This is a genomic window from Pseudomonas sp. EggHat1 (genome assembly GCF_014892995.1).
GTDB lineage: Bacteria > Pseudomonadota > Gammaproteobacteria > Pseudomonadales > Pseudomonadaceae > Aquipseudomonas > Aquipseudomonas chaetocerotis.
The window spans coordinates 1-57,671 of sequence record NZ_JACKQK010000010.1 but is presented as its reverse complement, the minus strand read 5'-3'; the positions used below and the strand labels follow the sequence as shown (position 1 = coordinate 57,671).

Here is a 57,671-nt window from a genome sequence, read left to right as displayed (position 1 = left end):
TGGAGGACATGGGCCTGGCTTCGCCGCGGCCGAAGTCCGGCTACTTCGTGCCACTGGGACGAGAGATGCCCGCGCTGCCGCAGATCAGTCGCACGGCACAGAGGCCGGTGGAGGTTTCGCAGTGGGATCACGTCCTGGAGCTGATCAGTAGCCCTGGTCGCCATGAGGTCCTATCGCTGGGCCGCGGTCGCCCGGATATAAGCGGCCCGACGCTGAAGCCGCTGCTGCGCAATCTGTCACGCCAGGCGCGTCGGCAGGACCCGGACGTGCTTACCTACGGCAACATCCGCGGTGATATTCGCCTGCGCGAACAGATCGCCCGGCTGATGCTCGACTCCGGCTGCCAGTTGGAGGCCGAAGATCTGGTGGTCACCACCGGTTGCCACGAAGCACTGTCGGCGGCGGTGCGCGCCATCTGTCAGCCCGGCGACATCGTCGCGGTCGACTCGCCGAGCTTCCACGGCGTGATGCAGGCGCTCAAGGGCTTCGGCATGAAGGCGCTGGAACTGCCCACCGACCCGCTCACCGGAATCAACCTCGACGCCCTGGAAATGGCCCTGGAGCAGTGGCCGATCAAGGCCATCCAGCTCACGCCGAACTGCAACAACCCGCTCGGCTACATCATGCCCGACACCAACAAGCGCGCCCTGGTCGCCCTGGCGCAACGCTTCGACGTAGCCATCATCGAGGACGACGTCTACGCCGACCTCGCCTACAGCTACCCACGCCCGCGCAGCATCAAGTCCTTCGACGAGGACGGTCGTGTGCTGTTCTGCAGCTCCTTCTCCAAGACCCTGGCGCCGGGCCTGCGCGTCGGCTGGATCGCTCCCGGGCGCTATCTGGAGCAGGTGGTGCACATGAAGTACCTGGGCACCGGCAGCACCGCCCAGTTGCCGCAGTTGGCCATCGCCGAGTACCTCAAGGACGGGCACTACGAACCGCACCTGCGGCGCATGCGTGCGCAGTACCTGCGCAACCGCGACCTGATGGTGGATTGGGTCAGCCGTTATTTCCCGGCCGGCACCCGGGTCAGCCGCCCGCAGGGCAGCTTCATGTTGTGGGTGGAGATGCCCCAGGGCTTCGACAGCCAGAAGCTCAACCGCGCCTTGCTGCCGCACAAGATCCAGATCGCGCCGGGCAGCATCTTCTCGGCAGCGGGCAAGTACCGTAACTGCATCCGCCTCAACTACGCCGAGCCGCCGAGCGACGTGATCGAGGCGGCGGTGAAGCAGATCGGCACGACCATCGCCGAATTGATCGAAGAGGCCGACCTGCAACATACCCAGATGCCGGGGCAATGACGCTGAAGCAGCTCAGGAACGCGCCACGCTCACCGTTTCCATCTCGCTGAAGGCGCCGCGCCGGCTGGCGAGGATAATGAACACGAAGGCGCCGGTGGCCATCAGCAACGGCAGCGCATGGCTGCTCAACCACTGGCTGACAGCGCCGGTGGTGAGTGGCCCGATCAGGCAGCCCAGGCCCCACAGCTGGGCGACATGGGCATTGGCGCGCACCAGCTCGTCGTCGCGATAACGCTCACCGATCATGATCAGCGACAGGGTGAACAGGCCGCCGGCACTGGCACCGAAGGCCACCAGCACCGGCCAGATCACCGGCGTATGCAACAGCGGCGGAATAGCCAGGCTGGACACCAGCAGCACGATGCCGCAACCACGGAACAGCAACTGCCGCGACATGCGGTCGGCCAGCCAGCCGATGGGCAGTTGCAGCACCGCATCGCCCACCACCACGACGCTGACCATCAGCAGCGCGACCTCCTGAGGGAAGCCCTGGCGCAGGCCGTAGATCGGCAGCAGGGTCAACATCATCGCTTCGAAGGCTGCGAACAGCATCACCGCCCAGGCAATCGCCGGCAACTTGCGGCAGAACACCAGCAGCCCGCGCCCCGAAGCGCTGTGCGCATCCACCCTGGGTGCGCCGGTGCGCCCGAGCAAAATCAGCGAACCGCCGATCAGCAGGCAAACGCCCGTCCAGAAACCAGCATCGGTGGCCGTGCCAAGCGCCGTCAACAGCAACGGGCCGCTGAGCTGACTGAGGGCATAGCCGGTGCCGTACAGCGCCACCAGACGACCACGCCACTTCTCCACCGCCAGCTGGTTGATCCAGCTTTCGCCGAGGATGAACACCACGGTCAGCGCCACGCCAATGAACAGACGCAGGCCGACCCAGACTGCGTAATTCTGCACCAGGGCCAGCCCCGCAACCGACACCGCACCCAGCAGCAGACACAGCTGCATCAGCACGGTGGTGCCGAAGCGCGCCGCCAGACGCCCGGCCAGCAACGCACCGAGCAGCACGCCGACAGCCGGAGTCGCCGCCATCACGCCGATGGCGAAGGAGTCATAGCCCCAGCTTTCCAGGCGCAGCGAAACCAGCGGCATGGTCACGCCCAGTGCCAGCCCGATGCTGATGACCGCCGCACAGACGGCGAAATAGGTGCCCCAACGCATTGGCGAATTCCTTGGCAGACGAGCCACTGCAAAGACAACGGCCGGGTTCCTTGGGAACCCGGCCGTTCTAAAACAGATCTTCGCCCGGAACCAACTTCGATAAAGATCTCCTGGGCTAGGGCCAGACAAGGCGCCCCGGAGCTTTCAAGCGCAGCGTACTGCAGTACGTGAGCATTGAAAGCGAGGACGCAACGCCGTATGGCCGACGACCAGGAGATCGCCCCGCTATCGTTACAGCTTGATCCAGGTGGACTTCAGCTCGGTGTACTTGTCGAACGCATGCAGCGACTTGTCGCGGCCGTTGCCGGACTGCTTGAAGCCACCGAACGGCGCAGTCATGTCGCCGCCGTCGTACTGGTTGATCCACACGCTGCCGGCGCGCAGTGCCTTGCCGACCAGGTGGGCGCGCGACAGGTTGCTGGTCCATACCGCTGCGGCCAGGCCGTAGACGGTGTCGTTGGCGATGGCGATGGCTTCGTCCTGATCGTCGAAACCGATCACTGACAGCACCGGGCCGAAGATCTCTTCCTTGGCGATGCGCATGGCGTTGTTGACGCCGTCGAAGATGGTCGGCTCGACGTAGGTGCCGCCGGTTTCTTCCATCACCCGCTTGCCGCCGGCCACCAGCTTGGCGCCATCGTCATGGCCGGCCTGGATGTAGCTCAGCACATTATTCATCTGCGTGGTGTCGACCAGCGCGCCGACGTTGGTCGCCGGGTCCAGCGGGTTGCCCGGTTTCCAGGCCTTGATCGCCTCGACCACCATGGGCACGAAGGTGTCCTTGATGGAGTTCTCCACCAGCAGGCGCGAACCGGCGGTGCAGACTTCGCCCTGGTTGAAGGCAATGGCGCTGGCAGCCGCTTCGGCAGCAGCCTGCAGGTCCGGCGCGTCAGCGAAGACGATATTCGGGCTCTTGCCGCCGGCTTCCAGCCAGACGCGCTTCATGTTCGACTCGCCAGCGTAGATCATCAGTTGCTTGGCGATCTTGGTCGAACCGGTGAACACCAGGGTGTCGACGTCCATGTGCAGGGCCAGGGCCTTGCCGACGGTGTGGCCGAAGCCTGGCAGCACGTTGAACACGCCCGCCGGAATGCCGGCCTCGATGGCCAGCTGGGCGATGCGGATACCGGTCAGCGGCGACTTCTCGGACGGCTTGAGGATGATCGAGTTACCCGTGGACAGCGCCGGGCCAAGCTTCCAGCAGGTCATCAACAGCGGGAAGTTCCACGGCACGATGGCGGCGACCACGCCGACCGGCTCGCGGGTGACCAGGCCCAGCTCGTCGTGGGCGGTGGCCGCGACTTCGTCGTAGATCTTGTCGATCGCCTCGCCGCTCCAGCGGATGGCATTGGCGGCGCTGTTCACATCGATGCTCAGCGAGTCGCTGATCGGCTTGCCCATGTCGAGGGTTTCCAGCAGCGCCAGTTCCTGGCCATGCTCTTCGATCAGCTCGGCGAAACGGATCATCACCTTCTTGCGCTTGGCCGGGGCCATGCGTGACCACACGCCGGATTCGAAGGCAGCGCGGGCATCCTTGACCGCCACGTCGGCATCAGCCTGGTCACAGCTGGCCACCATGCCGAGCAGGCGGCCATCGACCGGGCTGATGCATTCGAAGGTGGCGCCAGACTCGGCGGCGCGGTACTCACCGTGTACGAATGCGCGAGTTTCGATGGTCAGGGTCTTGGCACGCTGTTCCCAGTCGGCACGAGTCAGGCTAGTCATTCCGGCATCCTCTCAATGGGTGGAAGCGGCGTCCGCGAGGGCGCGCACTGTCAATAATTCTGCAAGGCCAGATCGCTGGCCAAATCCTGTTCGACACACTAAACCAGAGGGCTGTGGCTTTTCAATATTTTTGACACAGCCCGGCAAAAGCCCTTGTCATGTTCGTTTTTTTAAACATAGACTGCTGCCACGACTTTCCCGCGAAGGCCCTGCTGGTCGCGCGGTTGCCGCCACCGACACAACGGAACAGCCAGATGAACATCGAGCAGATCGTCGACTTCGCCCAGGCCGGCACGGCCGCCGAGCACTATCGCCCCGCACCGGAAAAAGTGCTCAAGGGCGACCCCGAGCAGAGCGTGCGCAACCACTACAGCAGCCCTTGCGGCCAATTCAGCACCGGCATCTGGGAAGGCGCCGTGGGCCAGTGGACGGTGAGCTACAGCGAGCACGAGTACTGCGAGATTCTCCAGGGCGTTTCCGTGCTACGTGATGCCGATGGCAATGCCAAGACCGTACGCGCTGGCGACCGCTTCGTGATTCCCGCCGGTTTTTCCGGCACCTGGGAAGTACTCGAAGCCTGCCGCAAGGTCTACGTGATCTTCGAACCCAAGTAAGTACCTGACTGGAAAACGCCAGACAGGTTCCCGCCCCCGAATCCTGTTGTTGCTTGTCACCCTTTGGCCCGCCTGATGCGGGCCTTTTTCTGTTCGCTGCACAGCCGGCATGACGCGCCTGATGCATCGGTAGCCCCGCTGCGCAAGGCGCCTACACGAAACGCCCGGCAAAAAAAGACCCGCACGCAGGCGGGTCTTGGTCACGGCGGGCACGCACCAGGCGTGCCCTGATCCTGGGCTCAGGCCAGTTCGTCGAAGCACTCGGCGACGATGGCGATGCCTTTTTCCAGTTGCGCATCAGGGATGGTGACGGGCATCAGGAAGCGGATGACGTTGTAGTAGGTACCGCACGACAGCAGGATCAGGCCCTTGTCGCGAGCACGGGCGACGATCTTGCCGACCAGTTCGGCCGCCGGCTTGCTGTGATCACCGCCCTCGAACAGCTCGATGGCGACCATCGAACCCAGGCCGCGCACGTCACCGATCACCTTGTGTTTCTCGGCGATGGTCTTCAGGCCCACCTTGAGCTTCTCACCCACGGCATTGGAACGCGCGAGCAGGTTCTCTTCATCGAACACCTTGAGCACGGCCAGGGCCGCAGCGCAGGCGATCGGGCTGCCGGCGTAGGTGCCGCCCAGGCCACCGGGGGCGATGGTGTCCATGATCTCGGCCTTGCCGCACACGCCGGAGATCGGGAAGCCGCCGCCGACGGACTTGGCGAAGGTGGTCAGGTCCGGCACCACACCCAGTTGCTCGGTGGCGAAGAAGGTGCCGGTACGGCCCGCGCCGGTCTGCACTTCATCAGCGATCAGGAGGATGCCGTGCTGATCGCACAGGGCGCGCAGACGCTGCATGAAGGCCGGCGAGTTGACGTAGAAACCACCCTCGCCCTGCACCGGCTCGATGATGATGGCGGCGATGTCCTGCGGCTGCGCGTCGTTCTTGAAGATGCGCTCGATGCTGGCGATGGACTCGTCCTCGCTCACACCATGCAGCGGGCACGGCGCCTGGGCGCGGTACACACCAGCGGGCATCAGCCCCATGCCAGCGGAGTACGGCACGACCTTGCCGGTCAGCGACAGGGTCATCATGGTGCGGCCGTGGTAGGCGCCGGTGAAGGCGATCACGCCGGCGCGGCCGGTGGCGGCACGGGCGATCTTCACGGCGTTTTCCACGGCTTCGGAGCCGGAGGTCACCAGCAGGGTCTTCTTGGCGAAGTTGCCCGGCACGCGCTTGGCGATCTCTTCGCACAGTTCGATGTAGGGCTCGTACGCCAGTACCTGGAAGCAGGTGTGGGTCAGCTTGGTCAGTTGCTCCTGAACGGCAGCGATCACCTTCGGATGCAGGTGGCCGGTGTTCAGCACGGCGATACCACCGGCAAAGTCGATGTACTCGCGGCCTTCGACGTCCCACACGGTGGCGTTCTCGGCGCGCTCGGCGACGATCGGGTGGATCTGGCCGACGCCGCGCGGTACGGCGGCGGCACGGCGTTGCAGCAGGGATTCGTTGGTCTTGCTCATGGTGTCCTCATGGCCGTCATCGGGCGGCTCGGTTGCAAGGAAATGCCTCTGGAGGTGGTTCGCCGCAGCATACGATGATCGACTGCGTCGGGCCGCCGGAGGCGGGGGAAATTCTGGCTCGCTACGTTCCAGATCAGAAGGCTAGGCGCGTCGCGAGCTCGTAGGGTGCGCCGTGCGCACCATGGCACTTCAAGAGAGGCTCGGTGGCAATTGCCCCGAACCCTCGATAGCGACTAGATGCCGCCCAGGCACATGTACTTGATCTCGAGATAGTCCTCGATCCCGTACTTGGACCCTTCGCGGCCCAGGCCGGACGCTTTCACGCCGCCGAACGGCGCAACTTCGTTGGAGATCAGGCCGGTATTGATACCCACCATGCCGTACTCCAGCGCCTCGGCCACGCGGAACACACGGCCCAGGTCGCGGGCGTAGAAGTAGGACGCCAGACCGAACTCGGTGTCGTTGGCCATGGCGATCACCTCGGCCTCGTCCTTGAAGCGGAACAGCGGCGCCAGCGGACCGAAGGTCTCTTCCTTGGCCACGGCGGCGGTTTTCGGCACGTCGAGCAGAATGGTCGGTTCGAAGAAGGTGCCACCCAGGGCATGCGGCTTGCCGCCCAGGGCCAGCTTGGCGCCTTTGCCCACGGCGTCCTCGATGTGCTCTTGAACCTTGGCCACGGCCTTCTCGTCGATCAGCGGGCCGGTGGTGGTGCCGTCTTCCAGACCGTTGCCGATCTTCAGTTTGCCCACGGCGGCGATCAGCTTCTCGGCGAAGGCATCGTAGACGCCGTCCTGCACATAGATGCGGTTGGCGCAGACGCAAGTCTGACCGTTGTTGCGGTACTTGGAGATCAGCGCGCCTTCGACGGCAGCGTCCAGATCGGCGTCATCGAAGACGATGAACGGCGCGTTACCGCCCAGCTCCAGCGACACCTTCTTGATGTCCTGGGCGCATTCGGCCATCAGCTGACGACCGATCTCGGTCGAGCCGGTGAAAGAGAGCTTGCGCACGACGGGGTTGCTGGTCAGCTCGCCACCCACTTCGCCGGCGCTACCGGTGACTACGCTGAGCACACCTTTCGGGATACCGGCACGCTCGGCCAGCTCGACCAGGGCCAGGGCGGAGAAAGGGGTCTGCGAGGCTGGCTTGATCACCATGGTGCAACCGGCGGCCAGGGCCGGACCGGCCTTGCGGGTGATCATCGCGGCAGGGAAGTTCCACGGGGTGATGGCTGCGGTCACGCCGATCGGCTGTTTGATCACGATCAGACGCTTGTCCGGCTGGTGGCCCGGGATCACATCACCGTAGACGCGCTTGGCTTCTTCGGCGAACCACTCGATGAAGGAGGCAGCGTAGGCGATCTCGCCCTTGGCTTCGGCCAGCGGCTTGCCCTGCTCCAGGGTCATCAGGCGACCCAGGTCATCCTGATTTTCCATCAGCAGCTCGAACCAGCGGCGCAGCTTGTTCGCACGCTCCTTGGCGGTCAGCGCACGCCAGGCCGGCAGCGCCTTCTCGGCAGCCTCGATGGCGCGGCGGGTTTCAGCGCGGCCCATCTTCGGAACGTGGCCGATGATCTCGCCAGTGGCCGGGTTGTTCACGGCAATGGTCTGACCGCTGTCGGCGTCCAACCACTGGCCATCGATATAAGCCTGTTGGCGCAGCAGCTGGGGGTCTTTCAGTTGCATGGCAGTCTCCTTCAGTTCCGACACCCGGGCGTCGGCGTAAGTCGTTGGAGTCACGGGCAGAGCCCGCAAGGCCGAAAAGGAGCCGTGCGGGGCCTGGTAATGGATTCAGAGCCGTTGAACGTGCGAGGGTTCAGAATGACTGATCGCGCCGTTTGAAATCTCAAACGAATCCTAGGATCGGCAGGGGTAAAGGGCAATAGGTGGCCGGTCAAAATCCTTAAAATAATGGCAGAAACTTCTGAAATACAGGTTCTGGCGGCCAAAAAGTGTAAAGTCCGTTCTGAATAATGCACACTCATGCAGAATGGACGCTAACCGCCGAGATGCGTATGATTGCGCCCCGCAACGCATCCGTAGCTCAGCTGGATAGAGTACTGCCCTCCGAAGGCAGGGGTCGTGGGTTCGAATCCCGCCGGATGCGCCATTTTAGAAGCCCGCCAACGTGCGGGCTTCTGCGTTTTTGTCGTTCCCTCGGCGCTTACATCGAGCCTCATTACCCCATAGGATTGGCGCCAGGTTATGTAGGGAAGACATATGGATATTCTGTTGCTGATCGCCGGCGCCTTCGTGGTGATCTTCATCTATTGCTGGCGACGCTCAAGGCCCAGGCGACCTCCGGGTAAAAGGAAGCGCAACGGTCTGACCGGGCAGGACTCCGGCTCAGGTTTCAGTGACGGGGGCTTCGACTACAGTGGAGGCGGCGATGGCGGCGGCGGCGGTGATTGACCCACCGGCCTCGCCTCAGATCACCCCCAACGTCAGCGCCTTCAAGGTCGCCGCCGCGCGCGTGGAACACTGCAGCTTGCGGAACACACTCTCGACATGAGTACGCACCGTGCTTGGGCTGATGCCCAGGTCGCGCGCCACTTCCTTGTTGCTCGCCCCGCTGCTGATGCGCTGGAGGATCTGCGTCTCGCGTTCGCTTAGCAGGCCGTTGCCGGGCTTGCTGACCATCGGCGCCTGTTCGCCATGAGCGGCGCTGATTACCGCCTGACAGGCGCGTGGCTCGAAGCGGCCCTGCTCGGCTTCATCCAATAACATGCGGGCGGCATCAGCGTCGCTGAAGGCCGCGCGCCAGGGGCGTTCGCCGCGCAGTGCCAGCCAGGCCAGGGCGGCGCTCAGCAGGCGGTGTTCAGGGCTCAGGGCGTCGCCACTCAACGAGCGGAAATAGCCGCTGCCATCCAGACGTTCGTAGGCATGCGCGGCCAGTTGTCCAGCTTCGTTCAGGCCACCTATCTGGCTGCAGGCGCGGTGCGTCCAGTAGGGCACCAGGCGCACCGCCTCGAGATCACCGTCGAGCAGCGGGCCGGGCGTACTCCAGATTCGATTGGGCACTGCCGCCCGGCCCAGGCCGTGGATCAGCGCCGCCTTGGCGAGCAGTTCGATGCGCGGCTCGGGCAACCCCCATAGCCGACCGGCGTCGCGCACCAGGCTCGCGGCCTGGCGTGAATAGCCGGCCAGCCAGGGCAGTTTTAGGTCGATCACGTCGCCCACCAGGGTCAGGGAAACCTTCGCCCCGCCGACAGGCTGCACGCCCTCGGGTGTGCGCAGCGCTTGCAGCCAATCCGCTGCGTGGCGGCTGAGCAGATCGACGAGAGCAGCGGGATAACGGCGATCGCCCTGAGCGCCGATCCATTCAAGCGCCGCGTCCAGGCCGTGGGCGCGCGAGAGGATTTCCAGGTCGCCCGCCAACACGACCTGATACACCACCGGCGGGATATCGGGGTGACGCAGGCCCAGCGGGCGACCGCTGCCGTCGAAGCACTCGAAGATATGGCGCAGACCTCGCTCGACCTCCACCCCCAGCGCCAGGGTGCGGGCGATATCGCCGGCGATCTCGCAATGCACCTGGGCCAGCGGCGTGGTGCGCAGCATGGCGCGTTGGCCGGCGGCATCCAGGGTTTGTGCCAGCATGGCGCGGCGGCCGCCGACGTCGTCACCGAGCAGATGCATGAAGCCATCGGCGTTGGCGGTACAACCGGACCAACGCAGCAGCCCCACCTGCCGGGCCGCATCGATTTGCGCCTGATCGCCGCCACCGACCTGCACCAGCCATTGCGCCAGGCGCGCGGTACGCCGCGACTGATCGATGGGCTGGCCCATGCTCAGGTCACCGACCATGGCCAGCGCCAGCATGACGTCTTCCAGCGCGACGGCGTCATTCACCTTGCAGCTCTCCTTTATTTGCAGGCCTCGGATAAACGACCGATACCGGGACACCGGCGCATTATCGACACTGAACTCCCCCAAGCACAGGAGATTCAATCATGTTCAATACCAAGCCGCTGATCCTCGCCCTCGCCATCGCCAGCCCCTTCTTCGCAGTCAATGCCCAGGCCGCCGACGCCAAGCCTTCGGTGGTGATCGTCCACGGCGCCTTCGCCGACGGTTCCGACTGGGCCAAGGTCGTGCCGCTGCTGCAGGATAAGGGCATCAAGGTGACCGTGGTGCAGAACCCGTTGACCTCGCTGGCCGACGACGTCGCCGCTACCCAGCGCGTGCTGAACAATCAGGATGGCGACGTGGTGCTGGTCGGCCACTCCTGGGGCGGCACGGTGATCAGCCAGGCTGGTGGCGACGACAAGGTGCGTAGCCTGGTCTATGTCGCGGCGTTCGCACCGAATGCCGGCCAATCCACCGGCGAGCTGTACGGCGGCTATCCCACCGCGCCGGGCTCGAGCCAGATCGCGGCGGACAAGAACGGCTTCCTCTACCTGACGCCGCAAGGCATGGCCGCTGACTTCGCTCAGGATCTGCCTGCCAAGCAGACGGCGATCATGACCGCCACGCAAGGCCCGATCCGCGCTGCGGCCTTCGATGACCGCACCAGCGTCGCGGCCTGGAAGCAGAAGCCGTCCTGGTACCTCGTCGCCAGCGATGACCGCATGATCGTGCCGCAGATGCAGCGCGACTTCGCCAAGAAGATCGGCGCGCAGACCACCGAGGTCGTCGCCAGCCACGTGCCGCAGCAGTCGCGCCCGGCCGATGTGGCCAAGGTGATCATTCAGGCGGTGGAGAAAACCCAGGCCGCCGCCAAATAAGAACGCAGCCGCCTGAATGAAAAATGCCGCACCTTTACGGGTGCGGCATTTTTTCGTTGCAGCGTGCCGATCAGCTCAGCGCGTCACGGCTGTGCACGCCGTCGACCAGGCGCTGAATGCCCAGCGGGTTTGCGTTCTGCAGAGCTTCCGGCAGCACCTCGTCCGGGTAGTTCTGGTAGCACACCGGACGCAGGAAGCGATGGATCGCCAGGGTACCGACCGACGTACCACGAGCGTCGGACGTTGCCGGGTACGGGCCGCCATGGACCATGGAATCGCAGACTTCCACGCCAGTCGGGTAACCGTTGAGCAGCACGCGGCCGGCTTTGACTTCCAGCAGCGGCAGCAGGTCGCGGAAGGCGGTGAGGTCTTCACGCTCGGCGATCAGGGTCGCGGTCAGCTGGCCGTGCATGCTCTGCAGGGCACGGGTCAGCTCGGCGCTGTCGGCGACTTCGACGACGATGGTGGTCGGGCCGAAGACTTCTTCCTGCAGCAGGTGGTCGCCTTCGAGCAGCATGCTCACATCGGCCTTGAACAGCTGCGGCTGCGCCTGGTTGCCGGCCTGCTCGTTGCCCGCCAGGTGAGTGACCTTGGCATGGCCTTTGAGCTGCGCCACGCCACCGGCGTAGCTGCGCAGGGTGCCGGCGTTGAGCATGGTCTGCGCCGGCTGCGCGCCCATGGCATCGGCCAGGCCGGCGACGAACTCACTGAACTCGGCGCTGCGAATGCCGATGACCAGGCCTGGATTGGTGCAGAACTGACCACAACCCATCACCACCGAACCGGCCAGTTCCTTGGCCACGGTGGCGCCACGCGCCTTCAGGGCGCCCGGCAGGACGATCACCGGGTTGACGCTGGACATCTCGGCGAACACCGGGATCGGCTGCGGACGGGCAGCGGCCATGTCGCACAGGGCGCGACCGCCTTTGAGCGAACCGGTGAAGCCAACAGCCAGGATGGCCGGGTGTTTGACCAGAAGCTCGCCGACACCGCCGCCAAAGATCATGTTGAACACGCCCTTGGGCATGCCGGTTTTCTCGGCCGCACGGATCACTGCATCAGCCACACACTCGGCAGTGGCCATGTGGCCGCTGTGCGCCTTGAACACCACCGGGCAACCGGCGGCCAGGGCCGACGCGGTGTCGCCACCAGCGGTGGAGAAGGCCAGCGGGAAGTTGCTGGCGCCGAACACGGCGACCGGGCCGACACCGATCTGGTACTGACGGATATCCGGGCGCGGCAGTGGCTGACGATCCGGCAGCGCGCGGTCGATGCGCGCACCATAGAAGTCGCCACGACGCAGCACCTTGGCGAACAGACGCATCTGGCCACTTGTACGACCACGTTCGCCCTGGATGCGGGCAGCCGGCAGTGCGGTTTCGCGGCAGACAAGGGCAACGAAGTCATCACCGAGGGCATCGATCTCGTCGGCAATGGCCTCGAGGAACTCGGCGCGGCGAACGGCCGACAGGTTGCGATAGATCGGATAAGCAGCGGCGGCAGCCTGGGCTGCAGCGTCGACTTCTTCCGGCGTGGCCTGGATGAAGGTGTATGGCAGCGCTTCACCGCTGCTGGCGTCGAGGCTTTTGTGCTCCACGGTGCCCGCGGCGCGGCGCTCACCGCCGATGTAATTGTGGCCAGTCAGACTCAGCATGGCGTTCTCCTGTCAGGAGGGACGGCGACGCCGCCCCGGGACAATGAATGAGGCCTCGACCTTTTGGGTCGAGGGGTGACAACTCTACTTCAGTTGTCAGACATATGATAAGTGATAACTTCGGAATTCGTCCCCTCATGAGGGCGCAATCCGCAATCCGCCGAGCGGAATTTCGACCCGACAGCCTGCCGTCGGGCCGCAAAAACCTTACAACCGACGCACCTCGCCGACCTTCACGGCGGGCTGGTGAATGCGGATGCCATTGCGCAGCGGCTCGCCCAGCGCATCGAGACTGATCTCGAAGGTATCGCCCGGCTGCGCCTTGATGCCGTCGGCGAACGACAGCGTCGCGGTGCCGAAGAAGTGCACATGCACATCGCCGGGACGCAGGAACTGGCGGTACTTGAAGTGGTGGTACTCGAGGTTCTCCAGGCTGTGGCACATGTTGTCCTCACCGGAGAGGAACTCCTTCTCCCACAGCACCTTGTCGCTCCGACGAATACGGCTGATGCCGGACAGGTGACGCGGCAGCTCGCCGATCAGCATTTCCGGGCCGAAGGAACAGAAGCGCAACTTCGAGTGGGCCAGGTACAGGTAATTCTTGCGCTCTACCACATGGTCGGAGAACTCGTTGCCAAGGGCGAAGCCGATGCGATACGGCTGGCCATCCTCGCCAATCACATAGAGGCCGGTCAGCTCGGGCTCCTCACCGAAGTCCTCGGCGAAGTCGGGCACCGGGAAGTCCTCGCCAGGGCGAACCACGATGCTGCCATCACCTTTGTAGAACCACTCCGGCTGCGCGCCTTCGCTGCCTGCGGCCGGGCGACCGCCGGCCATGCCCCACTGGAACATCTGCATGGTGTCGGTGAGCTTGCCTTCGGCCTGCTGCGCCTCGACCTGCTGGTGCATCTTGTCGCGGGTGGAGGCGCTGCCCAGGTGGGTCAGGCCGGTGCCGGACACCAGGCAGTGCGCCGGATCGGCGTGATCCAGCGGCGCCAATACACGGCGCTGCTCGATCAGTTCGGCATAGACCGGGCCAGGCTCGACGCCCAAGCGCTCGATCTCGGCGATCAGGCCATGGCCGTTACGGATCGCCTGCAGCGCCAGCTCACGGGTCGTGGCCACACCCTTTACTACGCTGACGCGCGCCTCACCGACGACGCCGACCTGACGCTGGCCCTGCTCGTTCTCAAACTGAATCAGCCGCATTGCAGCACTCCTGCCGTTTTTTCTGTTGTTCTTGTGCGTCGCGTTTGCGACGTTGCTGGCGGGCACTTTAAAAACTGCCCGCAGTGCTGCCTAATGAAAGCTTCTGATTAGGTGATAACTTTTCGTCATCCCCATGCTGCCTCCTCTGACCTACATCGTTTCCCGCCTGCGTATTCGCCAGTTGCGACTGCTGATCGCCCTCGACGAACTGGGCACTCTGCATCGCGCGGCCGAGCGCATCGCCATCAGCCAGCCGGGCGCGACCAAGGCGTTGCACGAAATCGAGACGACCTTCGGTACGCCGCTATTCACACGCTCGGCACAGGGACTGCAAGCCAATGACCTGGGGCGTTGCGTGATCCGCTATGCGCGGCTCATCCACTCGGATCTGGCGCACCTGCATGAGGAAATGCAGAGCATCCTGCAAGGTCATGGCGGCCACCTGGCGATCGGCACCATCGCAGGCTCGGTGCCGCTGGTGCTGCGCGCACTCACCAGCCTGCGGCAGATGCAACCGGACATCTCCGTGCAGATCGTCGAAGACATCAGCCCGCGCTTGCTCAAGCTGCTCGACGAAGGCCGCCTGGACCTGGCCATCGCCCGAACCAGCGGCAGCCAGCACCCGGACGACTACGAATGCCTGAGCCTGCACGCCGAACGCCTGGCGCTGGTGGCCGCGCCGCAGCATCCGCAGCAGGCAAACCCGGCACTGAGCCTGACCGATCTGAGCGGCTACAGCTGGGTGGTCTACCCCACCGGCACTCCGATGCGCACGGTGCTGGAGCGCGAGTTCGGCGAAGCCGGCCTCGAGTTTCCCCGCTACCCGCTGGAGACCTCCTCGACCTTCACCATGCTCAGCCTGCTGCAGGAAGACCCGCAGTTGGTGGCGGTGATGCCCCACTCCATCGCCTGCTCCAGCGAGAGCTTCGGCCTGCTGCGCCGCCTGCCCCTGGAGCTGCAGACGCGCAACGAGCCTTGTTCGATCATCCATCGCCGCGGCAGCAGCCTGTCGCCGCTGGCGAGCCTGCTGCTGGAGCACCTGCGCAGCGAGCAGGACGCCCTGTACGAAGGCACCTAGCCCGCCACTTACATGGACTGGCGCAGCAACTCGGCGTAGTCCTCGGCACTCGCCAGACGCGGGTTGGTCTTGTGGCTATGGTCAGCCAGCGCACCTTCGATGATCGCCGGGAACAGCGACTCGTCCACGCCCATCTCCGCCAGCCCCGAAGGCATGCCGAGGCGACGGTTCATCTCACGAATCGCCGGGATGATTTCCTCGGCACTCCCCAGGCCCATAGCCTGAGCGATGCGCTGCAGTTTCTGCTCATCACGCACCGAGTCAGACTGCGCATTGAAGGCGATAACCGCCGGCAGGAATACCGCGTTGAGGGTCCCGTGGTGCAACCTTGGGTTGATGCCACCCAGAGCGTGGCTGAGGCTATGTACGCAGCCGAGGCCCTTCTGAAAGGCCAGGGCGCCCTGCATCGAGGCGCTCATCATGTTCAATCGCGCTTCCCGGTCACCAGGCGTACGGGTTGCGCGTTCGATATGTCGCCATGCGCGCCACAGGCCGTCCAGGGCGATGCCATCGGCAGGCGGATTGAACGCCGGCGCCATGAAGGTTTCCAGGCAATGGGCGATGGCATCCATCCCCGTGGCAGCAGTCAATTGTGCAGGCAGGCCAAGAGTCAGCTCAGGGTCGCAGATAGCTGAACGCGGAATCAGATAGGGCGAGATCACGCCAACCTTGCGACCATCATCAAGAATCAGGATGGCACCACGACCGACTTCGCTACCCGTGCCGGCAGTGGTGGGGATAGCAATCACCGGCGCAGTGGCTGCGGTGATACGGGTCAGCCCGCCTTCGATCACGGCGAACTGCTTCAGCGGGCCTTCATGGGTGCCGCACACGGCGACGCCCTTGGCCAGGTCGATGGAGGAACCACCGCCGACTGCGATGATGCCATCGAAGCCCCCGTCGCGATAACGCGCCGCCGCAGCACGCACCACGCCTTCGTTCGGGTTCGGCGGCGTCTGGTCGAAAACTTCCGCAATAGCAGGGTCGGCTAACTGCCCCAGAACCTTGTCGACGATACCTGCGGCCCGCACCCCCGTATCAGTCACGATGAAGGGCCGGGTGATTCCAATGCGCTGACACTCGGCGGCCAACTGGCCGAGGACGTCATAACCGAACTGGACTTGAGTGAGGTAGTTGATCAGTGCCATGGGGGAGCCTCTGCTTGTTTTTGTAATAGCAGGCAGCGGAAAACGTCGAGTAAGATCACTCGGACATTCTCACGGATAGCCTTGCCGCCCAGGCAAACTATGAGATAGAGGCGCTCCTGACTAATGAGAGGCGCTGATACTGCTATAAGGGAAAGCTATACATGCTGCCATCCGTCTCCTCCATTTTTTCCCGCCTGCGCTTCCGGCAACTGCGCCTGCTGATCGCCCTCGGCGAACAGGGCTCATTGATCAAAGCCGCAGAGCTGATCTCAATCAGCCAACCCGGGGCGACCAAGGCGTTGCAGGAAATAGAGACCACGCTGGGCGCGCCGCTGTTCGTACGCACCAATCGCGGCCTGGAGGCCAACGAGCTGGGACACTGCGCGATTCGCTACGCCAAGCTGATCCAGACAGACCTGACTCACCTGCGCGAAGAAATGCTGGGTATTCTCCAAGGCCACGGCGGACGCCTGTCGGTCGGAGTGATCATGGGCGCGGTACCGTTCATGACGGATGCGTTGACCCAGTTGCTGGAGGCGCACCCGGATCTGTCCGTGGAGATAGTCGAAGACACCAGCGCGCGGCTGCTCAGCCTGCTCGATCAAGGCCGCCTCGATCTGGCGATCTGCCGCACCAGCATCAGCCGCCAGCCAGAGCACTACGACTGCATCGACGTGCGTGACGAAACCCTGGCCGTGGTCGCCAACCGTAATCATCCGCTAGCCGGACGCGCACAACTGGAACTGGCCGACCTGGCTGACAGCCGCTGGGTGGTCTACTCGGCCAACATGCCGATGCGCCTTTCACTGGAGCGGGAATTTCAGCAGGCAGGGCTACGCTTCCCCCTGCAACTGCTGGAAACCACCTCGGCCTTCACCACCCTGTCGCTGCTGCAGAAAAACCCGGAGCTGGTCGCCCTGCTGTCGACCGACGTGGCGCGCTTCTGCACGGGCTTCGGCATGGCCTGCATCCTGCCGCTGAGCCTGCAGAGCCGCAGCGAGCCTTACCAGCTGATCACCCGGCGCGGAGTGAGTCTGTCATCGATCAGTCGCCTGTTCATGGCGCAGCTCACGCCGCAACAGGACACGCCCTGACAGTTGGTTGCGGGGCGGATCGGGACGCGTAGCTAACGCTCTTTTTGTCCACCATTCCAAAGACGAATGGCGTGATGGCACTTGTAGGAGGGGCTTTAGCCGCGAGCTTTTTGCGCCCTGTCGCGGCTAAAGCCTCTCCCACAGAAAACCTCACCCCCGCAGGCAGGCGCCTAAAGCAGGCCGCGTGCAGCCAGATTGGTCATCAAGGCGTTGAGGCCGAAGTGCCATACCGGAGCCTTGTCGCTGTGGTTGACGCTGTTGTGCAGGGTGCCCAACTGCTCACTGCTGATGATCACGCGATCAGCCAGCTTGTGGGTGAAACCCGCGCCAGGGGCATCACGGTCCTCGGTCGGAGCGAACAGAGTGCCGAGGAACAGCAGGAAGCCATCCGGATACTGGTGATTGCGGTTGAGCGCCTGACCGACCAGATCCAGCGGATCGCGGCTGATCTTGTCCATGGAGCTGCTGCCTTCGAGCACATAGCCGTCAGTGCCCTCGACGCGCAAGCGAACCACCGTATTGCGCACGTCATCAAGGCTGAATGTATCGTCGAACAGGCGGATGAACGGGCCGATGGCACAGGACGCATTGTTGTCCTTGGCCTTGCTCAGCAGCAGCGCACTGCGGCCTTCGAAATCCCGCAGGTTGACGTCGTTACCGAGGGTCGCGCCCAGCACCTCGCCACGGCTATTGACGGCCAGCACGACCTCAGGCTCCGGGTTGTTCCACACCGAGCCTGGGTGGATGCCAATCTCCGCGCCGCTACCAACGGCGGCCAGCACAGGCGCCTTGGTGAAAATCTCGGCATCCGGGCCGATCCCCACTTCCAGGTATTGCGACCATAGGCCCTGCTCCTGCAGCAGCACCTTGACCTGCTGGGCCTTTTCCGAGCCTGGCTTGATGCTGGCAAAATCCTCGCCTAGCACATCCCTGACCTTGGCCCGAACGCCTTCGGCCAGGCTGGCATCACCACCGGCACGCTCTTCGATCACGCGCTCGATCATGCTCGAAGCAAAGGTCACACCCGCCGCCTTGAGCACCTGCAGGTCGGCAGGCGCCAGCAGACTCGGCAGCTCGGGATTGAAGCCAGTACCACTGTTACCCAGCAAGGCCTCGACACTGCACAGCGGCGTGCCGCGCAGACTCTGCAACCCGGCCAGCAGACCCTCCTGCTCGAACAGCCCACTCAGGGTCGGCGCCAATGTGGACAGATCATAGACACCATCCTCACGCAGCAGGATCGGCGCCGGGCCGGCGTACTCTCCGGGCAACCAGGCCCGGCCGACGAGGGTTCCGCGCAAGCTATCGGTAGGCAAGGTGTTGCTGGGTGTGAGGCTGAGAGCGTAGGGCATGGCGGAGTCCTTCTTCTTATGCGACTGGAAATGCCCGCAAGGCACCCTGGGTGCGGTCAGGCCGGCTGACCATATCTCTCCATTCGCGATAACCACCAATGACTAATAGTCAGTCCGCGATATGATCCGGTTATCGAGTACTCCCGAGCACAGCGGCCATGAACCAAACAGGCAATCTCCCGACCCTTCACAACTGGCTACGCTTTCGCCACCTGGCGCTGATCGACAGCCTGGCGCGCACCGGCAATATGCACAGCAGCGCGCAGCAACTGGGGCTGAGCCAGCCGGCGGTAAGCAAGATGCTGCGCGATATCGAAAGCCAGTTCGGCTTCACCCTGTTCGAGCGCCTCAACCGCGAGCTGCCAGCCACCGAGCTAGGCGCCGAGGTGGTTGCCTATGCGCAGCGCGCGCTGAATGACTGCCAGACCTTCAGCTATCGCCTGGAAAGCCTGCGCCAGGGTGGCCACGGCTATCTCAAGGTAGGTGCGATCTTCGCCGCTACTGCCCATGCCTTGCCCGAAACGCTGCTGCGCCTGAAAGGCCGACGGCCGCTGCTGACCATCGAGCTGCTGGAAGACACCAGCGATCACCTGCTCAAGCTGCTCGAGCACAAGCAGCTGGATCTGGTGGTCGGTCGCTTCACCGACCACCAGCAGCGCCAGCGTTTCGACTTCACCGCGCTGGCCGAGGAGCCCTTCATCCTCATCGCCCGAACCGAACATCCGCTGTGCAACAGGCAGCAGGTCTCGCCATCGCAACTTACCGAATGGCCCTGGGTGCTCTACCCACTCAACACCCCACTGCGCCAGTCGCTGGAACAATCGTTCAGCGATGCGGGCGTGAGTCCACCGGCCAACGCCATCGAGACGACCTCCGTACAAACGACGCTGAAAATGCTCTGCAACAGCGACACCCTGGCACTGTTGCCAGAGGCGGTGGTACGGCAGAACCTGCTCGATGGCAGCTTGAAACAAATCCAGACGAGCCTGGCGCCCTCTCCGCTGGCCTATGGCGTGCTGCTGCGCAAGGACGAGCCCGTATCCTCCGCAGCCCGCGACTTCATTGACGCCCTGCGCACCGTCATCCGCGATGAATCATCAGCGAATAACCCCTAGTTATGACTCGATGAAAAAGCCTCATTAGACACCTCCCCGAGAGTTGCCTAGCTTCGGCCAGGCTTTGATTCCACGCCGTGCCGTCTGCCTGGCCGACTTGTTCAAGCGGAACCTAGCTGCACCTCACTCAAAATAACTTCAATAGGTGAACTTTCATGATCAAGCTAAGCACTCTGCTTCGCCCGCTCAGCATCGCCCTCGGCTTTTCCCTTCTGGGCGCCCCAGTTGCAGCCATGGCTGAATACCCGAACAAGCCCATCCAACTGATCGTGCCGTGGGCCGCTGGTGGCGGCAGCGACTCTGCCGCACGCGGCATCGCCACCGCACTGGAGAAGGAGCTGGGCGTCACCATCAACGTCGTCAACCGTCCCGGTGGCGGCAGTGTGGTGGGCCACACGGTCATGGCCAGCGCCAAACCCGACGGCTACACCCTGGGCTTCGTAACCGGTGAGCTGAACATGATGCACTGGCAGGGGCTGACCAAGATCACCCACGAAGACTTCACCCCCCTGGCCATGACCAACTACGACTACCCCGGCGTACAGGTCAGCGCCGATGCACCGTACAACAATGTCGAAGAGCTCCTGAAGGACATTGCCGACAAGCCCCAAGGCACCTTTAAGGCCTCTGGTACCGGCCTGGGTGGCATCTGGCACGTGGCCTTCGCCGGCCTGCTGATGGATCGCGGCATCGAGCCCAACAAGGTCACCTGGATTCCCAGCCAGGGCGCCGCACCGGCCATGGTCGAACTGGCCGCTGGCAGTATCGAACTCGTCCCGTCCTCAGTACCCGAGGCACGCTCGATGATCACAGCCGGCAAGGCCAAGGGCCTGGCCATTCTCTCCCCTGAGCGCAATCCGGCTTTCCCGGATATCCCGACGATCAAGGAAAGCATCGGCAGCGAATACTCACTGGGTGAGTGGCGCGGTGTCGCCGGCCCTAAAGGCATGGACCCTGCCGTGATAGCCAAGCTCGAAGACGCCCTAGAGAAGGCCTACAACAGCGAGTTCTACCAGGACTTCATGAAGCGCCAGGGTTTCGGTGTCGAGTGGCACAAAGGCGCTGATTTCAAGGCGTTCCTGGTCGAGAACAACGCGTACATGGGCGGCATCATCGAAAAGATCGGCATGAAGAAATAAGCCAGATTTTCGATACGGCGCCCCTTCGGGGGGGCCGTTTGCCTTTACTCGGTTGTATGAGAGCTCATCCATGAAAGACCTTCTGTTCGGTCTGATCTTCATCGCCCTGGGTCTGGGTGTATGGCTGATGGCCCGCGAGTTTCCGGTAGTGCCCGGCATGCAGTACGGCGCCGATTTTTTCCCCACGCTGATCGCCATAGGCATGGCCGTCGGTGGGGCATTGCTCAGTTTCAGCGCCGTACGCCAGCTGCGCGCTGAAGGTACTGACGGCACATTCGGGTTCGGCCTGCCGCCACTGGGCGTGTTACTGCCTTGCGCACTGGTCGTGGCCTACATCTACCTCAGCGAAGTCATCGGCGCCGCCCCGATGATGCTGTTGATCATGCTGACACTGCTGATCCAGCGTGGCGTACGCCTGATGCCATCTCTGGTCATCAGCCTCGTGGCCACCGCAGTCATCAGTCTCTCCTTTGGTCACCTGCTCAAGGTTCCATTGCCCATCGGGCCCCTAGGTTTCTGAGGAGCCATCCATGAACGCATTACTCGACGGCATTCTGCTCGTCTTCAATTTCCAGACGCTGCTGGTGATCCTGCTGGCCGCTCTGTTCGGTGTCTTCGTCGGCGCCATTCCGGGCCTGTCCGCCACCATGGCTGTCGCGCTGCTGGTCCCGATCACTTTCGCCATGGACCCGACCGCTGCCATTGCGGCAATCATCACCACCGCAGCCATGGCCATCTTCGCCGGCGACATTCCAGGCACCTACCTGAACATCCCGGGAACACCTGCCTCTGCCGCCTATGTTGCCGACTCTGCGGCTCTTGGCAGGGCGGGACGAGCGCGTGAAGCACTGGGCCTGAACCTTACCTGCTCGGTGATCGGGGGCCTGACCGGAACACTGGTGCTGGTCATGATCGCCCCTTCCCTGGCCGAATTTGCCCTTAACTTCAGCTCGTACGAATATTTCTGGCTGGCCGTACTCGGCCTGGGCAGCGCGGTATTCATCTCCACCGGCTCGGCGGTAAAAGGCTTCCTGTCGTTGATGGTCGGCCTGCTGCTGGCCACGGTCGGCCTGGACATGGTCACCGGCGCACCGCGCTTCACCTTCGATGTGCCCGACCTGATGGGGGGCATCAACTTCATCCCGGTAATGATTGGTTTCTTCGCCATGTACGAGGTGATGAAGCTCTATTCCATCCCCCGCGACAAGACGCGCGAGCAGGACGTGGCGCAAACCATCGCCCCCCAGCATGGCAGCGTCTTCGGCTTGGTGCCGACGCACCTCAAGCGCTACTGGAAGAACGTGATTCGCGGCAGCAGCCTGGGTGCCTTCATCGGCGCGCTGCCAGGTGCCGGCGCGGACATAGCCGCCTGGATCTGCTACGCCGTCAGCAAGAAGCGCTCGAAAACCCCCGAAGCCTACGGCAAAGGCCATGTCGAAGGGTTAGTGGATGCGGGCTCCGCGAACAATTCGGCCGTCGCAGGTGCCTGGGTCCCGGCGCTAGTGTTTGGCATTCCGGGCGACTCGATCACCGCCATCGTCATTGGCGTGCTGTACATGAAGGGCATGAACCCCGGCCCGACCATCTTCATGGACAACAGCGCCATGGCCTACGGCCTGTTCACCGCGTTCTTCGTCGCCAACCTGATCCTGTTGCCGATCGGTTATCTGGCCATCCGCAGTGCCCATATCTTCGCGGTGACGCCGACACGTGTGCTGATGCCGATCATCCTGTGCTTCTGCATCGTCGGAGCCTTCGCCATCAACAACAGCCTGACCGATGTGTGGATCATGCTGGTCTGCGGCATCGCTGCCTACCTGATCGCCACCGCCGACTTCCCCATCGCCCCCGCAATTCTCGGCTTGGTGCTGGGCAACATTCTCGAAACCAACTTCATGACCTCGATGATCAAGGCCGACGGCAATCTGCTGGCCTTCGTCGAGCGCCCGATCAGCATCGGTCTGGCCCTGCTGGTACTGCTGGTGGCCCTGTTCCCGGTGCTCGCCAAGTACTGGCGCATGCGCTATCCGCGCGCCCTGTCCTCACCCAAGGAAGCCATCGAATGAGCCGCATCGCCCCGGAACAACTGGAACACTTCATCAAGCAGCTCTTTCTCGGGGCAGACGTCAGCCCCGACGTCGCCACGGTGGTCAGCCGCGTGCTGGTCGAAGGCGACCTGCTCGGTCACCACACCCACGGCGTGAAACTGGCCCAGGGCTACCTCAAGGACCTGCGCGCTGGCCAGGCCAAAGGCAACGCCGAAAGCCTGCAGGTCATCCGCCAGACACCGGCGGCACGGCTCTACGACGCCGATTACCTGCTCGGCCCGTACTGCGTCGAACAAGCGCTGGACTTCACCGCCGAGGCCGCGCGTACCTTCGGCATCGGCGTCGCGAGCATCCGCCGCTCGCACCATATCGCCTGCCTCGCCGCCTACCTGCAACGCTATACCGAACAGGATCTGATCGCGCTGGTGTTGACCTCCGATCCGGCGGTGGCCTCGGTGGCGCCGCACGGCGGCCTCGACCCGGTATATACGCCCAACCCGCTGGGTATTGGCATTCCCACCGGCGAGAAGCCGATTCTCATCGACGTCAGCATGTCGACCATCACCAATGGCCTGGTGAACAAGACTCACCAGGCCGGCGGCCAGCTGGAACACGCCGCGCTGATCGGCCCGGATGGCCAACCGACCCGCGATACCGCGGCCTACTTCGGCACGCCGCCGGGCGCGATCCTGCCGCTGGGCAGCCTGGAGTTCGGCCACAAGGGCTTTGCCCTCGGCACCATGATCGAGGCGCTGACGGCGGGGCTGGGTGGTTTCGGCCGCAAGGATGGGGTCAAGCAATGGGGCGCTGCGGTGACCGTACTGACCTTCGACCCAGCGTTCTTCGGTGGCGTCGATGAACTGAAAGCGGAGATGGATCACTTCGTCGGTGCGTGCCTGGAAAGCCGCCCGCGGGTGGCGCAAAACCCGGTGCGCATGCCAGGGCATGCCGGCATCGCGCGTCGGGTCAAAGCCTTCGAACAGGGTCTGGAGTTGCCGGACGACGTGCTGGCGGCGCTGCGTGGAGCGGCCAGTGAGGCGGGGTTCGAGTATCCGTTCTGAAAGCGTACGGATAACCTTGGGGGCGGCATGACCGCCCCTTTTTTGTGCCCTGCGGGCGACAGGTAGGGTGCGCCGCGCGCACCAAGGGTTAATACCGATGATGGAATCGGTGCGCATGGCGCCCCCTACCGGGGCGGAAGAAAAAACTGCCTCGTACCTGCAGATTTGGGGAGTACGAGGCAGTTGGGAAACTAGTTGCGAATCCGCTCAGCCAGGGCGCGCCAATGCGCCGAGTGGATCAGGTCAGGGGTCAGCTCTTCCAGGCTGCTGCAGCCGAGCAGGCCCAGGGTGCGATCCAGCTCCGTGCGCAGGATGCCGATGGCATGCGCCGCACCCGGCCCCTTGCCGGCGGCCAGGCCGTACAGGCCGGCGCGGCCGATCAACACGCCGCTGGCGCCCAAGAGCAGCGCCTTGGCGATGTCGCTGCCGCGACGGAAGCCGCCATCGAGGAAAATCTCCATCCGCCCCTGGTTGATGCGTGCCACCTCCGGCAGGGTTTCCAGCGCCGAGACCGCGCCGTCGAGCTGACGGCCGCCGTGATTGGACAACACCACGCCGTCGACGCCGTACTGCAGGGCCAGGCGCGCGTCATCCGGGTGGATCATGCCCTTGACGATAAGCTTGCCGTGCCAGAGGTCGCGCAACCAGGCGATATCGTCCCAGCTCAGGGTCGGGTCGAGCTCGGCCGCCAGCGCGCTGGCTGCTCCCTTCACCGAGTCCTTGCCGGGCGGCAGCAGGTCGCCGAGGTTGCGAAAGCGCGGCACGCCATCTGGCACCAGCACGTCCCAGATCCACTCGGGGTGACACAGCACATCGAGGCGGTTGCGCAGGTCCAAGTGCAACGGTTTAGCGTAATTGCGCTTGTCCCACTCGCGGTTGCCGAAGATGGCGCTGTCGGTGGTTACCATGATGGCTTCCAGGTTCAGCCGTTTCACCCGCTCGACCAGCTTGGCCACGTGGTCACGAGTGCGATACAGGTAGATCTGCATCCAGGCGCGGATGCCGTCAACAGCGGCGATGTCCTCGATGGAGGTGGTCGAGGCATTGCTCAGTACGAAGGGAATGCCGGCGTCTGCCGCAGCGCGAGCCAAGTGCAGGTCGCCGTCACGGGTCAGCAGGCCGTTGAAGCCGGTCGGGCCGATCATGAACGGCAGTTGCGAGGTGCACCCGAAGAAGCTGCGCCCCAGGCTGCGCTGGCCGACATTGCGCAGGGTGCGCGGCTGCAGGGTCACGCTCTCGAAGATCGAGCGGTTGCGCTTGAGGGTGAACTCATCGTCCGCCCCACCTTCGACGTATTCGAAGGAGAAATTGGGCAGGCGGCGACGGGCCATCTCACGCAGCTCTTCGATGTTCTGCGCACGACGAAAATCGCGCCCCGGATACAGGCGTCGTTTCATGATTGTTTCTCTACAGGTTGCGAACAAGAGTTAGCGAGGGAATGCCTCTGCTCTCGGGAAAGCCCTTACGGACGCTTCAACCCTCTCCCCCAGCCCCTCTCCCGCATGCGGGAGAGGGGAGCAAAGGGCAGTCTCAGCGCTGCCAGGCCACTACTTCCTGGCACTGCTCACCAAGCCCACTGATGCTCAGGCGCATGCGGTCGCCGGCCTTGAGAAACTGCGGCGGCTTCATGCCTGCGCCCACGCCCGGCGGCGTGCCGGTGCAGATCACGTCGCCCGGGTTGAGCGTCATGAACTGGCTGATGTAGCTGACGATCTCGTCGATGGAAAAGATCATCGTGCGGGTGTTGCCGTTCTGCCGGGTCTCGCCGTTCACGCTCAGGTGCATGTCGAGATTGCGCAGGTCGGCAATTTCGTCGGCCGTGACCAGCCACGGGCCGATGGGCGCGAAGGTGTCGCAGCCCTTGCCCTTGTCCCAGGTGCCGCCCCTTTCGAGTTGGTAGGCACGCTCGGACACGTCGTTGACGATGCAGTAGCCGGCAACATGCTCCAGCGCCTGTTCACGCTCGACATATTGCGCCTTGCGGCCAATGACGATGCCCAGCTCCACTTCCCAGTCGGTCTTCTGTGCACCGCGCGGAATGATCACCTGATCGTTCGGCCCGCAGATGGCACTGGTGGCCTTCATGAACAGCACGGGCTCGCTGGGCACCGGCAGGTTGGATTCCTTGGCGTGATCGGCGTAGTTCAGGCCCACGCAGATCAGCTTGCCGACATTGGCGATGGGGGTGCCGATACGCACGCCCTCCTCGACTCGCGGCAGGCTGGCCGGATCGAGCGCACGCAGCTCATCGAGCGCCTTGGCGTCGAGCGTCCGCGGGCTGATATCGAGCACATGCTGCGACAGGTCGCGCAGGCTGCCGTCGGCAGCGACCAACCCCGGCTTCTCTTGGCCCGGCGGGCCATAACGCAACAGTTTCATGCCTGTTCCTCTTCCTTGTAGGCACGTACACGCACGCCGTTGATTTCACCCAACACATCGAACAGGCGCGGTACGTACTTGTCGCCATGACCTAGTGCCTTGGCCAGCATGAAGGTCTGGTACACCGCATCGGACACGATGCCGGTGGTCGGCGTCATCTTGGTCAGCTCGGTGTAATAGCGCATGTCCTTCTCGCAGTTGGCCAGGGCGAACTGCTGCCCGGAATCGTCGCCATGCAGGACGTAGGGAATGATCCGCTCGAAGGTGCGGCTGTAACCGCCGCTCATGCTGCAGATTTCGGCGAACGCAGCCAGGTTGATGCCGTTTTTCGCCGCCGTGCAGAAAGCCTCGGCGAGGATGGTGGCATTGCCCTGGGAAATGAAGTTGTGGATAACCTTGGCCTTGTGACCCGAGCCCAACGGGCCAAGGTAGTGGATGGTCTCGGAGAAGCATTCGAGCACCGGACGCACCCTGTCGAGTACTTCGGCATCGCCACCAGCCAGTACGTTGAGGCGCCCTGCTATAGCATCCTTGGGCGTACGGTTGACCGGCGTATCGAGGTAATGGCCACCCTGTGCAAACACTTGCGCGGCCAGCTCGGCGGTGCGATTCGGATCACCCGTGCTGCAATCGACGACGATCTGCCCCGGGCGCAGGCCAGCGAGGATACCGGTCTCGCCTGCCAGAGCGCGGCTGACTTCCGCCGTGCCTGGCAGACACAGCAGCACCACGTCGACGGCACGCGTCAGCTCGGCGGCGTTGGCGTATTCGTGGGCGCCCTTGCTGACCAGATCCTCGACCGGCTGGCGGTTACGGTGCGCCGTGACAGCGAGGCTGAAGCCCTTGTTCTGGATGTTGCTGGCCATGGCATGGCCCATCAACCCGAGGCCGATGAACCCAACATTGATAGCGGTCATGAGACTCCACCTTGCATGTGGCGGCGATGCCCGGCACATGCGGTGCCGAGCAAGGTCGCAAAGGGTTAATGAGCGTTGCGCACCTTGGCGATCTCGGCGTTCATTTCGGCCATCAGCTCAGGGCCATATTCGGCCACCAGCTTCTCGACGGTCGGACGCACCTGCTCACGCATGCGCTCGATTTCCTCAGGCGCGACTTCGTTGATCTGCATGCCATGCTTGGCCAGCGCTTGGCGCGAGCTGACGTCCATTTCGCGGGAGACCTTGCGTTCGTAGGCCTGGGCTTCCAGAGATGCGCTGCGTACCAGCTCACGCTCGGTTTCGTTGAGCTTGTCCCAGGTACGCTTGCTGAAGATCGCCACCAGTGGATCGTAGAAGTGGCCTGTCAGCGACAGGTACTTCTGCACCTCGTAAAACTTTGAAGTCTCGATAGCTGCCAGCGGGTTCTCCTGGCCATCCACGGTGCGGGTTTCCATCGCGGTGTAGAGCTCGGTGAACGACAACGGCACCACGTTGGCACCCAGCGTACGGAAGGATTCGATGGCAGTAGGTATCTGCTGCAGGCGCAGTTTCAGGCCCTTGAGGTCCTCGACCTTCTCGACCGGATGCTTGCTGTTGGTGACGTGGCGGAAGCCATGATCCCAGTAACCCAGGCCGATCAGGCCGTGCGGTTCCAAGGTGGTCAGCAGGTTCTGCCCGGCTGGACCGTCGAGCACAGCGTCGACCTCTTCGGTGTCCTGGAACAGGAACGGCAGACCATACAGGGCGAAACCCTTCTCGATACCAGAGAGCAGGCCGGGAGTTACCAGCGTCATGTCGACAGTGCCGCCCTGTACGGACGAGATCACCTGCGCATCGCCACCCAGAGTGCCGCTGGCGAAAACCATGACCTTCATCTTGCCGCCGCTCTTTTCCTTGATGATCTCGGCGAATTTCTGCGCGCCCAGGCCGTGCGGGTGATCCTTGGCCTGGACGAAGGCGACCTTGAAGTTGTGGCGATTGATCTCTTCGGCAGCCTGAGTGGCGGCAGACAGCAGCAGGGCCGAAGAGCAAAGCAGTGCGGTGAGGGCTTTAGGGATGAACGTCATGGTGTTTCCTCTTGTTTTTATTGCCGCCACGCATGGCGGGGAAATGGGCGAAACAGCCCGTTGCGCATTCGCAGTCAGAACACGACGAATGCGGCGTTGTCGATCAGTAGAGCCACTGCGCGGGTATCAGCAGCAATTGCGGGAAGGCCAGCAGCAGGCCGATCACCAACAGTTCGGCGAGCAGGAAGGGCAGCACACCGCGAACGGTGGCGACGAAGTCGATCTTCGCCACACCGGCCACCACGTTGAGCACCAACCCCACAGGCGGAGTGATCAGCCCGATGGCGCAGGTCATGACGAAGATCACGCCGAAGTAGATCGGGTCGATACCGGCCGCGACCGCCACCGGCATCATCACCGGGGCTAGGATCAGGATGATCGGTGACATGTCCATGGCCATGCCGATCAGTACGATGATGGCGACGATCAGCAGCATCAGCAGACGCGGGCTGTCCATCAGCGGCTCCAGCACCTCGACCACCGAACTCGGCAGGTCGGCGACGGTGATCATCCAGGCTGCGACCATCGCCGAGGCCACCAGGAACATCACCATCGAGGTGGTCATCACGGAAGACACCAGCACCTGGTACATGCTTTTCCAGGTCAGCTCGCGGTAGATCACCAGCGACACGAACAACGCATAGACAGCAGCCACCACCCCCGCCTCCGTGGGCGTGAAGATCCCGGCGCGCAGGCCAACCAGGATGATTACCGGCAGCAGCAGTGCCCAGATACCTTCGTAGAACGCCTTGGCGACCTCTCGCATCGGTGCTCGCGGGCGGGTAATGAGCGTCTCGCGACGCGAGATGATGGCCCAGGCGAGACACAACGAAGCGCCCATCATCAGACCGGGAGCGATACCGGCGAGAAACAGCTTGGTGATCGACACGTTGGCCGCAACGCCGAACAGAATCAGGCCAATCGAGGGCGGCAGAACCGGGGCAATGATGCCTGACGCAGCGACAAGACCACCGGCGGTCGCCCTGTCATGCCCCACCTTGACCATCATCGGCACCAGCAGCGCGGCCAGTGCAGCTGCATCGGCCGCGGCCGAGCCCGACAGGCTGGCCAGCACACAGGCCGCCAGGATGGTGACGTAGCCAAGCCCGCCCTTGATGTGGCCGACCAGGGCGATGGCCATGTTGACGATGCGCCGGGACAGACCACCGGCATTCATCAGCTCACCGGCGAGCATGAAGAAGGGCACGGCCATCAGCGGGAAGCTGTCGGCACCGTTTACCAGCCCCTGGGCGACGATCTGCGCGTCGAACAGATCGAGGTGATACATCATGGCCAGTGCGCACAGGATCAGCGCATAGGAGATGGGCACGCCAATGGCCATGGCGCCCAGCAGAGACAGCACGAATATCGCGATGATGACCATCACATCACTCCGATTCTTATTATGAAATTGAGCGCCGGCGGCAGGCCGGCGAAATGCCGGAAAGCGCTACTGATGCAGCTCCGCAGGGAGATCGGGGCGCGGTATTTCGCCACCTGCTGCCAGGCGGGCGACTTCGTAGAGATGGATCAGGCAGGCCGAGATACCGAAGAACACACCGGAGCCGTAGAACAGGCCCATCGACCAGCCAGCGACCGGCGACGGCACGTTCCAGTTGATCTCCATCTGCTGCCAACTCCCCCAGAAGAACAGCCCCGAGCAGGCCAGCATCAGCAGTTGGGACAGGATCAGACAGCCGCGTTCCCCCCAGCTCGGCAGCGCCCTTAGCGCCAGGTCCACGCTCATGTGACCGCGCTCGCGCAGCAGCACCACGGCGCCGAGGAACGTCAGCCAGACAAAGGCCCAACGCGAAATCTCTTCGGAAATCAGGATGCTTTCGTTGAAGCCGTAGCGCAGCACGACGTTGCCGAATACCAGCACCACCATGGTCACCAGGCAGATGATCGCCAGCACCTTGAGCAGGGTGAAATAGCCGTCGACGAGCTTATGCATGACGGCACTCCAGCAGACGGACGATGGCGGCGTACAGGCAGGAAGTCGGCTGGCAGCCAACGCTCCCGGAAGGATGGGAATGATCCATCTGGAAAGCCTCACATTGTTGTTTTTGTGCGCTGACAAGCAGCCGTGTGAGGCCGACACTAACATCACAAATTATTGCGTGCAATGTTCATTTTTGTCAGTATCGCGGCCAGACGATCACAACAACAACGAGAACGCGCCATGCAACTCATCACCAACAGCCAGACCGTGGTTATCCTCAGCGACCAGGATTCCGTAGCCGTCGCCCGCCGAGCCCTGGCGCGTGGCAGCCGTGTGGAAAGCATCGCCCTGAACGCCCTGGACGACATTCCCGCCGGGCACAAGATCGCCCGCCGTGCCATCGCCGCCGGCGAAGCCGTGCTCAAGTACGGCCAGGTCATCGGCGTGGCCAGCCAGGACATCGCCGCCGGCGCCCATGTACACACCCATAACGTGTCGATGCCGCAGAGCCACGCCAACAACCAGTTGCCGCCGCCCATCGCACGTACGCCAGTGCTGCCGCCGGAGCAGCGCCGCCGCTTCATGGGCTACCGCCGCCCGGACGGGCGCGTCGGCACGCGCAACTACATCGGCATCCTGTCCACGGTGAACTGCTCGGCGACTGTCTCGCGTGCGGTGGCCGCGCACTTCAACGGCTCGGAACTGCTCAAGCGCTACAACATCGATGGCGTGGTGGCGCTGACCCACGGCAGCGGCTGCGCGATCAACACCGAGTCGGAAGGCTTCAAGTTCCTCGAGCGCAGTATCTGGGGTTACGCCTGCAACCCCAATGTGGCGGGTGCACTGGTGATCGGCCTGGGCTGCGAGACCAATCAGATCAGCTCGCTGATGAAGCGCTACAACATCAGCGAGGGGCCGAACTTCCGCGTCTTCAACATCCAGAATGCTGGCGGCACCCGCGCCAGCATCGCCCGCGCCATCGAGCAGGTGACCGAGATGCTCGAAGCCATCGGCCGCCTGGAGCGCACCTCGGAAAGCGTCGAACACATCATGGTCGGCATGCAGTGCGGCGGCTCCGATGGCTACTCGGGCATCACCGCCAACCCGGCGCTGGGTTATGCCGCCGACCTGCTGGCCCGGCACGGCGGTACCGCCATCCTCAGTGAAACCCCGGAAATCTATGGTGCCGAACACCTGTTGATCGCCCGGGCGATCAGTCATGAAGTCGGCCAGAAGCTGCTCGACCGCCTGACCTGGTGGGAGCAATACACACGCATCAACGGCGCCGAGCTGAACAACAACCCCTCGCCAGGCAACAAGGCCGGCGGCCTGACCACCATCCTGGAGAAATCCCTCGGCGCAGCGGCCAAGGGCGGTACCAGCTCGCTCAACGGCGTGTACGAGTGGGGCGAGCCAATCACCGAGCGTGGCTTCGTGTTCATGGACAGCCCCGGCTACGATCCGGTGTCCGTGACCGGCCAGGTAGCCTCCGGCGCCAACATGATCTGCTTCACCACCGGGCGCGGCTCGGTGTCCGGTTTCAAACCCGCGCCGTGCATCAAGCTGGCCACCAACACCGAGATGTTCCGCAAACTCGAGGAGGACATGGACATCAACTGCGGTGGCATCGTCGACGGTGAGCTGAGCATCGCCGAAGCCGGGCAGAAGATCTTCGACATCCTCATCGAGATCGCCTCGGGCGAGCCGTCCAAGAGTGAGCTGTACAACTACGGCGATAACGAATTCGTGCCGTGGCAGGTGGGTGCGGTGACCTGATTTGCGGGGCGAGGCGGCGCACCCTGAGACGAAGGGTGCACCGTGCGTACCACAGGCCGAACGACCTAGGCTTCGATCCGCTCCAGATACGGCACTGCAGCGATCTGGTTATGCTCGCGGAACTGCGCCAGACGCTGCTTGACCTTGTGCTCGGCGATCACCAGGTGTTCCTCCATGCTCTGCGCCGCCAGATCGGGGCGACCGGCCTGCAGGTTCTCGAAGATGCTCAGGTGCTCGCGGAAGAAGGGTTCTTCATCGGGGAAGTAGCTCTTGTCCAACAGGATGTGCTTACCCGACAGCAGCAACGAGTGGGTACGCCGCAGGATCTGCAACATCTGCCGGTTGGGGCAGCAGCCGAGGGTTTCAATGTGCAGGTCGCTTTCCAGTTCGTCGAACTGGCGACTGTCCATGTCCGGGTAGAGCGCCATGGCCTGGTGCAGACGCTCGATGTAACCCTCGATCCGCTCGGGTTCGATGAACTCCGCAGCGCGCACCAGCACGTAAGGCTCCAGGCGTCGGCGCACCTCATAGAGTTCGCCGAGTCGCTCCTCGTTCCACTGCCCGAGCTGCCAGCGCGAGCGCTCGTCGCGCTCGACCAGGCCCATCAGCGACAAGCGCGTCAGTACCTGGCTAGAGACCGTACGGCTGATGGCGTAGTGGCGAGACAGTTCGAGTTCGTTGATGCGATAGGTGCCGAACAGCGACTGGTGCAGCAGGTCGCGTTCGATCTGATCGTAGACGGACTTCCAGGTTTCCGTCTTGCGCGGGGCCTGAGTGCGGTCATCCGTCAGTTTGAAATCGCTCGCCTCCAGCGTGCGCCGCAACACCTTGCCAGGCTGCGCCCCGACCAGATAACCACGACCGTCGAACGTGCAGACCAGACCTGCCTGATGCAGATTGAGCAGCGCCTGGCGCACAGGTGAACGGCTCACACCGAACAGATCCGCCAGGGGGCCTTCGAGCAGCAACGTTCCCGACTTGAGGCGACCTTTGCGGATGCTCGTTGCGATGAGTTCGAACAACTGATCGTTGAGATGCTTCTTCATTATTGTTTTCGGGTCGTATGTGGGAAGGGGAAGAACCGCAGAGCGCCATACCCCGCAATACTCCTACATATGACAGCCTCATACAAAACAGCTATTGCATGCAATGTTCTTTATCGACAACTCGTTGCACCATGACGACATGCGCCACCCGATGTGCACGCCCTCACAACGAGCGCAACCGGTGATCCCCAGTGCCTCGCAAGCGCAAGCAGCCGTTCGGTCACAACCCGTTGATGACGTGCTTTCGCTTGCGCCCCAACAGCGAGCCCCCTGTTTCAACCTGAGCTCGAGGGCACTCACCGTCACCCTCGAACTCGCGTCAGGCCAAAGGCGACTGAAGCCGCTTAGCGGCTGAGCATGAAGGTTTCGAACTCGAGATCGTCCAGCGCCTCGTTGAGACGATACAACCCGAGGAGCACGCACAGCAGCAGCGACAGGGTGAAACCGTAGCCGAAGAACGTCGGGCCAAGCATCTGGCTGAACAGGGTCAGCGCACCGTTGGCCAGGACGAAGAGCACGCAGAGCTCGAGGACGATGGCGCGCTTGTCCAGGTAGAAGAACACGTTGAGCAAGGCCATGAACACCACCTGAATGCTCACGCCGATCACGTCGATGTAGAACAGCGGCAGGTAGTAGTGCGAGATGCCCAGCCAGGACAGCAACTGCGGCGCGAGCAGAAACAGCAGAACCAGGGTCAGGCCCTGGACCTTGCAAATTTCCATCAGGCCCTGGCGAATCGCCAGGATCATCTGCTCCTTGAGCCAGCCGATGTGCTGCAGGGTTTCCCCGCCGCGAATCGCGTCATAGACCCGCTCGTACCACTCGGCGAAGTCGGTTTCGATGCGCACCAGGAACACCGCCATGCCGGGGATGATCGACAGGTAGGCGAGGAAGATCGGCAGGTCATAGAGGATCGATGCGCGCAGCGGGCCGATCACGGCTTCGGAAGTCGAGGGGTTGAACCAGAAGATGAACTTGTCGATCCAGATGCCGAGGTTGTAGCACAGCCCTGTCAGCAGCAGGCTGCCGAATACCTGGCGACGCTTGAGGAAATCGAACGCGACCAGGCGCTCGGCCGGGTACTCGCGAAGGATGTCGAAGAGGAAGATGAACAGCAGGCTGGAGTGACCGATCAGCAACCCCAACAGCAGGCCGTCGATATTGAGAAAGCGCAGCAGATAGGCCGAGGCGACCATCAGCGAGTAGCCGAGAAACATCACCCCGAGGATGCGGTTGTAGGCCTTCATCCCGGACAGGAAGATGATCACCAGCCACAGGTTGCACAGCACCACGAAGTTGGCCATCACCAGCAGGCGATAGGAAAACGACTGATCGAACAACAGGCCCAGCACGCAGATCGCCAGCAGCCCCGAGACGATCGTCACCAGCAGCAGGATGCCCACCAGGTTGGGCAGGATCAGGTCCAGGCGCCGCTCGAACAGCCGGTCGGACACGAAGCGGGTGAAGAACAGCTGCAGCCCGCCGGTGAGGATCAGCGACGTGGCCATCAGGTACGTCACGGTGACCAGAAACTGGCCGATCAGCGTTTCCGGCAGCACCGCCCCCAGGCTCAGTACGCCGATGAGCATCACGCTGATGATCGACAATACCCAGGGGCCGGAACTGATCAGGCCGGCATACAGGTAGGCGCGCATCGTCGATGTGTAGGAGTCCTTGGACAGGATCTTCCTCAGTTCAAAGCCTATACCCGCCATTACTCGCTCTCCGTGCCTTCGCGATACAACTCGCGATAGCGCGCGAGCATCAGTTCTTCGGTGTAGTAACGGCGCACGCGCTCCAGGCCGACGGCCTGGGCCGCCTGCCAGCGCTCGGGATCGCGTAACAGCGAGAGGATGGCGCGCGAAGTGGCCTGCGGATCGGCAATCGCCACGACTTCACCCGCCGTGCCGAGTTGGCGATCCTCCTCGCTGGAACCCTCGACCAATTCGCGGCACGACCCCACGTCACTGGTCACCACCGGCGTGCCGGCCGCCCAGGCCTCGAGCACCACCAATGGCTGCGCCTCGCTGATCGAGGTCAGCACCATAACACCCAGTTGCGGCATGACTTCGCGCACCTGGCGAAAGCCAAGAAAACGCACCTTGTCCTGCAACCCCAGGCTGGCCACCAGGCTGTGGCACTCGGCCGCGTAGTCCGGATCTTCTTCTTCCGGGCCGACGATCCAGCCCTCGGCTTCAGGGATGACGCTGACCACGCCACGAATGGCGCGGATGAAGGTTTTGACGTCCTTGATCGGCACCACCCGCCCAACCAGGCCGGCCACCGGCGGCACGCCCTCTGGCCGGCTGAGCAACGCCTGATCCCAACTGGCCAGATCGATACCATTGGGGATGACCCGAGTACGCTCCTCGGGAGCGCCGTCGAGCACCTGACGCCGCCGGTTGCCCTCGTACAGCGCGATGATCGAATGGGCGGATCGGTAGGTGATCAGCCCGATACGCTCGAAGAAGCGAATCCACAGCCTGCGGATATAGCTGACCTCCGCATCGAGGCCGGTGCTCAGGCGCTCGTCGGGGCTTTCGGCGATCCAGCCCGCCTGGGCCAGATCGATCTTGCGTTCCTTGGTATAGATGCCGTGCTCGCTGAGCAGGTAGTAGCAGCCCCAGCGGCGCTGCAGGACGCTGCCCAACATGCCCGCGTAACCGGTGGAGATCGAGTGCAGCATGCGCGCGCGCGGCAGCGTTCTGGAGACCTCGGCCAGCATGAACAGCGGCGCCTGCATGGAGCGCAGCGTCCAGAAGTAATTGACGAATGACGGATCGGCGCAGTGCTGGGTATAGCCGTCGACGATCGCATCCCAGCTGGCACGACTCTGCAGGAAAGCCTCACGGCCAATGCGCCCGGTAGCCAGGGTGTCGACGAATGCATCGCCCTGCTCGGCGCTGGGCTCCTCCGGGTTGTGCAGAAAACGGTGCACATCCAGCATCAGCTCGGCCAGCTCCGCGCTCGCCCGCGTACTGGTGGTGGGAATCGAACTCCAGGCATCTTCGAGAAAATGCTCCTGAATGTGCACCACGTTGTCCGGGATGGCGTAGTGGCGCTTGCCGTAAGCCTCCTTCTGACCGCCGATGAACAACACCGAGAAGGTCAGCTCAGGCAGCCCCAGGATCAGCTGGTTGATCCAGCTCGACACGCCCCCGCGCACGTAGGGCCAGGTTCCCTCGAGCAACAGGCAGACATCGACGCTCTGCACGTCGGGAACAGCGGATTTCTCACTCATAACCAGTATCTTGCCAAGGCCGCGAAGGGGGGACGTTGCAACAGCTCGGCCGGCATGGTCGCCAGCATGTGCGGGATGTCCGCATAGCGTTGCCGCAGGAATGCGATCTCGGCCCGATAGGGCGCCAGTTGCACCGCATCCATGCCGGCCTGTGCGGATTGATCGAACTGCGCCAACGCCTCGTCGAGATTGCCCTGTTCCATGGCGATGCGTCCGGCCAGCAAGTGCAGCTCGCCACCCGGGTTACCCTGCAGCGCCGCCATCACATGACTCCAGGCCTGCTGCAGCACGTGCTCCAGAACACTGCCCTGAGCCAGGCCGACATAGGCGAGTTCCCAGTACCAACGCGCCAGTTCGGCGTGCAGCGCGATCTTGCGATCCGTGCTGGCGCTCTCCATGTTTGCCAAAGCCTGTTCGATACGCTGGTTGATTCGGCTTTCACGTTGATCGAGCATCGAGTAAGCCAGCAAACGCACATCGTCGGATGGGTCGCGCAGCGCCAGCTTGAGAATCGGGATGGCCTCCTTGCTGCGCATGCGGCGTGTGGCGAAGATCGCCGTCAGACGCTGATCGGGATCAGGGGCATGACGCAACACATCCTGCAGCCCGCCATCGCTGAACATCAGCTCGCGCTTGCGCTCGCGGGGCCGGAAGGGCAGCTCGGGAACGGCGGTCGCCTCCCAGGACTGCACCTTGCGCTTGCGCGGCAAGTAGAGGGCCGGAAACAACGCCAGCGCTACGCCGATCATCCCGATCAAGGGGATGAAGAACGAGACGCTGAAAATGAACAGCAGGCTCCAGGGCAAGGGGTAGCGATAGCGGCGCGGCAGCAGCAGCCAGATCCCTGCAGCCAGCATGGCGCTTCCCAGGCCATGCGCCGTGGCATAGAGCAACGCGGCCTGAGGAATCGGGAGATCGCTGACCGCACTGGCCCAGCTCCCGACCTCAAGCAGCGCGGCGCCGCTAAACAGCCACTTGCTGATCATTCAATGCACACTCGTTGAAGAGGAAGTGTCGCAATGCATCGCGCTCATCACCGCCCTCGAACAGGAACTGATGCGTCTGTATGCCCAGCGAATCAAGATCTCGGCCCTGGCCGAAGCGTTCTGCGAAAAGCTGCCTGATACGCACCAGATAGCCCTGAGCGCCCTCACCCGAGGTCAGCGGCAACAGCACCAGCACCAGGCGACTGCCGCGCCCGTTGATGACCTTGAGCTGGACATCGAGACCGCGCTGGCTGCCCTCCAGCAGACGCTGAATCTCTTCTCCATTTTCCTCGGCGAGTTCGAACGCATAGAGGCTGGCCGGCAAGTCGTGGTCGCGCGCATCGCTCAGCGAGCGCTTGAGCAATTGCGAGTAGTGCTGGGCGTCGGCGTCTGGCAGTTGCAGGGCCTGCGCATCGCTCATCAACAGGTCGGCGATATGCCCGGACAAAATCGCCAGCAGGCTGAAACTGCGCTCGTGGAACATGAAGAACGGCATCTGCTGAATCGCCAGAACCGCCAGGATGCGGCCTTCGGTGTCGATCAGCGGCACACAGACCTGCAACGCGGAATGCCGGGCGCCTTCGCCACGATCCAGCACCTCGGAGCGCACACTGACCAATTCACCGCGCTGCAGGCACTGGCGCAACAGCACGTCCTTGCCATTGAGCTCGCCCATTTCCCCCAGCGTGGCCAGCGGTTGGGGGTCGACCTGGGCGTTGTCCATGACCCGATAGAGCCCCGCCACTCGCAGCGCCCCATATTGGGCAAGCAGGGAGATGACCGTATCGGCCAGGGTCTTCAGGGCATCGCGATCACCCGGCAAGGCACGCAGCTGTTCGCGCAAACTGAGCAGCGAGCTGCGCAGACTCTGGTCGTTGCCCGCTACGCGTTGCTCCAGGCGGTCGTGCGAGATGCGCAGGATATGGTGGGAGCGGGTAAATTCATCGAGCCGCAGCTGGCGATACTCGTTGGCCAGACTGAGCCGCTCGAGACGGCGCTCCCAGATGTCGCGGAACTCACCGACCAGCATGCTGCAGAGCAACATGCCGACGATGAAGGACGCCGGGATCTCCAGATAGAGCGCCCACCCCGACAGCCGAAACACGAACAGCGCAGCAATCAGCAATGCAGCACTGAACAGCCCCTGCAGGAATCCGTAACGAACGCCGAGCAGGATCGGTACGAGAATCATCCAGGGGAACGACGCCACCACGAGCAGGGGGTCGTCCGGCGATAGCCAGTAGCCGAAACCTAGGGCGAGGAGGCTCAGCAGGCAGGTTTCCCACCAGGAAACACGGCCACTGGCCCTCGGCGCAAGAATGAAATCCTTATGGGCAGACTGCATCGTCATCACTCGAAGTCGAGGTTACCGACCAGCTCACGCAGCACCTTCTGCGCCGCCCCCGCCAGACTCTCGCGCGACCAACCCGCACGGGCACCACTCGAGCTCCAGACCACGCGACCGGTCGCCGGCTCCAGCACCTGAAGACTGACGCCCACGGCGGGTTCACCATCGAGGCCATTCTTGTACTGCCACTCCTCGACGCTACCGGTGATCACGTAAGCCAGACGCTGTTGGCGCGCCCAGTCGAGCGCCTGGATCTGGCGCTCACGGTCGTCCTGCAGCAACAAGTCCTGTCGCGGCGTCTGGGGGTACATGAGCGGGCGTACGCCCTCTTCCGCCAGAATGCTGATCAGGATCTGCTCGGCGCGCTCACCAGCCTGCGGCGTCTGGGCGTAGTTGACCAGCGGCGCGACGCCCCAGGCGGCATCGCGCGGCAGCGTCTGGCCACTTTCGCGGGTGAAGCTCGAGCACCCGGTCGCGAGTGCTGCAATGACCACCAGGGTCAGGCAACGGATGATTTGCATCGTCATTCCTCCTTTGAGAATCCTTGCTTAGCGCCCAAAGCGGGTGCTGTAGGTAATACCCATGGACCCGCCGGCATCACCCTCTCCACCACGGGGAGCGGATTGATAGCCGAGGGTCACAGCCAACTCGTCATCTCCGAACAACTCGACGCCAACCCCCAGGTTGATACCGTAGTTGAACTGCTTTTCCGTCCACTGCCAGCCGGCAATGGTGTCGACCATCCAGGTGAACTGTGGACGGGTTCGATTCAGTGCGCCGGGGAAGCCTCGGCGCCAGGTGCTGGCGACATACACCTGGCCGTAACGATCCTGCATGAGCTCCTCGCCCGGGATCGTCGCCCCTGGCGTGGTATCGAAGGGTATGTAGGCACCTCCGTTCGCGCTCAGAAGCTCACTGGGAACCTCGCTCTCGACACTGTTCTTCTGGTAGTCGAGCCCGGTGCGCAGCAGCCAGGAAGGATCGTCGAAGAACAGCATGTGCCCCCACTCGACGGATACGCCATTGCCAGTGCCGAGCGCATCGCCGCTTCTCGAGCTGTAGCGGCTGTGCGTGATCGACCAGCTCAGCTGGTCACGCGCGGAAAAGCCGTGCTGCCCCCTGAGGCCCAGGCCGTCACGCATACCCAGGGCGCGCAACAGCCCGGTGTCATCGGTCTGCCGGTGCCAATCCACGGCGACGCCCAGCTCGTCGCGCGAGCTCAGGCGCCAGGTCCGCTCGACGCCCAGGCCGTGGCGATCATCGTCATCGCGCAGACTGCTGTCGAGGTACAGGCTGAGGTCGCCATCGGACAGCTCTCGACGGGTATGCAGCTTGAGATTGCGCTCGTTGCCCATCACCGCGCTGTCCAGGTTGGCGCTGTCATAGCGCATCTGGTCGAGTTGCAGATCGGCATACCAGTCGTCGCCCAGATTGCGCGCGACGCGCAAGCGAGGCCCGGAGATATCCAGGTCGCCGAAGTCCATCTTCTGCCAACCCAGCTGGAGGCCCTGCGGTGAGCGTTCCAGCATGCCGGTGGCCTGATAGAGCAGTTGCTGGCGAATGGACGCGGGCTGCTCGTCGCCCTGGGCGCTGAGTGCGGTGGCCAATGCCTCGCCGTCATGCCCCAGGCGCGCAAGAACCTCGACCTGATGTGCCACGTCCAGGCCGCCGCGCTGCAGAAGACGCTGCATCTGCTCACGGTTATCGCTACGCAGCGCCTGCTGAATCTGGTCGTAGTTGCCTGGCTCGAGGCCGCGCGCAGCCCCCCATGCCAGCCAGTCGTCCTTGAGCGCCGCCTGGTTGCCGGCGTCCAGCCGCTCGAGGAAATGTTCGAACCAGAGTTGCAGCGTCGCCTGTTCGCCATTCCACAACTGCCTGGCCTGCGCCAGCGACACCAGCGAGCCCTGGCTACCGGCGAGCAGGCGCAGGTACATGGCATAACCTTCCGGCGTCGCGAGGATGCGTGTGCGGTCCATATCCTTGAGCAATTGACGACGCAGGCGCCAGGCCAGGTCGGCATAACCGGCAGCCTCGGCGGCATCGGCATAGGCAGCCAGCACCAGACGATCAGATGGATTGGACTTGAGGTGCTGACGGAACCAGAGCAAGGCCTCGCGTGTGTTGTTGAGCATCATGTGGCCGGTCGCATAGGGCAGCCACAAACGACTGTCAGCGACAGCTCGCGAGCGCCATTGCGGCAGCAGCGCTGCGAGGGCATCGCGCTGGGCATTGTCGATGTAGAACCAGAGCATGCGCTGACGTACCAGGTTGTCTTCCGGGAACTGAGCCAGGGCTTGCTTGTAGAATGCATTGGCCTGCTCGTATTGCCCGTCCTGGGCTGCGAGCGCTGCACGGGCGAGCCAGTAGTGCGAACTGTCACGGCCCGCCGGCGACTGCTCCGCTTCAGCCAGCAACGCTCTGAGCGTATCCCAGTCACGCAAGGTCTCGGCCAGTTGCAATGCCATGGTCAGCCGCGCCAACCTGCCGGTACGCCGCCAGCTTTCGACGAGGACCTGCAGGGCGCGACGCGGCTCTTTGTCCCAGTAGATTCGTATCAGGCGATCTTCATCGTCCCTGTCCAGCGGCACGTCGAGGCTGACCAGGCGCTCGTATGCCGCGCGAACGTCGGCATCACGCTCGAGCTTCCAGGCAAGATCAGCACGCAACTGCCAGTACTGCGGGTCATCCACCGCGCTCGCATCCACGGCGGTCAGTACCGCCCAGGCCTGCTCCGGCTGAAAGAGGTTCCAATGCACCTTGGCCCAGCGGATACGGTCTTCAGTGGTCAGGCTCGTTCGCTCAGCCATGCTGGCCCAGAGCTCAGCTTCCTTGTCGAGCTGCTGGGTGTTCTCCAGCAACATGCGCAGGCGCTTGCGGGCAAACAGATGATTGGGGTAGCGCTGCAGATAAGCCCGCAGCCAGGACTCCGCATCTTCAGGAGTGCCGCGGACCTCATGGCTGTATACCAGCGTATCCACCTCCTGATCCGTCATCTGCCGCTGACGGTCGATGGCCGAGAGGGTACTGACCACCTGATCGAAATCGAACAGCTGCAATGCATAGCGCCAGACACGCTCACGCATTGCCGGGTCTTCCTGATGGGCGAGCATCTGCACCCAGTAGTTCAGTGCCTGCTGGGTATGACCGGTCCACTCAGCCAGGCGGGCCAGCTCAGCCATCAACTCGAAATCATCGGGAGCCTGCTCCAGCAGTTGCGGCCCGAGCTGCCAGGCACGCTCGATGGCACCGGATGCCAGACTGAGGCGGAAGTCGGCATTGAGCGCCCGATGATCATCGGACTTCAGGCTCAGCCAGTGCTGAACGAACGTCTCGGCAAGATCGAAACGCTGCGCCGCCTGAGCTGCGTCCACGCCTTCGGCAAGCCAATCCAGCGACTCTTGCTCGGCATTCAACTCGCCAAGATGCTGAGCCAGCAGCTCCGCGGCCTGCGCGGAGTGGTTGGCGGCACGCAAGGCGTTGAATGCCTCACGCAGGAGCTCGAGCCGCTTTTGCGCATCCGGCTCTGCCGCAGCCAACCGCAGATAGAGTTGCGCAGCCCCACTCTGGTCATTGTTCGCCAGGCTCCACAGGGCGGCCTCGCCCAGCCAGTGCGTGCGTCGCTCGGCATCACGCTCGGCAAGTGCCTTGTAGGACGTCACGGCAACATCCAGGCCGCCGATCTCCAACGCGTAACGCGCTGTACGCTCCAGCATGGAGTTATCCAGGTCAGCCATGTTCAGCGACCGCAACTCAGCGATCAGCTGTGCACGCTGCGCATCGCTGATACCGTTCGGATCGGCCTGAGCCCTGAGGATATCCAGCATCACCACATAGAACGGCGTAATGGCCACAAGGCGGCCTTGCAGCTGCTCGAGGTACTCGCGGGCGCGCTTGAAGTCACCGACCTGAATCAACTGATCGATCAGTCTCAGCCGCAGTTGGTCATCTTCAGGGTGTGCCTTGATCAGCAACTCGGTATAGCTGATGGCAACCGCGTCAGGCGCCGTATCAGCGGCCGGCAGGAATACGTCCTCGCTCTTGTAGGACAGCGCCAGCAGCGCAATCACGAAGAGCGCGACCAGCACGATCATCCATGGGTTGAGCAGGCGCGTCTGGCGCTCACGTTTACTGGTTGCAGATAAGCTTTCCATCTCTCACCCGCTTCATTGGCAACTCGAAGTGCCAGATACCTTTGTCAGCCCTCGCCTGAAAGCGACTGCCCCCCACCTGTACCTGACACGCCTTGTCCGAGCGAACGCTGAACGTCAGCGGGAATTCTCCCTCGAAGGAAAACGTGACGTTTCTATCATCGTTGTAACGCCAGGCAGTCAGCGGGATGTTGGCCTCTTCCAGAGACGGACGCGGATCACGCGTTTCGCGCAGCACCAGCACAACCTCAGGCCCACTGAGATGCACGTACCGTCCCTGTGGCAGATCACGCACGCCCGCAACCCCTTCGGAGCGTGACAGATCGGGCCAGCCCAGCGCCGGATCGAGACGCAGCGTACGCATACCCACCAGCCCCCTGACCAACCATGCGCCATCGCTGCGCTTGGCCAGGCTCGCTCTGTAGAGGCCCTCTACGCGCTGGATGTAATCGCTCATCCACAGCGACAGCGGCTGGCTGTCGACCATGGCCTGATAGGTCTGCTTCATCACCCGAATGGAGGCCTGCTTGGTCCCCGAGTAGAAGTGGTAATACAGATGAAAGCCGCGCAGGCGGCGCGGGCTGTCGGTCAGCGCGAAGGTTTCCTGCACACCACGGAAGCCGTAGTAGGGCCCCGTCCATAGATTCGTATAGACGTTCTCGTTGATCACCGGCGCGTAGAAGTGCAAGCCTCCGGAGGTCGGACGAATCAATGGATAGAGGCCGGTCAGCGAAGGGTAGGCATTGGTCAGAACCGTGTTGCCGCCGTTGACGTTGGGCAGACCGCTTTCATAGGCCAGCTTGAGCGTCTCGGCACTGGGCATGGCATCGCCCGACCAGAAGATCATCTTCACCGGCTTCTCAGGCGTGGTCAGGCGCTGATTGATGTAGTCGCGTGCGCCCACGACCTCGCGCTGCATGTCCAGCGTCTTGTAGCCCGGAATGGCCATCATGTAACCGTACTGCGCCTCGAAGTCCTCACGCTGGGACGCCTTCTCCGGCTGCCAGAAGAACGGGTGACTGAAGGTGTGGCTGGCGACTTCGACCTTGGGATCGGCAAATATCTTGCGGGCAATCGGCTCCAGCTCGCGAGCCAGGTGCGGATACATGCCCTTGGGGCCGACCTCGCCTTCGATCACCGACACCGAAGTCAGTAACGGATAGGGCGTGATGAAATCATCCAGTACCTGGATACCGGAGTACGGAGTACCGGTTACTTCAGCGCGCGAAACGAAACCATCACCATCGAGGTGCACGGTGGCGATACGCCGACCGTTTTCCGTCGTCGTGTCAGGCCTCGGCAGAGGGGGCAAGGCAAAGGCGCGCTGGAGGAACGCGAAGGGGTCAACGATCCAGCGACGGTGATCCAGCCCCTCCTCGAATACATAAGGCGTCAGCACGTATCCACCCCAACTGCCCGTAGCGACAGGCACATAGCGCCTCTCACCGCTACGCAGAGCCACAGCGGCCTGGGTCACGTCAGGATTGGTAACCGTCAGCGCGGGCAGCTCCCGGGTACGCAAGCGCATGGGCGCCTCGAACCCACCGACCAGCGCGGCATCATGCGATTCCAGCACGGCGTCATCGGCAATCGGCTGCGACAGGGTGCGAATACCAAGACGGCTGAGCAGGCTGTCGTTGTCCAGCGGCAGACCGGAAAAGAAAGCCAGCGGCACCTGTTCATCGAGCCGCTCGTTCAGCCAATCCTCGAAGATGTCGCGCTTTTCCGGGGCGCCACTGGTCATCCATACCACGACGCCGGCATACAGCCCCTTGAGCGAACGTTGCGGCAGCGACGCGTCGGCAGGCCAGTAGTCGACGCGATAGCCCAGGTACTCGAGCAACCCGCCAAGATAGATATGACCCGGGTTGTCCTCGACCTCGCCTTCGCGAGGGTCATAGACCAGACCGATACGCCGTGGCTGGACCTCGATGGAACTCATCCCCAACGCATTCAGTGCAGGCGACGTGATGTAGGGAATGAAGCCCTCACGAACCAGGCGCGCAGCAAGTTCGCGAGACGCCTTGCGCTGCTCCGGAGGCAGGTATTCGATCGCCACGACAGGGATGCCTTTTGACCGTGCGTCATCGAGGTGTGGCAGCAACCAGTCGCGATCACGCTGCGGCACCTGACGATAACCGCCACCTGCAGCGTCCCAGCCTGCATAAAGGGACTCTACGGCGACGGCAGACGCGACGCCCGGCAGCTCGGGCAGCACATCGAAACCCCGATTGAAGAACAGCTTGAGTCCGGGCTCGCGGCGATGCATCTGCTGCAGAAGACTTTTCAGGGCCAGGCGCTGCGGCTCCTGAAAAGCCTTGGGTTGAAGATGGAAACTGTCCAGCGTATCGAGAAAAACGCCGTCGTAACCTTGCGCTTTCAGAGCACTGGCCCGGCCAAGGAGATAGTCGCGCCAGGCGGATGCCTCGAGATCCATGACCTGACTGTTCCAGGCACTGTTTCTGATGCTGCTGGCTGCGCCCTGCAAGCCGGCCGCGGTGAGATCACCCTGGTATTCACCGACCGACAGGTAAGCGAACACCGTGCGGCCCTGGGCTTTGAGATACGCGAGGTCGGAAGCGGAGACATGTCCGGGCTCAACAACCACCCACTCGAACTGTGAAAGCTCGGGGAGCGGCGGCTCATCGGCGTACCAGAAAGCTACGCTGGAGGGCTGGGCAAGTGCTGTACTAGCGAAAAACGCAACGGCCAGGCTGAAAAGCCCAGCTATTCCCTTTGAGAATTTCAACTGATCAACCCACTGAACTGGAAAGCGCTTGCACGCCTACTTCTCACAGAAACCTCTGGCGAGGCGTCCCCCCATCACTTGCTGAAACTCTAGTCGACCCCCGGACCTCGAGCACAATCGTGACGCTTGTTATGTATCGGCATTGAATCAGCCCACTCAACAAACTGTCAATTTTCTGATATTCGACTCAGACAGGCGGCATCAAATCTCAAAATAAGTCAATTAAATGACTACCATTGAGCAATAGATGCGCCAAAATAATAGCCTTTTGGCATCAATCCGAGCAATCTTGCGCCAGAGACTCGACAATTCTCGCTTCGCTATTGCACGCAGAAGAGAAGCTACACCCCTCAGCACTGCCGGACTCTCAGACCGGCGTGCTGGCCTGCATCGAGGTGCGCTGCGCGAAAGCCTGCTGGAAGTCCGCCAGGCCAGGATGAGCGGCGCGCCAGTCGAGGTCGGCGAAGCGGAAATCCAGATAGCCCAGCGCACAGGCGACGCCAATCTGCGCCAGGTCGAGCGGGCCCTGAAGTTGTCCGACATGGCGCTCCAGCTCTACCAGAGCGCGCTGCACCTTGCCCAGTTGGCCATCCAGCCAGGCCGCCCACTGCAGCTTTGCCGGGCGCACACCGCGCTCGTAACGCGCGAGCAGGGCCGCGTCCATCAGGCCGTCGGCCAGTGCGGCCAAGCGCAGTACCTGCCAACGCGCCGCATCGCTCGGTAGCAGCTTCTGGCCCTGGTGCAGGGTATCGAGGTACTCGCAGATCACGCGGCTGTCGTACAAGGCCTCATCGTCATCCGTCAGCAGCACCGGAATCTTGCCCAGCGGGTTGAGGGCATTGACCCGTTCGTTGAGCGTGGTCGGCAAAACGGCGGTGTCGAGCAGCTCGATTCGGTCCAGCAGGCCGGTTTCCGCGGCCAGCACGCGAACCTTGCGGGCGAAGGGTGAAGCGGCGGCGTAGATCAGTTGCATGGGCAGATTCCTGGGGCGCGTGAAGAGAGAGCCGATTAGCGCTCGCACTAAAGCACAGTTCGCACGCCAAGATCATCCGGCCAAGCCGGCTCACACACCACCAAAGTCGCACCTGCCGATCACCGCTGCCCCGCGTGGATACGGCACAATCAGCCATCGCAGGAAAAGGACAGGCCGATGTTGATCGATGAAGAACTGACCCTGAAGAAGCTGGAGGTCTTTCTCGCCTTCATGCGCAGTGGCAACCTGGCGCGCGCCGCCAGCGAGCTGCAGACCAGTAACGTCAGCGTGCACCGCGCCATTCACTCGTTGGAAAGCGCGCTGCGCTGCCCGCTGTTCAAGCACGAGGGACGCAACCTGATTCCGCTGGAGAGCGCCTATGTGCTGGAGGAAAAGGCCCAGAAGCTCATCCAGGACGCCCAGGAAATGGTGCGCCTGACTCGCGAGGCGGCGGGCTTCGGCGCCGAGCGCTTCAAGCTCGGCGCGCTCTACTCGCTGACGGTGAAGACCGTGCCGCAACTGATCATGGGCCTGAAGCTGCGGCGCAGCGAGCTGAACATCGACCTGGTGCTCGGCTCCAACGTCGACCTGCTGTACAAGCTGAAGAACATGGAGCTGGACGCCATCCTCATCGCCCTCGACGACAGCGTCAGCGACCCGGATTGCGAACAACTGGCGCTGTTCTCCGATGACATCTTCCTCGCCACACCCAATGACTCACCGTTTGCCGATCACGCCGAAGTGGATCTGGCCGCTCTACGCGATTCAACCTTCATCACCCTGACCCAGGGCTACGCCACCTTCCGCGACGGCGAGCGGGTGTTCAAGCAGGCCGGCTTCGAACCCAAGGTGGCGATGCAGGTGAAAGACATCTTCACCCTGCTCAGCATGGTCAGCTCGGGCGTCGGTTATGCCCTGCTGCCGGGGCGCGTGGCGGCGGTGTACGAGAACCGGGTGAAGCTGATTCCGCTGCAGGCCAAGTACCACCTGCAGCAGCATATCGGCGTGGTGTTCCTCAAGGCCAAGGAGCGCGATCCGAACCTGCTGGCGCTGCTGGCCGAATGCCGGATGTATAGCCGGCAATCTTAGGAGCCGAGAATGAACTTATCCGCAGGTGTGGCACGGCTGTAGGAGCCGGCTTGCCGGCGATCAGGGCAAGAGTATCGCCCGCAAGCGGGCTCCTACATGATCACGGTGGCATAGAAAAAGCCCGCCACAAGGGCGGGCAAAGGTCAGCCCAGAAGGCCTCGCATCAGAAAGTAGAGCAACGATGGACCAAGCAGGCAGCCCAGGGCGGTGTAGAACGCCGCCGTCAGGCAGCCGTAGGGCACCAGCTTGGGATCGGTTGCCGCCAGGCCACCGGCCACGCCGCTGGAGGTGCCCATCAGGCCGCCGAAGATCACCGCGCTGCGCGGATTGTTCAAACCGATATAGGGCGCGATGAAAGGAGTGGCCACCATCACCAGGATCGCCTTGATCAGGCCGGCGGCAATCGACAACGCCATGACGTCGGAGCTGGCACCGATGGCTGCACCGGTCACCGGGCCGACGATATAGGTCACGGCGCCGGTGCCGATGGTGGTCAGGCTGACCACATCGGTGTAACCGAAGGCCATGGCCACCGCCACGCCAGCGATGAAGGAGGTGAACACGCCGACGAACAGCGCCAGCACACCGGCAAAACCAGCGCGCTTGAGTTCTTCGACGCTCACGCCGAAGCCGGTGGCGACGATGGCGAAGTCACGCAGCATGGCGCCGCCGAGCAGGCCGATGCCGGCGAACAGAGGAATGTCCACCAGGCCCTTCTGACCACCGGTGTAAGCGCCGCCGATGTAGGACAGCAACAACCCGAGCAGGATGGCGATGGCCGAGCCGTGCAGGCGACCCTTGGTGAACTTGTCGGAAATCCAGTACGACACCCACATGGTGATGCCGATGATGGCGAAACCGCTGAGCAGGCTGTAGCCGGTAATGACTTTCATCAATGATTCGTACATGGCAGTCACCGTGGCGCTTTGGTCAGGGAGGGAGCAGCGTCGGTTTCAGGCTTCTTTTGCCCGATCCGGCTGAGCGCGGGGACCAGCGCAAAACCGATGGCGACGGCAGCAGTACCGGCGAGAATTGCCATGGGGCCACCTTTGAGGGCTCCGTAGACGTTCTGCTGGGCGGCCATGGCGACCACGATGGGGATGTAGATGGCGCTCCAGAACTCCACGCCCTGTTCCGACTTGCCGGTGAACAGGCCACGCTTGCTCAGGTAACTGCCCAGGAAGATCAGCAGCATCATGGCGATGCCGACACCGCCGACGTTGGCGGGGACGCCGATGAGTTTGCCCAGCAGCTCTCCGATGAAGATGCCTGCCAGGGTACAGAACGCCAGAAAGGCGACACCGTAGATGATCATTGTTGTTGTCCTCGGTTCATATCGAAGTTGTTGTTCTTGTGCTTCGGTAAACGCTACGGCTCAGTGGTCGCGGCTTACCTCCTGACGCAACATGGCGTCGAGTGTATCCAGACGTGCGCCCTCGAAGGCGATTGCCTGGCCGGCGTCGAAGACGCGCCGGGCGAGCCCGGTCAGCACGCCGCCGGGTGGCAGTTCCAGGTGCAGGCGCACGCCGCGTTCATAGGCGGTGACGAGCGTGGCCTGCCAGTCGACGACACGGCTCATGTTGTAAGCCAGATCGTCGCTCAGGGTTTGCGGATCACGGATCAGGCGCGCCGAGCTGCTGCTCAGGTAGCGCACCTGCGGTGTACGCAGCTCGACCTTGGCGAATGCCGAGGCCAACTCGCGAGCCGGTGCATCGAGCAGTTCGCAGTGCGACGGCACGCTCATGGCCAAGCGTTTGGCCATACCGGCGCCGAGGGCGCGAGCTCGCTCGGCCACAGCGGCCATGGCGGCATCGCTGCCGGCGATCACCAGCTGGGTTTCACCGTTGATGTTGCCCAGGTACACCGGGCCTTCGGCTTCGGCCAACAGACGTTCGACGCTGGCCTGGTCGAGGCCGAGAATAGCGGTCATGCCGTAGCCACTGGGGTAGGCGCGCTGCATCAGCTCGCCACGCAGGGCGACCAGGCGCACGGCATCGGCAAAATCCAGCGCACCGGCTACCACTGCAGCGGCATAGGCGCCAATGGACAGGCCGGCCACATAATCGGGGCGATGGCCGCGTTCGCCCAGCAGCCGCGCGGCGGCCACGCCGGCAATCAACAGGCAGAGCTGCACGGCGCGGGTGCTTTGCAAGGCTTCGGCCGAATCCAGCAGGCGTACATCTTCGCCCAGCGCGGCGCTGGCCTGCTCGATACAGGCCTGCACTACCGGCGCGGCGGGCAAGGCCTGAAGCATGCCGGGCTGCTGCGCGCCCTGCCCAGGGAAGGCCCAGAGCGTACTCACGCCGCCACCTGCTGCAGTTGCCAAGGGTCGCGCACCAGCAGCGGGCCGTTCTGGGTTTTCAGCAGGACGCGCGGCGTCTCGCTGGCCCACTCACGCAGCGCCACAGCGCCGTAGGGAGTTTCCAGCTGCAGGTCGATACGACCCGGCGCGGCATCCAGCAGAACGCACAATGTGCGCGCCTCGGCGCGAGAAAGCTGATCGGGCGCACGTAACGACAAGTCGAGATCGCTATCCGGGTGGGCGGCGCTGATACCGCTGGCCAGCTCGAAGCCCAGGCTGCCGGTCACGCCCCAGGCCAGGCCCAGGGCATCGAAACGTGGTGCCAGTTGGCTCAAGGCTCGCAACGCCGGCCAGTGCGGCTGAGCGTGGCTACGCCAGCGCCCGGCCCGGGCCACGGCTTGTGGGCTGACCAGACGGCTGATCTCGTTTACACGCATCCAGGTGGCATGCCGCTGTTCACGTGCGGAGCCACGAATACCCACCGCGACCCATCCGCTGTCAGCCGGTGCTCGGCGCACAACCACCGGCACATGCCCGCCCAGGGCGGCACGAGCCCAGGCCGGCGCCTCCTGCGACAGGTGCTCAGGAAGCAGGCCCCAGAGCAGATCATGTGGACGGGGTGTGGGGTGCATGGTTTCAATCTCCGGGTTATTGGCATTTCGCTTCTGGTTGACGGGTTACAGGCGCCCTGCGGCTGACCTCGGACGTAGGGTGCGCCATGCGTACCGATTCGGTTTCTGGTGCGCACAGCGCACCCTACGGCGGCCGTTCACACCCCGTTCACCACTGCGCGCGCAAGGCCTCACGCACCTGCGTGGAGGCTGCGCGGTTGGCGGCGCCCAGGCGGTTACGCAAGTTGCGAGGGCTGCCTGCGATAGCGGCCAGGGCACGGCTCAGGGCGTCCTGCACGCAAGCCAGGTCGGCGGCCGTCGGCTGCGTCACCTGCTCCACATCAAGCACCTCGGAGAGCAGGCCAAGCGAGGCGTAGTTGTCCAGGTCGTAGGCCATGGGCGGCACGCTGGCGGCCAGCGCCTCCAGCTCATCGACGCTACGCAGGGTGATGCGCGCGGCCGCGGCCTTGCCCATGGCATGCACCATGACTCCGGCATCGCGCAGGGCGATCAGGCGGTTGGCCTGGTAGCCGTGGGCGAGAAAGGCGCCGGACATGGCCTTGCCCACCAGCAGGCCGATCACCGCGTGCCCGGCCAGGCGGGCACGGGCATAAGCGTCCACCGCGCCGGCCAGTGCCTGATGGATGCCATAGGCCTCCTCACGCCGGCCGTAGGCCTGGCTGGGCACATCGACGATGGCGATCAGCGCACGCTTGTGCGGGTTGCCGCGATCTGCCTCGATGGCTTCGTCCACCGCCTGTGCCAAACCCCAGCCTTCGAGCAGGCCAACCTCGCCGTTGCGCGCGCGGGGGAAGGGATTGTTGGCATCGGCGATCACGGCGATGTAGCGCACCGCCTGACCGGCCAGTTCACCATCGGCCACGCGTAGCGAGGCAGGCAACCCTTGTTGCGGCTGGGCAGCGCCGGTTAGCGCCTGAAACCAGTGCAGGCCGCGTTGTTCCTGTGCAGTTGTCATGTTCATGCTCCCTGGTAGGCGCTGCGCACGGCAGCGGCATCGGCCTGGACGGAAGTGTCGACAGCGCGCAGGCGCTGGAGGAACCAGGCGTGGCGACGGCTGCGCTCCTGCGCTGGTTTGCCCTTGGCGAACAGCCCATGCAGTTCGCCGCGGATCGCCTCCACGTCGTCGCTGACATAGCCATCGACCAGGCCACTGGCGTGGCGTTGCTCGCCGCCGGTCAGGCTCCAGATGAAGGGACGGTCACGCGAGTCGTACTCGTCCAGCCCGGCTTCCTGTTCGATCACCTGCGGGCCGTTGAGGCCCAGGCGCGCCTCGCGGGTCACCAGCAGGTAGCTGCACAGCCCGGCGGCGATGGACATGCCGCCGAAGCAGCCGACCGGGCCGGCCACCAGGCCGATCACCGGCTGAAACTCTCGCAGTTCGACGATGGCGGCCTGGATCTCGGCGATGGCCGCCAGGCCCAGGTTGGCTTCCTGCAGGCGTACGCCACCGGTTTCCAGCAGCAGCACGGCGCGGCTCGGCGTGCCATTGCGGTTGTCTTCGGCGGCCAGCTCCAGGGCACCGGCAATCTTCGCCCCGCCTACTTCACCCAGACTGCCGCCCTGAAAGGCGCCTTCGATGGCAATGACCACCGCTGGCTGACCATCGATCAGCCCCTTGGCCACCACCACGCCGTCATCGGCCTGGGGCACGATGCCCTGCCTGGGCAGCCAGGGCGACATCAGCCGGGCGAAGGGGTCGAGCAGCTCGCGGAAACTGCCGGCATCGAGCAGTGCGCGGGCACGCTCGCGGGCACCGAGTTCGGTAAAACTGCGCTGCGCCAGCAGGCGCGCAATGTCTTGCTCAGACATGGTTCAGTTCCTCCAGGCCCTGTTCCAGGCGCAGGCGCACCACACCCGGCGTGGCGCCGAAATCATGAATGGAGATGTTCAGCGCGGGCAGCTGCTGCTCACGAAACATGCGCTCGAACAGCAATTGCCAGCGCGGCGCACTGCCGTTCACCGAGGTCACCACCTGGATCGCCAGGGTGCCGGCCTGGCCGGGTTCGAGCAGCACCTCCAGGTCGCCGGAGCCGACGCAACCCACCAGCGCGCGGCTCTGTGCCGGTTGCCCGGCGGGAAATTCAAAGGACAGGGTTTCCATTTCACAGACTCCCAAGCTGCGCCGGCAGGCCATGCTGCAGGCGGTCGAGGAACAGGGTGGCGGCGAGCAGATCGGCAGCGCCGCCGGGCGAGGCGCGCAGGCGCAACATGTCGCGTTCGAGGTCACGCAGACGGCGACGTCCGTCGAGGCTGGCGCAGCCGCCAGCGGCGAGCACCGCGCGGGCACCGCTCTGCATGCAGCTCAGCCCGGCCACGCCGGCGCGGTAGAGCACACAGGTGTCGGCCAGCTGGGTCATGATCGCCAGCAGCGCATCGAGGCGGGCGTTCTGCTCGCCTGCTCCGGCGTCTCGGCTGCGCGCCAGTTGCGGCAGTGCCTGCTGGATCACCGCAGGGAAGCCAAGCTGCGCCTCCTCACGAGCGCCATGCACGCCGTAGAGACGGCACACCTGCGCACCATGGCTGTCGCCAGTAACCGGTGCGGCGCGGTCATCGAGAAGCGCCAGACGCGCGGCACGCAGGGCGACCTGCGCTGGCGCCGGCTCACGGGGATCCAGCGCGGCTGCGGCAGCGAGCAGCCCCAGCGTCCAGATCGCGCCACGGTGAGTGTTGACGCCGCCGGTGACGCGCAGCATCTCCACCTCGCCTTCGCGGCCGATACGGCCGACGTCTTCACGCAGCGTCTGGTCGATCTCGCCGCGTTGCTGCGCGGCCTCGGCCATGGCCTTGAAACTCGGCCACAAGGCCAGCGCCGAGGCGTGCATCAGGCCCAGGTGCAAATCCGTGTGCGCGCCGCTGCCGCGACGGTCGACCAGCCCCGGCTTGGGCGACAGATCGGCCTCGTCGATCAGTGCGTCGACAGCCAGGTCGGCCAGCCAATCCCCCAATGAAAGCCGGGGCTGAATTGCAGTGAGTGCATTCATCACCAGCTCCTGAACTTGGCGGGCGGGTTGTACAGGCCGCCCGACCACTCGACCAGCTCGGCGATGCTCTTGGCTGCGAGCAGTTCGCGAGTGGCATCGGTGCGGCGGATGCCGAGATCCTCGGGCAGGGCGATCAGCCCTTCGCGGCGCATGCGCGCGGTGTCTTTCGGGTCATGGCGCAGGCCGATGGCGGTGACGCCGGCCACCGCCGCGATCATCGCCTGGCGCTCTTCCAGGGTGCGCGCCTTGTACAGGTAGGCGATGCCTTCCTCGGTGAGCAGGTGGGTGACGTCGTCGCCGTAGATCATGATCGGCGCCAGCGGCATGCCGACCTTCTTAGCCATGTCGACGGCATCGAGTTGCTCGACGAAGGTGGGCTTACCGCCTTCCTGAAAGGTCTCGACCATCTGCACCACCAGCTTCTTGCCGCGCTCGAGTAGCGGCGCGTCGCTGTCGGCCGGGCGCATGTCCAGCCAGGCAGGTGTCGAGTGACGGCGACCGCGCGGGTCATGGCCCATGTTCGGCGCACCGCCGAAACCGGCCAGACGACCACGGGTGACGGTGGAGGAATGGCCCTCGCCGTCCACCTGTAGGGTGGCGCCGATGAACAGGTCGACCGCGTACTGCCCGGCCAGTTGGCACATCATGCGGTTGGAGCGCATCGAGCCGTCGCGGCCAGTGAAGAACACGTCCGGGCGCTGGGCGATGTAGCCCTCCATGCCCAGTTCGGTGCCGAAGCAGTGCACGCTCTCGACCCAGCCGGTCTCGATGGCCGGGATCAACGTCGGGTGCGGGTTGAGCGTCCAGTTACGGCAGATCTTGCCCTTCAGGCCCAGCGATTCGCCGTAGGTCGGCAGGATCAGTTCGATGGCGGCAGTGTTGAAGCCGATGCCATGGTTGAGCGACTGCACCTTGTGTTTTTCGTAGATGCCACGGATCGCCATCATCGCCATCAGCACATGCACCGGCTTGATATGGCGCGGGTCGCGGGTGAACAGCGGCTCGATGTAGAAAGGCTTGTCGGCCACCACCACGAAGTCGACCCAGGACGCGGGAATGTCCACGCGTGGCAGCTCGTCGACGATCTCGTTGACCTGGAAGATCACGATGCCGTCGGAGAAGGCCGTGGGCTCGACCAGCGCCGGGGTGTCCTCGGTGCTCGGGCCGGTGTAGATGTTGCCGTGACGATCGGCCTGAAAGCCCGCGACCAGCGCGACGTTGGGGATCAGGTCCACCAGCAGGCGCGAATACAACTCGATATAGGTGTGAATCGCGCCGACTTCCATCTGCCCGTCTTCGAGCAGTTGGCCGATGCGCAGGCTTTGCGGCCCGGCGAAGGAGAAGTCGAGCTTGCGGGCGATGCCGCGCTCGAACAGGTCGAGATGCTCGGCGCGACTGACGCTGGGCATGATCATGTGCAGGTCGTGCAGACGGCCGGGATCGGCCTTGGCCAGCGAGCGGGAAAGAAAATCCGCCTGTTTTTGATTGTTGCCCTCGAGCACCACGCGATCACCGGGGGCAATCAGTGCCTCAAGTGCAGTGACTATCTTGTCGCTGGGCAGGACCACGCCATCGGCGAGGTTGCGCACCTGATCGAGTCGCCGGGCTTTTTCAGCGCGACGACGCGACCACTGCGGCGGTGGGGATATTGTTGTTGTCATTGAAGACTCCACGAGTTCCGCTGTCGTGGAGGCACATTAGGAGCGTGACCTTGTGGTCATCAATCAAGCAGCTCGCGCAATCGTTACGCCCAAGTTAACGATTGCTCAAGCGCGGGCGTCAGCGGCGCCATCCAGCTCCGAGCGCGCAGGCATTCTGGCTACTTCAAGCCGGTCACGACCACGTTGCTTGGCCTGGTAGAGCAGCTTGTCGATGCTGTTGAGAAAATCCAGCGGGCGGTCGTGGGCGCCCGGCACCAGGGTGCCGACACCGAGGCTGATGGTAAGCAGGGACGACACCGCAGAACGCTCATGGGGAATGCGCTGCTGGCGCACCTGCTGCCGGCAGCGCTCGGCGATATAGCGGGCGGCAGCCTCGTCAGTCTCCGGCAGCACCAGCACGAATTCTTCGCCACCGAAGCGCCCGACGAAATCCCGTGGCCGGCTGGCCGCGCGGCTCAGGGCCTGGCCAACGCTCTTCAGGCAATCGTCACCCTGGATATGGCCGTAGTGGTCGTTGAACTGCTTGAAGTGATCGATATCCAGCAGGATCAGCGACAGCGGCTGCTGGGTGCGCTGGGCATTGGCCCATTCGGTGGCCAGCACGCTGTCGAACATGCGCCGGTTGGCCACGCCGGTGAGACCGTCCTTGTAGGAGTATTCCTCCAGCTGCTTCTGCAGGGTCAGCAGCTGCTCCTCGGTCTTCTTGCGCTCGCTGATGTCGAACATGAAGCCGATCAGCGAATCCACCTCGCCGTTGTCGTCGCGCATCACATGCACCACGTCGCGAATCCACACGTAGTCGCCGGCGGCGGTCAGTGCGCGGTAGTCGGCCTCATGATCGACGCCGTTCTGTGACTGCGCGATGCAGAATTCCACCACCTTCTCGCGGTCGTCCGGGTGCATGCGCGTCGCCCAGTCCTCGGCACTGACCCAACTGGCCTGCGACCAGCCCAACAGCGTCTCGATCTGCGGGCCGATGTAGGCGAAGGTCATGGTCTTCCAGTCGATCTTCCAGGGAATCGCCCGGGTGGACTCCAGCAGGGTCTTGTACACCGCCTGATCAGTTGCTTCGCTCATGCCCGTCACCTCTGCCCGACTAACGCTTGTTTATAGCGCAAAAGCGGGTCGCCAAGGTGACGAACTAGCGAATGGCTATCAGGCCTCTTTGGCCTGCAGGCCCGCGTACAGGCGGGTCAGCTCGTTGAGATGGCGGAACAACGAATCAGTGCTGATGGTGATGGCAGTCCCGACGAAGCCCTCGTTGGCGTGCAGGTCGATGCCCTTGAGGGTGAAGCTCCAGTTGGCGCGAGCGCGACGCTGGGTGTTGGCGATTTCCTCGTTCGGCGTACCCCGGGCTTCCAGCTCCTTGAGGATGGTTTCGAAGTCACTCACGGCGGTGTCCAGCTTGGCGTCCAGTTCTGGCGCCTGCACGTGCCAGGACTTGGCCATGTAGAGCATGGCGATGCGCTGGGTCTGAACGCGGGCCCAGCCGGTGCGGTGGACCGATGCGCCCATGGCGCCCAGGTGCTTGCCCATCAGCTCACTGACGGTCTGCGTCTGCTGCAGCAGTTCCTCACTGCTGGCGAACATCTGGGCGGCCTTGGCCTGCTCCGGTTTGGCTTCCAGCTGCTGACGGTAGGAGGCCCAGGTGCCGTCGATCCTGGCCAGCGCGGCCTTGATCTCGGCGTTAGGGGCATATTCGGTAAGCGCTTTGTGGCTGGCATCGAAACGCTGGATGGTTTCCTGCAGCTGGCGCTGGGCGGCATCCACGCGCACATCGGCACCGATCATCAGGTAGTTCTTGGCCATGCGCTGGGTCAGCGAACGCTGCAGACCGGCCATGTTCATGGCTTCGGAATCGCTCAACTGCGCCAGGCTGGGCACGCTGACCAGCGCGGTGCAGGCAAGCAGGAGGAGAGTCAGGTACTTCTTCAACACGTCGGTACTCCAAAATTCGAGAACAAGGCAATGCACCGGAAGCACAAGCCACCGGAACGGGTTGAACCCTTTGAATGCGGGGTTTTTATTGGAATGCGAGAGGGCAGATACGACGGGCGCCGGGCCCACACACTGCGGAGAGGGGGGCGATGATAGCTGCTAAAACGCCATCATTTCTGTGCGACCAGTCAAAAAGCGGATCAATGGTCAAATCAGCTGACTGGCATCGGGTCCGGATGTCCTTTTCCTGAAGGCCAGTACCCTGCAGCAAAAATGCCTGCGCCCAGTGGCCAGCCGCTCGGGAATTAAAAAAGGTTCTTCGCATTTTTGCGGGGCGGATACGCTTGACACCGGACTGGCAAGTTTGTGTGCGTCTTGCTTGCTGACTTAGCACTATCTATTACCGCGTGCGCTGAGCGTTTGGGTTGCGCCCCTTACGGGCGCCACACCTTTCTTGCTTGCCCAAGAAAGGTGTGCCAAAGAAGGGCACCCCGACATCCGGGTTTCGCTGCGCGAAACTT

Annotated in this window: 48 protein-coding genes and 1 tRNA gene (1 of these 49 running past the window's edge); 14 read left to right on the top strand and 35 right to left on the bottom strand. The window is 63.5% G+C overall.

The features are described from left to right. Positions 1-1,301, top strand: partial view of a PLP-dependent aminotransferase family protein gene (locus INS93_RS16400; RefSeq protein ID WP_192983919.1) — the 3' portion only. Its footprint begins 148 nt before the window's first position; only the last 1,301 of its 1,449 coding nucleotides appear in the window; its start codon lies off the left edge, out of view; its stop codon occupies positions 1,299-1,301. A 12-nt stretch (positions 1,302-1,313) separates the two neighbouring features. On the opposite strand, the gene INS93_RS16395 is transcribed toward INS93_RS16400, so the two are convergent. Both INS93_RS16395 and INS93_RS16390 read right to left on the bottom strand, forming a co-directional pair. Next, a complete protein-coding gene (locus INS93_RS16395) occupies positions 1,314-2,471 on the bottom strand; it encodes an MFS transporter (RefSeq protein ID WP_192983916.1) in 1,158 nt (385 codons plus the stop codon). A gap of 231 nt (positions 2,472-2,702) precedes the next feature. Beyond that, positions 2,703-4,196, bottom strand: coding sequence for an aldehyde dehydrogenase (locus INS93_RS16390; RefSeq protein ID WP_192983914.1), 1,494 nt, complete (start codon positions 4,194-4,196; stop codon positions 2,703-2,705). Positions 4,197-4,450: 254 nt separating this feature from the next. Between INS93_RS16390 and INS93_RS16385 the strand changes: the two genes are divergently transcribed. Continuing rightward, positions 4,451-4,810 (top strand): cupin domain-containing protein, encoded by a 360-nt coding sequence (locus INS93_RS16385; protein WP_192983911.1) that lies wholly within the window; start codon positions 4,451-4,453, stop codon positions 4,808-4,810. A 239-nt stretch (positions 4,811-5,049) separates the two neighbouring features. On the opposite strand, the gene gabT is transcribed toward INS93_RS16385, so the two are convergent. Both gabT and gabD read right to left on the bottom strand, forming a co-directional pair. Beyond that, entirely contained in the window at positions 5,050-6,330 is a 1,281-nt protein-coding gene (gabT, locus tag INS93_RS16380; protein WP_160016879.1) for a 4-aminobutyrate--2-oxoglutarate transaminase, read from the bottom strand. A 233-nt stretch (positions 6,331-6,563) separates the two neighbouring features. After that, positions 6,564-8,015, bottom strand: coding sequence for an NADP-dependent succinate-semialdehyde dehydrogenase (gene gabD, locus INS93_RS16375; RefSeq protein WP_192983909.1), 1,452 nt, complete (start codon positions 8,013-8,015; stop codon positions 6,564-6,566). Between the two features lie 347 nt (positions 8,016-8,362). Between gabD and INS93_RS16370 the strand changes: the two genes are divergently transcribed. Next, a tRNA-Arg gene (locus INS93_RS16370) sits at positions 8,363-8,439 on the top strand. A 110-nt stretch (positions 8,440-8,549) separates the two neighbouring features. Then, on the top strand, positions 8,550-8,741 hold the full coding sequence (locus INS93_RS16365; protein WP_192983906.1) for a hypothetical protein: 192 nt from the start codon (positions 8,550-8,552) through the stop codon (positions 8,739-8,741). 15 nt (positions 8,742-8,756) lie between these two features. Here the strand turns inward: INS93_RS16365 and INS93_RS16360 are convergent, their stop codons facing one another. Further along, positions 8,757-10,181 carry an HD domain-containing phosphohydrolase gene (locus tag INS93_RS16360; protein ID WP_192983904.1) on the bottom strand — a complete coding sequence of 475 codons (1,425 nt, stop codon included), beginning with the start codon at positions 10,179-10,181 and terminating at the stop codon, positions 8,757-8,759. Positions 10,182-10,282: 101 nt separating this feature from the next. Between INS93_RS16360 and INS93_RS16355 the strand changes: the two genes are divergently transcribed. Then, positions 10,283-11,056: an alpha/beta fold hydrolase gene (locus INS93_RS16355; RefSeq protein ID WP_192983901.1), complete on the top strand. Its 774-nt coding sequence runs from the start codon at positions 10,283-10,285 to the stop codon at positions 11,054-11,056. Between the two features lie 70 nt (positions 11,057-11,126). Here the strand turns inward: INS93_RS16355 and INS93_RS16350 are convergent, their stop codons facing one another. Further along, positions 11,127-12,710 (bottom strand): aldehyde dehydrogenase (NADP(+)), encoded by a 1,584-nt coding sequence (locus tag INS93_RS16350; protein ID WP_192983899.1) that lies wholly within the window; start codon positions 12,708-12,710, stop codon positions 11,127-11,129. 207 nt (positions 12,711-12,917) lie between these two features. Beyond that, the gene (gene araD1 / locus INS93_RS16345; RefSeq protein ID WP_192983897.1) at positions 12,918-13,919 is read right to left on the bottom strand and encodes an AraD1 family protein; all 1,002 of its coding nucleotides are present in this window, start codon (positions 13,917-13,919) and stop codon (positions 12,918-12,920) included. Positions 13,920-14,052: 133 nt separating this feature from the next. On the opposite strand from araD1, the gene INS93_RS16340 reads away from it, so the two are divergent. Next, entirely contained in the window at positions 14,053-14,997 is a 945-nt protein-coding gene (locus INS93_RS16340) for a LysR family transcriptional regulator (protein WP_192983895.1), read from the top strand. A gap of 8 nt (positions 14,998-15,005) precedes the next feature. Here the strand turns inward: INS93_RS16340 and INS93_RS16335 are convergent, their stop codons facing one another. Then, a complete protein-coding gene (locus INS93_RS16335; RefSeq protein WP_192983893.1) occupies positions 15,006-16,145 on the bottom strand; it encodes an iron-containing alcohol dehydrogenase in 1,140 nt (379 codons plus the stop codon). Positions 16,146-16,306: 161 nt separating this feature from the next. Between INS93_RS16335 and INS93_RS16330 the strand changes: the two genes are divergently transcribed. After that, positions 16,307-17,239, top strand: coding sequence for a LysR family transcriptional regulator (locus tag INS93_RS16330; protein ID WP_192983891.1), 933 nt, complete (start codon positions 16,307-16,309; stop codon positions 17,237-17,239). A gap of 170 nt (positions 17,240-17,409) precedes the next feature. Here INS93_RS16330 and INS93_RS16325 read toward each other — a convergent pair whose 3' ends face one another. Then, positions 17,410-18,591 (bottom strand): fumarylacetoacetate hydrolase family protein, encoded by a 1,182-nt coding sequence (locus INS93_RS16325; RefSeq protein WP_192983889.1) that lies wholly within the window; start codon positions 18,589-18,591, stop codon positions 17,410-17,412. 158 nt (positions 18,592-18,749) lie between these two features. Here INS93_RS16325 and INS93_RS16320 point away from each other — a divergent pair, with 158 nt between their 5' ends. The 5 genes from INS93_RS16320 (at position 18,750) to INS93_RS16300 (ending at position 23,954) form a co-directional block, all read left to right on the top strand. After that, positions 18,750-19,706, top strand: a complete 957-nt coding sequence (locus INS93_RS16320) for a LysR family transcriptional regulator (RefSeq protein ID WP_192983886.1) — start codon at positions 18,750-18,752, stop codon at positions 19,704-19,706. A gap of 155 nt (positions 19,707-19,861) precedes the next feature. After that, a complete protein-coding gene (locus INS93_RS16315) occupies positions 19,862-20,845 on the top strand; it encodes a tripartite tricarboxylate transporter substrate binding protein (RefSeq protein WP_192983883.1) in 984 nt (327 codons plus the stop codon). Positions 20,846-20,915: 70 nt separating this feature from the next. Next, positions 20,916-21,365 (top strand): tripartite tricarboxylate transporter TctB family protein, encoded by a 450-nt coding sequence (locus INS93_RS16310; RefSeq protein ID WP_192983880.1) that lies wholly within the window; start codon positions 20,916-20,918, stop codon positions 21,363-21,365. A gap of 10 nt (positions 21,366-21,375) precedes the next feature. Further along, positions 21,376-22,911 (top strand): tripartite tricarboxylate transporter permease, encoded by a 1,536-nt coding sequence (locus INS93_RS16305; RefSeq protein WP_160016893.1) that lies wholly within the window; start codon positions 21,376-21,378, stop codon positions 22,909-22,911. After that, positions 22,908-23,954, top strand: coding sequence for an Ldh family oxidoreductase (locus INS93_RS16300; protein ID WP_192983878.1), 1,047 nt, complete (start codon positions 22,908-22,910; stop codon positions 23,952-23,954). The genes INS93_RS16305 and INS93_RS16300 overlap by 4 nt, the downstream gene beginning before the upstream one ends. Before the next feature lie 191 nt (positions 23,955-24,145). Here the strand turns inward: INS93_RS16300 and INS93_RS16295 are convergent, their stop codons facing one another. From INS93_RS16295 to INS93_RS16270, 6 genes are all read right to left on the bottom strand, one after another. After that, a complete protein-coding gene (locus tag INS93_RS16295; protein ID WP_192983875.1) occupies positions 24,146-25,351 on the bottom strand; it encodes an alpha-hydroxy acid oxidase in 1,206 nt (401 codons plus the stop codon). A gap of 133 nt (positions 25,352-25,484) precedes the next feature. Beyond that, positions 25,485-26,333 carry a fumarylacetoacetate hydrolase family protein gene (locus tag INS93_RS16290; RefSeq protein ID WP_160016900.1) on the bottom strand — a complete coding sequence of 283 codons (849 nt, stop codon included), beginning with the start codon at positions 26,331-26,333 and terminating at the stop codon, positions 25,485-25,487. Then, positions 26,330-27,250, bottom strand: a complete 921-nt coding sequence (locus INS93_RS16285; protein ID WP_192983873.1) for an NAD(P)-dependent oxidoreductase — start codon at positions 27,248-27,250, stop codon at positions 26,330-26,332. Before INS93_RS16285 ends, INS93_RS16290 begins: the two co-directional genes overlap by 4 nt. Before the next feature lie 65 nt (positions 27,251-27,315). After that, complete coding sequence (locus tag INS93_RS16280; RefSeq protein ID WP_192983871.1) at positions 27,316-28,338, bottom strand: TRAP transporter substrate-binding protein; 1,023 nt, start codon at positions 28,336-28,338, stop codon at positions 27,316-27,318. Between the two features lie 103 nt (positions 28,339-28,441). Next, complete coding sequence (locus INS93_RS16275) at positions 28,442-29,722, bottom strand: TRAP transporter large permease subunit (protein ID WP_160016903.1); 1,281 nt, start codon at positions 29,720-29,722, stop codon at positions 28,442-28,444. A 66-nt stretch (positions 29,723-29,788) separates the two neighbouring features. Continuing rightward, on the bottom strand, positions 29,789-30,292 hold the full coding sequence (locus INS93_RS16270) for a TRAP transporter small permease (RefSeq protein WP_160016904.1): 504 nt from the start codon (positions 30,290-30,292) through the stop codon (positions 29,789-29,791). 228 nt (positions 30,293-30,520) lie between these two features. Here INS93_RS16270 and INS93_RS16265 point away from each other — a divergent pair, with 228 nt between their 5' ends. Continuing rightward, the gene (locus INS93_RS16265) at positions 30,521-32,056 is read left to right on the top strand and encodes a UxaA family hydrolase (RefSeq protein ID WP_192983869.1); all 1,536 of its coding nucleotides are present in this window, start codon (positions 30,521-30,523) and stop codon (positions 32,054-32,056) included. A 65-nt stretch (positions 32,057-32,121) separates the two neighbouring features. Here the strand turns inward: INS93_RS16265 and INS93_RS16260 are convergent, their stop codons facing one another. The 9 genes from INS93_RS16260 to INS93_RS16220 form a co-directional block, all read right to left on the bottom strand. Continuing rightward, the gene (locus INS93_RS16260; RefSeq protein ID WP_178094552.1) at positions 32,122-33,102 is read right to left on the bottom strand and encodes a GntR family transcriptional regulator; all 981 of its coding nucleotides are present in this window, start codon (positions 33,100-33,102) and stop codon (positions 32,122-32,124) included. A 344-nt stretch (positions 33,103-33,446) separates the two neighbouring features. After that, on the bottom strand, positions 33,447-34,817 hold the full coding sequence (pelG, locus tag INS93_RS16255; RefSeq protein ID WP_017676500.1) for an exopolysaccharide Pel transporter PelG: 1,371 nt from the start codon (positions 34,815-34,817) through the stop codon (positions 33,447-33,449). Continuing rightward, positions 34,817-36,343 carry a GT4 family glycosyltransferase PelF gene (gene pelF, locus INS93_RS16250; protein ID WP_192983866.1) on the bottom strand — a complete coding sequence of 509 codons (1,527 nt, stop codon included), beginning with the start codon at positions 36,341-36,343 and terminating at the stop codon, positions 34,817-34,819. The genes pelG and pelF overlap by 1 nt, the downstream gene beginning before the upstream one ends. After that, positions 36,340-37,329, bottom strand: a complete 990-nt coding sequence (locus tag INS93_RS16245) for a HEAT repeat domain-containing protein (protein WP_192983863.1) — start codon at positions 37,327-37,329, stop codon at positions 36,340-36,342. Before INS93_RS16245 ends, pelF begins: the two co-directional genes overlap by 4 nt. Continuing rightward, on the bottom strand, positions 37,307-38,674 hold the full coding sequence (locus tag INS93_RS16240) for a PelD GGDEF domain-containing protein (protein ID WP_160016909.1): 1,368 nt from the start codon (positions 38,672-38,674) through the stop codon (positions 37,307-37,309). Before INS93_RS16240 ends, INS93_RS16245 begins: the two co-directional genes overlap by 23 nt. Before the next feature lie 5 nt (positions 38,675-38,679). Further along, entirely contained in the window at positions 38,680-39,198 is a 519-nt protein-coding gene (locus INS93_RS16235; RefSeq protein ID WP_192983860.1) for a penicillin-binding protein activator LpoB, read from the bottom strand. A 27-nt stretch (positions 39,199-39,225) separates the two neighbouring features. Beyond that, the gene (locus INS93_RS16230) at positions 39,226-42,828 is read right to left on the bottom strand and encodes a tetratricopeptide repeat protein (protein WP_192983858.1); all 3,603 of its coding nucleotides are present in this window, start codon (positions 42,826-42,828) and stop codon (positions 39,226-39,228) included. Further along, complete coding sequence (locus INS93_RS16225) at positions 42,803-45,574, bottom strand: bifunctional glycoside hydrolase 114/ polysaccharide deacetylase family protein (protein ID WP_420707316.1); 2,772 nt, start codon at positions 45,572-45,574, stop codon at positions 42,803-42,805. Before INS93_RS16225 ends, INS93_RS16230 begins: the two co-directional genes overlap by 26 nt. A 367-nt stretch (positions 45,575-45,941) precedes the next feature. Next, a complete protein-coding gene (locus INS93_RS16220) occupies positions 45,942-46,547 on the bottom strand; it encodes a glutathione S-transferase (protein ID WP_160016911.1) in 606 nt (201 codons plus the stop codon). 177 nt (positions 46,548-46,724) lie between these two features. Between INS93_RS16220 and INS93_RS16215 the strand changes: the two genes are divergently transcribed. Further along, positions 46,725-47,636 carry a LysR substrate-binding domain-containing protein gene (locus INS93_RS16215; RefSeq protein ID WP_192983855.1) on the top strand — a complete coding sequence of 304 codons (912 nt, stop codon included), beginning with the start codon at positions 46,725-46,727 and terminating at the stop codon, positions 47,634-47,636. Between the two features lie 143 nt (positions 47,637-47,779). Here INS93_RS16215 and madM read toward each other — a convergent pair whose 3' ends face one another. The 11 genes from madM to INS93_RS16160 form a co-directional block, all read right to left on the bottom strand. After that, positions 47,780-48,544: a malonate transporter subunit MadM gene (gene madM, locus INS93_RS16210; protein ID WP_160016913.1), complete on the bottom strand. Its 765-nt coding sequence runs from the start codon at positions 48,542-48,544 to the stop codon at positions 47,780-47,782. A 5-nt stretch (positions 48,545-48,549) separates the two neighbouring features. Further along, positions 48,550-48,951 carry a malonate transporter subunit MadL gene (gene madL, locus INS93_RS16205; RefSeq protein ID WP_160016914.1) on the bottom strand — a complete coding sequence of 134 codons (402 nt, stop codon included), beginning with the start codon at positions 48,949-48,951 and terminating at the stop codon, positions 48,550-48,552. Positions 48,952-49,011: 60 nt separating this feature from the next. Beyond that, entirely contained in the window at positions 49,012-49,938 is a 927-nt protein-coding gene (gene mdcH, locus INS93_RS16200; RefSeq protein WP_192983853.1) for a malonate decarboxylase subunit epsilon, read from the bottom strand. Beyond that, entirely contained in the window at positions 49,935-50,570 is a 636-nt protein-coding gene (locus tag INS93_RS16195) for a malonate decarboxylase holo-ACP synthase (protein WP_192983850.1), read from the bottom strand. Before INS93_RS16195 ends, mdcH begins: the two co-directional genes overlap by 4 nt. Positions 50,571-50,718: 148 nt before the next feature. Then, complete coding sequence (gene mdcE / locus INS93_RS16190; RefSeq protein ID WP_192983848.1) at positions 50,719-51,525, bottom strand: biotin-independent malonate decarboxylase subunit gamma; 807 nt, start codon at positions 51,523-51,525, stop codon at positions 50,719-50,721. 2 nt (positions 51,526-51,527) lie between these two features. Continuing rightward, positions 51,528-52,379 (bottom strand): biotin-independent malonate decarboxylase subunit beta, encoded by an 852-nt coding sequence (locus INS93_RS16185; protein ID WP_192983845.1) that lies wholly within the window; start codon positions 52,377-52,379, stop codon positions 51,528-51,530. After that, positions 52,372-52,671, bottom strand: a complete 300-nt coding sequence (locus tag INS93_RS16180) for a malonate decarboxylase subunit delta (RefSeq protein WP_192983843.1) — start codon at positions 52,669-52,671, stop codon at positions 52,372-52,374. Before INS93_RS16180 ends, INS93_RS16185 begins: the two co-directional genes overlap by 8 nt. Before the next feature lies 1 nt (position 52,672). Beyond that, entirely contained in the window at positions 52,673-53,551 is an 879-nt protein-coding gene (locus INS93_RS16175) for a triphosphoribosyl-dephospho-CoA synthase (protein WP_192983841.1), read from the bottom strand. Beyond that, complete coding sequence (mdcA, locus tag INS93_RS16170) at positions 53,551-55,212, bottom strand: malonate decarboxylase subunit alpha (protein ID WP_160016921.1); 1,662 nt, start codon at positions 55,210-55,212, stop codon at positions 53,551-53,553. The genes INS93_RS16175 and mdcA overlap by 1 nt, the downstream gene beginning before the upstream one ends. 105 nt (positions 55,213-55,317) lie before the next feature. Continuing rightward, on the bottom strand, positions 55,318-56,289 hold the full coding sequence (locus INS93_RS16165; RefSeq protein WP_192983838.1) for a sensor domain-containing diguanylate cyclase: 972 nt from the start codon (positions 56,287-56,289) through the stop codon (positions 55,318-55,320). A gap of 78 nt (positions 56,290-56,367) precedes the next feature. Beyond that, positions 56,368-57,150, bottom strand: coding sequence for a type IV pili methyl-accepting chemotaxis transducer N-terminal domain-containing protein (locus tag INS93_RS16160; RefSeq protein ID WP_192983835.1), 783 nt, complete (start codon positions 57,148-57,150; stop codon positions 56,368-56,370). Positions 57,151-57,671 lie beyond the last annotated feature (521 nt).

Bases quoted from the DNA above. Each gene is read 5' to 3' on its own strand.
- INS93_RS16365 (WP_192983906.1), top strand. From the start codon at position 8,550: ATGGATATTCTGTTGCTGATCGCCGGCGCCTTCGTGGTGATCTTCATC.
- INS93_RS16315 (WP_192983883.1), top strand. From the start codon at position 19,862: ATGATCAAGCTAAGCACTCTGCTTCGCCCGCTCAGCATCGCCCTCGGC.
- INS93_RS16165 (WP_192983838.1), bottom strand. From the start codon at position 56,289: ATGAGCGAAGCAACTGATCAGGCGGTGTACAAGACCCTGCTGGAGTCC.
- INS93_RS16195 (WP_192983850.1), bottom strand. From the start codon at position 50,570: ATGCACCCCACACCCCGTCCACATGATCTGCTCTGGGGCCTGCTTCCT.
- mdcE (WP_192983848.1), bottom strand. From the start codon at position 51,525: ATGACAACTGCACAGGAACAACGCGGCCTGCACTGGTTTCAGGCGCTA.
- INS93_RS16285 (WP_192983873.1), bottom strand. From the start codon at position 27,250: ATGACCGCTATCAATGTTGGGTTCATCGGCCTCGGGTTGATGGGCCAT.
- gabT (WP_160016879.1), bottom strand. From the start codon at position 6,330: ATGAGCAAGACCAACGAATCCCTGCTGCAACGCCGTGCCGCCGCCGTA.
- INS93_RS16310 (WP_192983880.1), top strand. From the start codon at position 20,916: ATGAAAGACCTTCTGTTCGGTCTGATCTTCATCGCCCTGGGTCTGGGT.
- INS93_RS16270 (WP_160016904.1), bottom strand. From the start codon at position 30,292: ATGCATAAGCTCGTCGACGGCTATTTCACCCTGCTCAAGGTGCTGGCG.
- INS93_RS16305 (WP_160016893.1), top strand. From the start codon at position 21,376: ATGAACGCATTACTCGACGGCATTCTGCTCGTCTTCAATTTCCAGACG.
- INS93_RS16245 (WP_192983863.1), bottom strand. From the start codon at position 37,329: ATGATCAGCAAGTGGCTGTTTAGCGGCGCCGCGCTGCTTGAGGTCGGG.
- INS93_RS16325 (WP_192983889.1), bottom strand. From the start codon at position 18,591: ATGCCCTACGCTCTCAGCCTCACACCCAGCAACACCTTGCCTACCGAT.
- mdcA (WP_160016921.1), bottom strand. From the start codon at position 55,212: ATGACAACAACAATATCCCCACCGCCGCAGTGGTCGCGTCGTCGCGCT.
- gabD (WP_192983909.1), bottom strand. From the start codon at position 8,015: ATGCAACTGAAAGACCCCCAGCTGCTGCGCCAACAGGCTTATATCGAT.
- INS93_RS16175 (WP_192983841.1), bottom strand. From the start codon at position 53,551: ATGAATGCACTCACTGCAATTCAGCCCCGGCTTTCATTGGGGGATTGG.
- INS93_RS16185 (WP_192983845.1), bottom strand. From the start codon at position 52,379: ATGTCTGAGCAAGACATTGCGCGCCTGCTGGCGCAGCGCAGTTTTACC.
- pelF (WP_192983866.1), bottom strand. From the start codon at position 36,343: ATGAGTGAGAAATCCGCTGTTCCCGACGTGCAGAGCGTCGATGTCTGC.
- madL (WP_160016914.1), bottom strand. From the start codon at position 48,951: ATGATCATCTACGGTGTCGCCTTTCTGGCGTTCTGTACCCTGGCAGGC.
- INS93_RS16290 (WP_160016900.1), bottom strand. From the start codon at position 26,333: ATGAAACTGTTGCGTTATGGCCCGCCGGGCCAAGAGAAGCCGGGGTTG.
- INS93_RS16260 (WP_178094552.1), bottom strand. From the start codon at position 33,102: ATGAAGAAGCATCTCAACGATCAGTTGTTCGAACTCATCGCAACGAGC.
- INS93_RS16340 (WP_192983895.1), top strand. From the start codon at position 14,053: ATGCTGCCTCCTCTGACCTACATCGTTTCCCGCCTGCGTATTCGCCAG.
- INS93_RS16275 (WP_160016903.1), bottom strand. From the start codon at position 29,722: ATGGTCATCATCGCGATATTCGTGCTGTCTCTGCTGGGCGCCATGGCC.
- INS93_RS16230 (WP_192983858.1), bottom strand. From the start codon at position 42,828: ATGGAAAGCTTATCTGCAACCAGTAAACGTGAGCGCCAGACGCGCCTG.
- INS93_RS16215 (WP_192983855.1), top strand. From the start codon at position 46,725: ATGTTGATCGATGAAGAACTGACCCTGAAGAAGCTGGAGGTCTTTCTC.
- INS93_RS16330 (WP_192983891.1), top strand. From the start codon at position 16,307: ATGCTGCCATCCGTCTCCTCCATTTTTTCCCGCCTGCGCTTCCGGCAA.
- INS93_RS16390 (WP_192983914.1), bottom strand. From the start codon at position 4,196: ATGACTAGCCTGACTCGTGCCGACTGGGAACAGCGTGCCAAGACCCTG.
- INS93_RS16240 (WP_160016909.1), bottom strand. From the start codon at position 38,674: ATGCAGTCTGCCCATAAGGATTTCATTCTTGCGCCGAGGGCCAGTGGC.
- INS93_RS16235 (WP_192983860.1), bottom strand. From the start codon at position 39,198: ATGCAAATCATCCGTTGCCTGACCCTGGTGGTCATTGCAGCACTCGCG.
- pelG (WP_017676500.1), bottom strand. From the start codon at position 34,817: ATGGCGGGTATAGGCTTTGAACTGAGGAAGATCCTGTCCAAGGACTCC.
- INS93_RS16355 (WP_192983901.1), top strand. From the start codon at position 10,283: ATGTTCAATACCAAGCCGCTGATCCTCGCCCTCGCCATCGCCAGCCCC.
- INS93_RS16350 (WP_192983899.1), bottom strand. From the start codon at position 12,710: ATGCTGAGTCTGACTGGCCACAATTACATCGGCGGTGAGCGCCGCGCC.
- INS93_RS16180 (WP_192983843.1), bottom strand. From the start codon at position 52,671: ATGGAAACCCTGTCCTTTGAATTTCCCGCCGGGCAACCGGCACAGAGC.
- INS93_RS16220 (WP_160016911.1), bottom strand. From the start codon at position 46,547: ATGCAACTGATCTACGCCGCCGCTTCACCCTTCGCCCGCAAGGTTCGC.
- INS93_RS16265 (WP_192983869.1), top strand. From the start codon at position 30,521: ATGCAACTCATCACCAACAGCCAGACCGTGGTTATCCTCAGCGACCAG.
- INS93_RS16280 (WP_192983871.1), bottom strand. From the start codon at position 28,338: ATGACGTTCATCCCTAAAGCCCTCACCGCACTGCTTTGCTCTTCGGCC.
- araD1 (WP_192983897.1), bottom strand. From the start codon at position 13,919: ATGCGGCTGATTCAGTTTGAGAACGAGCAGGGCCAGCGTCAGGTCGGC.
- INS93_RS16300 (WP_192983878.1), top strand. From the start codon at position 22,908: ATGAGCCGCATCGCCCCGGAACAACTGGAACACTTCATCAAGCAGCTC.
- INS93_RS16395 (WP_192983916.1), bottom strand. From the start codon at position 2,471: ATGCGTTGGGGCACCTATTTCGCCGTCTGTGCGGCGGTCATCAGCATC.
- INS93_RS16385 (WP_192983911.1), top strand. From the start codon at position 4,451: ATGAACATCGAGCAGATCGTCGACTTCGCCCAGGCCGGCACGGCCGCC.
- INS93_RS16295 (WP_192983875.1), bottom strand. From the start codon at position 25,351: ATGAAACGACGCCTGTATCCGGGGCGCGATTTTCGTCGTGCGCAGAAC.
- madM (WP_160016913.1), bottom strand. From the start codon at position 48,544: ATGTACGAATCATTGATGAAAGTCATTACCGGCTACAGCCTGCTCAGC.
- INS93_RS16320 (WP_192983886.1), top strand. From the start codon at position 18,750: ATGAACCAAACAGGCAATCTCCCGACCCTTCACAACTGGCTACGCTTT.
- INS93_RS16335 (WP_192983893.1), bottom strand. From the start codon at position 16,145: ATGGCACTGATCAACTACCTCACTCAAGTCCAGTTCGGTTATGACGTC.